Source organism: Caballeronia hypogeia (assembly GCF_001544875.2).
Classification (GTDB): domain Bacteria; phylum Pseudomonadota; class Gammaproteobacteria; order Burkholderiales; family Burkholderiaceae; genus Caballeronia; species Caballeronia hypogeia.
The window spans coordinates 1-57,671 of the sequence record NZ_FCOA02000001.1 but is presented as its reverse complement, the minus strand read 5'-3'; the positions used below and the strand labels follow the sequence as shown (position 1 = coordinate 57,671).

The 57,671-nt window shown below is 64.5% G+C and carries 45 protein-coding genes and 5 pseudogenes; 39 read left to right on the top strand and 11 right to left on the bottom strand.

Annotated features, from left to right (window positions below; all coding sequences use genetic code 11):
• The first annotated feature begins 209 nt into the window (after positions 1–209).
• The 8 genes from recA to AWB79_RS00205 all read left to right on the top strand — a co-directional run bounded on the left by recA (position 210) and on the right by AWB79_RS00205 (position 8,925).
• A complete protein-coding gene (gene recA, locus AWB79_RS00240; RefSeq protein ID WP_061165385.1) occupies positions 210–1,280 on the top strand; it encodes a recombinase RecA in 1,071 nt (356 codons plus the stop codon).
• A 28-nt stretch (positions 1,281–1,308) separates the two neighbouring features.
• Positions 1,309–2,361 carry a recombination regulator RecX gene (gene recX / locus AWB79_RS00235; protein ID WP_061165384.1) on the top strand — a complete coding sequence of 351 codons (1,053 nt, stop codon included), beginning with the start codon at positions 1,309–1,311 and terminating at the stop codon, positions 2,359–2,361.
• A gap of 118 nt (positions 2,362–2,479) precedes the next feature.
• Positions 2,480–3,121: a DUF2889 domain-containing protein gene (locus tag AWB79_RS00230; RefSeq protein ID WP_061165383.1), complete on the top strand. Its 642-nt coding sequence runs from the start codon at positions 2,480–2,482 to the stop codon at positions 3,119–3,121.
• Positions 3,122–3,217: 96 nt separating this feature from the next.
• Complete coding sequence (gene sucC / locus AWB79_RS00225; protein ID WP_374728517.1) at positions 3,218–4,399, top strand: ADP-forming succinate--CoA ligase subunit beta; 1,182 nt, start codon at positions 3,218–3,220, stop codon at positions 4,397–4,399.
• 98 nt (positions 4,400–4,497) lie between these two features.
• Complete coding sequence (sucD, locus tag AWB79_RS00220) at positions 4,498–5,379, top strand: succinate--CoA ligase subunit alpha (RefSeq protein WP_061165381.1); 882 nt, start codon at positions 4,498–4,500, stop codon at positions 5,377–5,379.
• Between the two features lie 107 nt (positions 5,380–5,486).
• Complete coding sequence (locus tag AWB79_RS00215) at positions 5,487–6,197, top strand: TerC family protein (RefSeq protein WP_061165380.1); 711 nt, start codon at positions 5,487–5,489, stop codon at positions 6,195–6,197.
• Positions 6,198–6,333: 136 nt separating this feature from the next.
• The gene (locus tag AWB79_RS00210) at positions 6,334–6,927 is read left to right on the top strand and encodes a pilin (RefSeq protein ID WP_061165379.1); all 594 of its coding nucleotides are present in this window, start codon (positions 6,334–6,336) and stop codon (positions 6,925–6,927) included.
• A 186-nt stretch (positions 6,928–7,113) separates the two neighbouring features.
• On the top strand, positions 7,114–8,925 hold the full coding sequence (locus AWB79_RS00205; protein WP_061165378.1) for a PglL family O-oligosaccharyltransferase: 1,812 nt from the start codon (positions 7,114–7,116) through the stop codon (positions 8,923–8,925).
• Between the two features lie 7 nt (positions 8,926–8,932).
• Here AWB79_RS00205 and moaC read toward each other — a convergent pair whose 3' ends face one another.
• Positions 8,933–9,430: a cyclic pyranopterin monophosphate synthase MoaC gene (gene moaC / locus AWB79_RS00200; RefSeq protein ID WP_061165377.1), complete on the bottom strand. Its 498-nt coding sequence runs from the start codon at positions 9,428–9,430 to the stop codon at positions 8,933–8,935.
• Positions 9,431–9,605: 175 nt separating this feature from the next.
• Here moaC and AWB79_RS00195 point away from each other — a divergent pair, with 175 nt between their 5' ends.
• Entirely contained in the window at positions 9,606–11,645 is a 2,040-nt protein-coding gene (locus AWB79_RS00195; RefSeq protein WP_061165376.1) for a M48 family metalloprotease, read from the top strand.
• A gap of 1 nt (position 11,646) precedes the next feature.
• On the opposite strand, the gene AWB79_RS00190 is transcribed toward AWB79_RS00195, so the two are convergent.
• From AWB79_RS00190 to AWB79_RS00165, 6 genes are all read right to left on the bottom strand, one after another.
• A complete protein-coding gene (locus tag AWB79_RS00190) occupies positions 11,647–12,228 on the bottom strand; it encodes a DUF2946 family protein (protein WP_061165375.1) in 582 nt (193 codons plus the stop codon).
• Positions 12,229–12,234: 6 nt separating this feature from the next.
• On the bottom strand, positions 12,235–13,308 hold the full coding sequence (locus AWB79_RS00185; RefSeq protein WP_061165374.1) for a YheT family hydrolase: 1,074 nt from the start codon (positions 13,306–13,308) through the stop codon (positions 12,235–12,237).
• Positions 13,309–13,349: 41 nt separating this feature from the next.
• The gene (locus AWB79_RS00180) at positions 13,350–13,796 is read right to left on the bottom strand and encodes a nuclear transport factor 2 family protein (RefSeq protein WP_061165373.1); all 447 of its coding nucleotides are present in this window, start codon (positions 13,794–13,796) and stop codon (positions 13,350–13,352) included.
• Positions 13,797–14,008: 212 nt separating this feature from the next.
• Positions 14,009–15,082, bottom strand: coding sequence for a lipopolysaccharide heptosyltransferase II (gene waaF / locus AWB79_RS00175; RefSeq protein ID WP_061165372.1), 1,074 nt, complete (start codon positions 15,080–15,082; stop codon positions 14,009–14,011).
• 146 nt (positions 15,083–15,228) lie between these two features.
• A complete protein-coding gene (locus tag AWB79_RS00170) occupies positions 15,229–15,426 on the bottom strand; it encodes a zinc-finger domain-containing protein (RefSeq protein WP_008351333.1) in 198 nt (65 codons plus the stop codon).
• A gap of 65 nt (positions 15,427–15,491) precedes the next feature.
• Positions 15,492–16,412 carry a branched-chain amino acid transaminase gene (locus AWB79_RS00165; protein ID WP_061165371.1) on the bottom strand — a complete coding sequence of 307 codons (921 nt, stop codon included), beginning with the start codon at positions 16,410–16,412 and terminating at the stop codon, positions 15,492–15,494.
• 336 nt (positions 16,413–16,748) lie between these two features.
• Here AWB79_RS00165 and AWB79_RS00160 point away from each other — a divergent pair, with 336 nt between their 5' ends.
• The 9 genes from AWB79_RS00160 to AWB79_RS00120 all read left to right on the top strand — a co-directional run bounded on the left by AWB79_RS00160 (position 16,749) and on the right by AWB79_RS00120 (position 26,427).
• The gene (locus tag AWB79_RS00160; protein WP_061165370.1) at positions 16,749–17,495 is read left to right on the top strand and encodes an AzlC family ABC transporter permease; all 747 of its coding nucleotides are present in this window, start codon (positions 16,749–16,751) and stop codon (positions 17,493–17,495) included.
• Positions 17,492–17,815, top strand: a complete 324-nt coding sequence (locus AWB79_RS00155; protein ID WP_061165369.1) for a branched-chain amino acid transport AzlD family protein — start codon at positions 17,492–17,494, stop codon at positions 17,813–17,815. Before AWB79_RS00160 ends, AWB79_RS00155 begins: the two co-directional genes overlap by 4 nt.
• Positions 17,816–18,210: 395 nt before the next feature.
• Positions 18,211–19,407, top strand: a complete 1,197-nt coding sequence (locus AWB79_RS00150) for a phosphoglycerate kinase (protein ID WP_061165368.1) — start codon at positions 18,211–18,213, stop codon at positions 19,405–19,407.
• Between the two features lie 355 nt (positions 19,408–19,762).
• Positions 19,763–21,199 (top strand): pyruvate kinase, encoded by a 1,437-nt coding sequence (gene pyk / locus AWB79_RS00145; RefSeq protein WP_061165892.1) that lies wholly within the window; start codon positions 19,763–19,765, stop codon positions 21,197–21,199.
• A 169-nt stretch (positions 21,200–21,368) separates the two neighbouring features.
• On the top strand, positions 21,369–22,433 hold the full coding sequence (gene fba, locus AWB79_RS00140; RefSeq protein WP_061165367.1) for a class II fructose-bisphosphate aldolase: 1,065 nt from the start codon (positions 21,369–21,371) through the stop codon (positions 22,431–22,433).
• A gap of 137 nt (positions 22,434–22,570) precedes the next feature.
• A complete protein-coding gene (locus AWB79_RS00135; protein ID WP_061165891.1) occupies positions 22,571–23,461 on the top strand; it encodes a phosphoribosylaminoimidazolesuccinocarboxamide synthase in 891 nt (296 codons plus the stop codon).
• A gap of 57 nt (positions 23,462–23,518) precedes the next feature.
• Positions 23,519–24,040 carry a 5-(carboxyamino)imidazole ribonucleotide mutase gene (purE, locus tag AWB79_RS00130; RefSeq protein WP_061165890.1) on the top strand — a complete coding sequence of 174 codons (522 nt, stop codon included), beginning with the start codon at positions 23,519–23,521 and terminating at the stop codon, positions 24,038–24,040.
• A gap of 143 nt (positions 24,041–24,183) precedes the next feature.
• Positions 24,184–25,371, top strand: coding sequence for a 5-(carboxyamino)imidazole ribonucleotide synthase (locus AWB79_RS00125; RefSeq protein WP_061165366.1), 1,188 nt, complete (start codon positions 24,184–24,186; stop codon positions 25,369–25,371).
• 24 nt (positions 25,372–25,395) lie between these two features.
• The gene (locus tag AWB79_RS00120; protein WP_061165365.1) at positions 25,396–26,427 is read left to right on the top strand and encodes an L-threonylcarbamoyladenylate synthase; all 1,032 of its coding nucleotides are present in this window, start codon (positions 25,396–25,398) and stop codon (positions 26,425–26,427) included.
• Positions 26,428–26,503: 76 nt separating this feature from the next.
• Here AWB79_RS00120 and AWB79_RS00115 read toward each other — a convergent pair whose 3' ends face one another.
• Both AWB79_RS00115 and dacB read right to left on the bottom strand, forming a co-directional pair.
• A complete protein-coding gene (locus AWB79_RS00115; RefSeq protein ID WP_061165364.1) occupies positions 26,504–27,610 on the bottom strand; it encodes an SGNH/GDSL hydrolase family protein in 1,107 nt (368 codons plus the stop codon).
• Between the two features lie 228 nt (positions 27,611–27,838).
• Complete coding sequence (dacB, locus tag AWB79_RS00110) at positions 27,839–29,449, bottom strand: D-alanyl-D-alanine carboxypeptidase/D-alanyl-D-alanine endopeptidase (RefSeq protein WP_061165363.1); 1,611 nt, start codon at positions 29,447–29,449, stop codon at positions 27,839–27,841.
• A 282-nt stretch (positions 29,450–29,731) separates the two neighbouring features.
• Between dacB and AWB79_RS00105 the strand changes: the two genes are divergently transcribed.
• The 12 genes and pseudogenes from AWB79_RS00105 (at position 29,732) to AWB79_RS00060 (ending at position 39,538) form a co-directional block, all read left to right on the top strand.
• Positions 29,732–30,394 carry a response regulator gene (locus AWB79_RS00105; protein ID WP_061165362.1) on the top strand — a complete coding sequence of 221 codons (663 nt, stop codon included), beginning with the start codon at positions 29,732–29,734 and terminating at the stop codon, positions 30,392–30,394.
• Positions 30,394–31,695: a sensor histidine kinase gene (locus tag AWB79_RS00100; RefSeq protein ID WP_061165361.1), complete on the top strand. Its 1,302-nt coding sequence runs from the start codon at positions 30,394–30,396 to the stop codon at positions 31,693–31,695. The genes AWB79_RS00105 and AWB79_RS00100 overlap by 1 nt, the downstream gene beginning before the upstream one ends.
• A 73-nt stretch (positions 31,696–31,768) precedes the next feature.
• Positions 31,769–31,978: pseudogene (locus AWB79_RS40885) on the top strand (hypothetical protein); the annotation flags it as partial.
• A gap of 586 nt (positions 31,979–32,564) precedes the next feature.
• A pseudogene (locus tag AWB79_RS41170) lies at positions 32,565–32,773 on the top strand (ATP-binding protein); the annotation flags it as partial.
• A pseudogene (locus AWB79_RS41165) lies at positions 32,706–33,521 on the top strand (hypothetical protein); the annotation flags it as partial. The pseudogenes AWB79_RS41170 and AWB79_RS41165, both read left to right, overlap by 68 nt.
• Positions 33,522–33,776: 255 nt before the next feature.
• A pseudogene (locus AWB79_RS41160) lies at positions 33,777–33,861 on the top strand (hypothetical protein); the annotation flags it as partial.
• A gap of 35 nt (positions 33,862–33,896) precedes the next feature.
• Complete coding sequence (locus AWB79_RS41155; protein WP_445343920.1) at positions 33,897–34,400, top strand: YadA family autotransporter adhesin; 504 nt, start codon at positions 33,897–33,899, stop codon at positions 34,398–34,400.
• 905 nt (positions 34,401–35,305) lie between these two features.
• On the top strand, positions 35,306–36,805 hold the full coding sequence (locus AWB79_RS00080) for a DegQ family serine endoprotease (RefSeq protein WP_061165357.1): 1,500 nt from the start codon (positions 35,306–35,308) through the stop codon (positions 36,803–36,805).
• 140 nt (positions 36,806–36,945) lie between these two features.
• Positions 36,946–37,428, top strand: a complete 483-nt coding sequence (locus AWB79_RS00075; protein ID WP_061165356.1) for a hypothetical protein — start codon at positions 36,946–36,948, stop codon at positions 37,426–37,428.
• 154 nt (positions 37,429–37,582) lie between these two features.
• Positions 37,583–37,960 (top strand): DUF427 domain-containing protein, encoded by a 378-nt coding sequence (locus AWB79_RS00070; protein WP_061165355.1) that lies wholly within the window; start codon positions 37,583–37,585, stop codon positions 37,958–37,960.
• A gap of 75 nt (positions 37,961–38,035) precedes the next feature.
• The gene (locus AWB79_RS00065; RefSeq protein ID WP_061165354.1) at positions 38,036–38,830 is read left to right on the top strand and encodes an SRPBCC family protein; all 795 of its coding nucleotides are present in this window, start codon (positions 38,036–38,038) and stop codon (positions 38,828–38,830) included.
• Between the two features lie 75 nt (positions 38,831–38,905).
• Positions 38,906–39,538, top strand: a complete 633-nt coding sequence (locus AWB79_RS00060; protein WP_061165353.1) for a cysteine hydrolase family protein — start codon at positions 38,906–38,908, stop codon at positions 39,536–39,538.
• On the opposite strand, the gene AWB79_RS00055 is transcribed toward AWB79_RS00060, so the two are convergent.
• Positions 39,521–40,165, bottom strand: coding sequence for a TetR family transcriptional regulator (locus AWB79_RS00055; protein ID WP_061165352.1), 645 nt, complete (start codon positions 40,163–40,165; stop codon positions 39,521–39,523). The genes AWB79_RS00060 and AWB79_RS00055 overlap by 18 nt on opposite strands.
• Before the next feature lie 443 nt (positions 40,166–40,608).
• Between AWB79_RS00055 and AWB79_RS00050 the strand changes: the two genes are divergently transcribed.
• The 6 genes from AWB79_RS00050 to AWB79_RS00025 all read left to right on the top strand — a co-directional run bounded on the left by AWB79_RS00050 (position 40,609) and on the right by AWB79_RS00025 (position 52,906).
• Positions 40,609–41,853, top strand: a complete 1,245-nt coding sequence (locus AWB79_RS00050; protein WP_061165351.1) for an efflux RND transporter periplasmic adaptor subunit — start codon at positions 40,609–40,611, stop codon at positions 41,851–41,853.
• Positions 41,854–41,868: 15 nt separating this feature from the next.
• Complete coding sequence (locus AWB79_RS00045) at positions 41,869–45,033, top strand: efflux RND transporter permease subunit (protein WP_061165350.1); 3,165 nt, start codon at positions 41,869–41,871, stop codon at positions 45,031–45,033.
• 1 nt (position 45,034) lies between these two features.
• Positions 45,035–46,555 (top strand): efflux transporter outer membrane subunit, encoded by a 1,521-nt coding sequence (locus tag AWB79_RS00040; protein ID WP_061165349.1) that lies wholly within the window; start codon positions 45,035–45,037, stop codon positions 46,553–46,555.
• Positions 46,556–47,047: 492 nt separating this feature from the next.
• Positions 47,048–48,241 carry an efflux RND transporter periplasmic adaptor subunit gene (locus AWB79_RS00035; protein ID WP_061165348.1) on the top strand — a complete coding sequence of 398 codons (1,194 nt, stop codon included), beginning with the start codon at positions 47,048–47,050 and terminating at the stop codon, positions 48,239–48,241.
• Positions 48,242–48,258: 17 nt separating this feature from the next.
• A complete protein-coding gene (locus tag AWB79_RS00030) occupies positions 48,259–51,438 on the top strand; it encodes an efflux RND transporter permease subunit (protein WP_061165347.1) in 3,180 nt (1,059 codons plus the stop codon).
• Between the two features lies 1 nt (position 51,439).
• A complete protein-coding gene (locus tag AWB79_RS00025; protein ID WP_061165346.1) occupies positions 51,440–52,906 on the top strand; it encodes an efflux transporter outer membrane subunit in 1,467 nt (488 codons plus the stop codon).
• Positions 52,907–53,066: 160 nt separating this feature from the next.
• Here the strand turns inward: AWB79_RS00025 and AWB79_RS00020 are convergent, their stop codons facing one another.
• Positions 53,067–54,458, bottom strand: a complete 1,392-nt coding sequence (locus AWB79_RS00020; protein WP_061165345.1) for a nucleobase:cation symporter-2 family protein — start codon at positions 54,456–54,458, stop codon at positions 53,067–53,069.
• 334 nt (positions 54,459–54,792) lie between these two features.
• On the opposite strand from AWB79_RS00020, the gene AWB79_RS00015 reads away from it, so the two are divergent.
• The 3 genes and pseudogenes from AWB79_RS00015 to AWB79_RS39955 all read left to right on the top strand — a co-directional run.
• Entirely contained in the window at positions 54,793–56,238 is a 1,446-nt protein-coding gene (locus tag AWB79_RS00015; protein WP_061165344.1) for a xylulokinase, read from the top strand.
• 95 nt (positions 56,239–56,333) lie between these two features.
• The gene (locus AWB79_RS00010) at positions 56,334–57,548 is read left to right on the top strand and encodes an AGE family epimerase/isomerase (RefSeq protein WP_061165343.1); all 1,215 of its coding nucleotides are present in this window, start codon (positions 56,334–56,336) and stop codon (positions 57,546–57,548) included.
• 34 nt (positions 57,549–57,582) lie between these two features.
• Positions 57,583–57,671 (top strand): annotated as a pseudogene (locus AWB79_RS39955) (zinc-binding alcohol dehydrogenase); the annotation flags it as partial.

The window sequence follows — 57,671 nt, the reverse complement described above, 5'->3', positions numbered from 1 at the left end:
GCGGCGGTCTCCAGGTGTTCGTGGTTTTTGCGCGGTTCGCGCGACGTGGAAAAAAAAGCTGCGCCACGCGCTGACGTGCTTGCAAAAACTACTGTTTTTTTATACAGTGTCTGCGTGCGTGTGAAGGTCAGCTTCGTGTGCTCCAAAGAGCTGCGGAAATGCCCGTGCACACTGCCTCAGACGCCGTTCATCATAGCAAAGGACGATTCATGGAAGAAAGCAAGAAAGGCCCGGCTGGAATGACTGCCGAGAAAAGCAAGGCTCTGGCCGCCGCGCTCTCGCAGATCGAAAAGCAATTCGGCAAAGGGTCGATCATGCGGCTCGGCGCAGGTGAGGCGGTCGAAGACATTCAGGTGGTGTCCACGGGTTCGCTCGGTCTGGACATCGCGCTCGGCGTCGGCGGTTTGCCGCGCGGCCGTGTCGTGGAAATCTACGGCCCGGAGTCGTCGGGTAAAACCACGCTTACGCTGCAAGTCATCGCTGAAATGCAGAAGCTCGGCGGCACGGCGGCGTTCATCGACGCGGAACACGCGCTCGACGTTCAATACGCGGGCAAGCTCGGCGTGAACGTGCCGGAACTGCTGATCTCGCAGCCGGACACGGGCGAGCAGGCGCTCGAAATCGCGGACGCACTGGTGCGCTCCGGCTCCATCGACATGATCGTGATCGACTCCGTCGCGGCGCTCGTGCCGAAGGCGGAAATCGAAGGCGAAATGGGCGACTCGCTGCCCGGCCTGCAAGCGCGTCTGATGTCGCAGGCGCTGCGCAAGCTCACCGGCACGATCAAGCGCACGAATTGCCTCGTCATCTTCATCAACCAGATCCGCATGAAGATCGGTGTGATGTTCGGCAACCCGGAAACCACCACGGGCGGCAACGCGCTGAAGTTCTACTCGTCGGTGCGTCTGGACATTCGCCGTATCGGTTCGATCAAGAAGAACGACGAAGTCATCGGCAACGAAACGCGCGTGAAGGTCGTGAAGAACAAGGTGTCGCCGCCGTTCCGCGAAGCCATCTTCGACATTCTGTACGGCGAGGGCATTTCGCGTCAGGGCGAAATCATCGACCTGGGCGTGCAGGCGAAGCTGGTCGACAAGGCCGGCGCCTGGTACAGCTACAACGGCGATCGCATCGGTCAGGGCAAGGACAACGCGCGAGAATTTCTGCGCGAAAATCCGGACATCGCGCGCGAGATCGAGAACAAGATCCGCGAATCGCTGGGCGTGGCTGCGCTGGGTGAAGCGGTCGCTGCGCCCGCCGCAACGGCCGACGGCGAGTAAGCATCGCGCTCATCGAGCCTGAAGGACGATGCACAAGCGCCGATTCGAATCGCAGTCCGGCTCGGCGGATGAGGATGCCGGCGACGGTTCCGAATCCGTCGATCGCTACGAGCGCAGCAGCGAGCGACGCGGTGCGCCGTCGAAGCCAGGCGCGAAGTTCGGTTCGAAGACCGGAAGCTTCGGTCGCAGCAACAAGGAACGCGTCGGCGCGAAGTCATTCGCGTCGGCGCGTCGCGTTTCCGGAGCGGCCGTTTCCGAGGCGGTGAGCGACGAGCATGACGGCGCGCCGCATGCACGAGCCGGCGCCGTCGATCGATCGGCGCGTCTCGAACAAGCGCGCGCGTTGCTGAAGCAAGCAACCGAGCAACCAAAACCGCCGCGCGCCGAACCCGCAGCGGCTGCGTCCGCGTCCGCGCCTGCAGGCAAAAGCAGCGAAGCGCATCGCACACCTTTTTCCGATCCGTTCGAAGACGCCGATCCATTCGAGCCTTTCGAGCAATGCGCGCCATCCGAAGCGCCGCGCGCACCATCGGGCGAAGCCAACGAAGCGGTCTTCAGCCGCTCCAGCCAGCGCACGCGCAAACCCTCCGTCAACGAAGCCAGCAATCCCAAACGCGCGCAGCGCTCGCTCAAGGGTCGCGCGCTCGCGTATCTCTCGCGCCGCGAGTACAGCCGCGCGGAGTTGTCGCGAAAATTGCGTCCGTATGTCGAAGAAGCCGATTCGCTCGAATCGCTGCTCGACAGCCTCGAACGCGATGGCTGGCTCTCGAACGAGCGCTTCGTCGAGAGCGTGGTGCATCGGCGCGCGTCGCGCATGGGCGGCGGCCGGATCATCAGCGAGCTTAAGCGCCACGCCGTAGGCGACACGCTCATCGGCGAAGCCGCCGACAAGCTCGCCCAAACCGAGACCGCGCGCGCGCGGGCCGTGTGGGAAAAGAAATACGGCGTGCTGCCCGAGACGCCCGCCGAACGCGCGAAGCAGGCGCGCTTTCTCGCCGCGCGCGGCTTCTCGGGCGGCACGATCGGCAAGATCCTCAAAGGCGGCGACGAAGACTGGAGCGAAGAGATCGTCGACGACTGAACGCCGGGCCAACGCGGCCGATCTGCACGCACGTTCCATTCGTCTGGCGCAATGCCCGGCCCGAAATACCCAATATGCTAAAATTCCACGGTTTTCCCCGTACCGGCTCACTCCCAGCATGCCTCTCTCGACTCCCGTTTCCCGACAATTGCGCCACCGTCGCGCGATTCGGCTGGAAGCCTTCGAGCGTGAAGACGGTCTCTGGGATATCGAAGCCTGTCTAACCGATGACAAGCCGCGCGACTTCCAACTCGCGACGGGCGTCCGGCCAAATGGCCTGCCGATCCATGAACTCTGGCTGCGCATCACCATCGACCGCTCCTGCACCATCGTCGACGCCGAAGCGTCGTCGGAATGGTCGCCCTATGGCGGTTCGTGCGCCGAGTCCAATCCCGCGTATCGCAAGCTCATCGGTCTCAATCTGCTCAAGAATTTTCGCCGCGAAGCCAATCAGTTGCTGCGCGGCACGGCGGGTTGCACCCATCTCACCGAAGTGTGCGGCGTGCTGCCCACCGCGGCCGTCCAGGCATTCGCGGGCGATGTCTGGAAGATCGAAGACGGCAACCCGTTCAATCGAAGCGACGACGCAAGTGTCCCGAAAGACGAGCCGCCATTCCAGCTCGGCCGCTGCCACGCATTGCGTTTCGATGGACCCGCGGTCAAGGAGTACTATCCGCGCTGGTTCGGTCACGCGCCCGGCGAAAAACCTCAATCCGGAACAACGGTGCAAGACAGGCCGGAGACAAAGTCCGCCTCGTAACGCGCAGGCATCGCTTGCGCGTACGCACGGAATTCAACAAACAAGAATCGAAGAAACAGCGGTTCAAGCAAACAGAAGTTCACTCCAACTCTCAGACTGAAGGAATCACGCATGAAGATTCACGAGTACCAGGGTAAGGAAATCCTGCGGAAATTCGGCGTCGCGGTCCCGCGCGGCACACCCGTGTTCTCGGTGGATGATGCGGTCAAGGCCGCGGAGCAGCTGGGCGGCCCGGTTTGGGTCGTCAAGGCGCAGATCCACGCTGGCGGACGCGGCAAGGGCGGCGGCGTGAAGGTCGCGAAGTCGATCGAGCAGGTCCGCGAATACGCGAACCAGATCCTCGGCATGCAGCTCGTCACGCACCAGACCGGCCCGGAAGGCCAGAAGGTGAACCGCCTGCTCATCGAAGAAGGCGCGGACATCAAGAAGGAACTGTACGTCGGCCTCGTGCTCGACCGCGTTTCGCAGAAGATCGTCGTGATGGCGTCGAGCGAAGGCGGCATGGACATCGAGGAAGTCGCGGAAAAGACGCCGGAGCTGCTGCACAAGTTCGCCGTCGAGCCGTCGACCGGTCTGCAGGACAAGGACGCGGATGACCTCGCACGCAAGATCGGCATTCCCGATGCATCGATCCCGCAAGCGCGCGCGATCCTGCAAGGCCTGTACAAGGCGTTCTTCGAAACCGACGCATCGCTCGCGGAAATCAACCCGCTGATCGTGACCGGCGACGGCAAGGTCATCGCGCTCGACGCCAAGTTCAACTTCGACTCGAACGCGCTGTTCCGTCATCCGGAAATCGTCGCGTATCGCGATCTTGACGAAGAAGATCCGGCTGAAGTCGAAGCGTCGAAGTTCGACCTCGCGTACATCTCGCTCGACGGCAACATCGGCTGTCTGGTGAACGGCGCGGGCCTGGCAATGGCGACGATGGACACCATCAAGCTGTTCGGCGGCGAGCCGGCCAACTTCCTCGACGTCGGCGGCGGTGCGACGACCGAGAAGGTGACCGAAGCGTTCAAGCTGATGCTGAAGAACCCGAACCTGAAGGCGATTCTGGTGAACATCTTCGGCGGCATCATGCGCTGCGACGTGATCGCGGAAGGCGTGATCGCGGCGTCGAAGGCTGTCGATCTGAAGGTGCCGCTCGTCGTGCGCATGAAGGGCACGAACGAAGACCTCGGCAAGAAGATGCTGGCCGACTCCGGCTTGCCGATCATCTCGGCGGACAGCATGGAAGAAGCCGCGCGGAAGGTCGTCGCGGCAGCCGAAGGCAAGTAAGCGCACGCGCTTCTTTGCCTTAGAAGAGCGTTCCACCAGATACGAATGGCGGCGCAAAGCCCCGGCTTTAGCGACGCCAAACGAACAGAGGTCACTACATGTCGATTCTGATCAACAAAGACACGAAGGTCATCACGCAGGGCATCACCGGCAAGACCGGTCAGTTCCACACGCGCGCCTGCCGCGAATACGCGAACGGCCGCGAAGCGTACGTGGCGGGTGTGAACCCGAAGCGCGCAGGCGAAGACTTCGAAGGCATTCCCATCTACGCGTCCGTGAAGGAAGCGAAGGCCGAAACCGGCGCGACCGTTTCGGTCATCTACGTGCCGCCCGCGGGCGCAGCCGCCGCGATCTGGGAAGCCGTCGAAGCCGATCTGGATCTCGCGATCTGCATCACGGAAGGCATTCCGGTTCGCGACATGCTGGAAATCAAGGACCGCATGCGCCGCGAAAATCGCAAGACGCTGCTGCTCGGACCGAACTGCCCCGGCACGATCACGCCGGACGAGCTGAAGATCGGCATCATGCCGGGTCATATCCACAAGAAGGGCCGCATCGGCGTGGTGTCGCGTTCGGGCACGCTGACGTATGAAGCAGTGGGCCAGCTGTCGGCGCTGGGCCTCGGCCAGTCGTCGGCGGTCGGTATCGGCGGCGATCCGATCAACGGTCTCAAGCACATCGACGTGATGAAGATGTTCAACGACGATCCGGAAACGGACGCCGTCATCATGATCGGCGAGATCGGCGGTCCGGACGAAGCGAACGCCGCTTACTGGATCAAGGACAACATGAAGAAGCCGGTCGTCGGCTTCATCGCGGGCGTGACGGCGCCTCCGGGCAAGCGCATGGGCCACGCAGGCGCGCTGATCTCGGGCGGTGCGGACACGGCGGACGCGAAGCTGGAAATCATGGACGCGTGCGGCATCAAGGTCACGAAGAACCCGTCGGAAATGGCGCGTCTTCTGAAGTCGGTGCTGTAAGTCAGGCCGGCAAATTACGCGAGGGTTTGGTACTCTTACTGATTCCTTTCGTATAGGCCGATGAAAAGCGAGGGAGCGTTGCTTCCTCGCTTTTTTGTTTTTGTCTCATGCTCGAATTCTTTTCGACGCTCCATTGGGGCGCGGTCTTCCAGATCATCGTGATCGACATCCTGCTCGGCGGCGACAACGCCGTGGTGATCGCGCTCGCGTGCCGCAATCTGCCGGACGCGCAGCGCACGCGCGGCATCGTGTTCGGCACGCTCGGCGCGATCGTCCTGCGCGTCGTGCTGATCGCCTTCGCCGTGCTGTTGCTCGACATTCCGTTCATCAAGTTCCTGGGCGGCCTGTTGCTGCTGTGGATCGGCGTGAAGCTGATGCAGCCGGACCACGACGATCACCACATCGACGCATCCGACCGCTTGCTGGCGGCGATCAAGACCATCATCGTCGCCGACGCCGTGATGAGCCTCGACAACGTGATCGCGATCGCGGGCGCGGCGGAGGCAGCCGATCCGCGCCATCGGCTCACGCTGGTGATCTTCGGGCTGATCGTGAGCATTCCGCTGATCGTGTGGGGCAGCACGCTGGTGCTGAAGCTGCTCGATCGCTTTCCGACGGTCGTGCTGCTGGGCGCGGGGCTGCTCGGATGGATCGCGGGCGGGCTCATCATCGACGATCCGTTCATCGACCGGTGGCCGGCGCTCAATACCGATTTCGTCGAATATGCGGCGCGTGTGGCGGGCGCGCTGTGCGTGGTCGCGGCGGGCTGGCTGATGAAACGCCGCGCGCTTGCGAACGCCGATGGCGCGGCGGGCTGATTTCGCGCGCGTCGGCAAATTCTCCTAGGCCATTCGGCCGACTGCCGCTTTTCCTGCTCCCTCAATACGATCGAAGCGTCCTGTCCGCATCACGCGGCGGGCGCTTTTCGTTCTTTCCGTACTTCAGGGAGCAGCAATGACATCGATGGTTTTCAGGTTGAACGCGTCGCGCGGGCAGCGCGCGCTGGACTGGCTGGGCCGCGCGGGCGAGGCGGCGGCGCGAGGCTTCACGTTGATCGAACTCATGATCGTGCTGGCGATCGTCGGCGTGGTCGCGGCGTACGCGATTCCCGCCTATCAGGACTATCTGGCGAGAAGCCGCGTGGGCGAGGGCATCGCGCTGGCGGCGTCGGCGCGGCTCGCGGTCGCGGAAAACGCGGCGAGCGGGTCGGATCTCGCTGGCGGCTACGCGTCGCCGCCGGGAACGCGCAACGTCGAGTCGATTCAGGTCGACAGCGACACGGGCCAGATCACGATCGCGTACTCGACGCGCGTCGCGCCCGCTGGCTCGAACACGCTCGTGCTCGTGCCATCGACGCCCGATAACGTCGAAACCCCGACCGCGCGCATTGCGCTTGCGCGTGGCGCGGTGCAGGCGGGCTCGGTCACCTGGGAATGTTTCGCGGGCGCGAAGACGGCCTCATCGTTGCCCGCGCCGGGTGCGGGACCGATGCCGGCGCAGGCGCCGACGTTGTCGGGCAATCTCGCGCCGCCGGAGTGCCGTGCGTAAACGGTGCGAAAGCACCGATGCATCGGAAGAGGGGGACGCGACGTCGGCAGCATTTGTGCCGTCGCCGCGCCTCGGGACGTCGTTTTTCCGCGAAAGGCGGCGAATTCGCCGCAATTCCGGCCGTTCGCCGGACAGCGGGGGCAAAGTTTTGTATAGTGCGCCGGTTGCCGACGTTCCCAGTCCCTCATGCCTTCCCAATACGCGCGCTATCTCTGTCTTGCCGTCCTGTGCCTTGCGTTGACGTTTCCGTTTGCCGTCGTCAACCACACGTATCCGATTCCGACCTTCTATGCCGAATACAGCGCGCTCGCGCTTTATCTCGCGCTTGGAGCGACGGTCGCGCTGCTCGTGCGCGTGTCCGAGCCGAGAGTGCCGTTCGCATCGCCGGTCGTCGCACTGATGCCGCTCGCGTTCGGGTTGCTGCTCGTCGCGCAGACGGTGCTCCTGCCGGTCGCGCAGCCGTCGATGAACTGGCTCGGCGGCGCATATCTGCTCGCATCGTTCGTCGCGGTGCATACGGGTTTCGGACTCGTGCGCGCGGGGCTCGCGGAGAAGGCGTTGCGCGTCGGCGCGGCGGCCCTGATGGTCGGCGGCCTGTTTGCGGTCTTCTGTCAGATCGTGCAGTTGCTGCATCTTGAGGTGAAGTTCACGCCGTTCGTGGTTGCTTACAACGTGACGATCGACCGTCGTCCGTTCGGGAACATGGCGCAGGCAAATCACCTGGCAACGGTCATCGCTTTCGCGTTGGCGGGCGCGCTGTATTTCGTGCAGACGCGCCGCTTGCCGGTCGTGCTGTGGGTCGTGTTGTCGGCGGTGTATTCGCTCGGGCTCGCGCTGACGGTGTCACGCGGGCCGTGGTTGCAGACGGCCGTGATCGTCGTCGCCGGATTCTGGATGGCGTTCGTCATGGGACGCCCCGCCGCCTCCGAAGGATTCGATGGCCCCGGCCGGCGTGACATGCGCGCGTGGCTCGTGCCGGTTCTGCTCGCCATCGTGTTTTTCGCGGTGAACGCGGCGGTGCGCTGGGCCAACGTGCACTACGACTTCGGGCTCGCGCAATCGGCGGCGGAGCGCATGCAGGACGCGAATCAGATCGCGCCGCGCCTCGCGCTGTGGAAGTACGGCTGGACCATGTTCAAGACGCATCCGCTGCTGGGCGTTGGCTGGGGCGAATTTCCGCGTTATCAGTTCGATCTCGTGCGCGATCTGGGCGGCGTGGAGATCGCCAACAACGCGCATGACATTTTCATCGACCTGCTGGCGAAGACGGGCGCGCTCGGCGTCGCGATTCTGGTGGTCGGCGTGGTGTTCTGGCTGATTCGCGTGCTGCGCGCGCCGCAGACGCCGGCGCGCATCTTCGCGCTTTCGCTACTCGGCGTACTGATGATGCATGCGCTCGTCGAGTATCCGCAGCAGTACATGTTCTTCCTGATGCCGGCGATGCTCGTCATCGGGCTGCTGGAGCCGCGGGCGTTGCGGCTCGTCGCGCGGCCGCTGTCATACGGCGTGTACGTGGTGCTCGTGCTCGGCGGACTCGCGGCGCTCTATCCGACTTTGCGCGACTACAACCGCGCCGAAGTGCTGTATTACGGTTCGCGACCGGCGGAGCAGTATCGCGACAATCCGTCGTTCCTGTTCACGGCGTGGGGCGAATACGGCGCGGCCACGCTCTTGCCCATCAACGCGCAGAACATCGAGGAAAAGCTCGCGGCGCACCGGAAGGCGATTGCACTGCTGCCGGGCGAGACCGTGCTGCGGCGCTACGCGGTGCTGCAGGCGCTCGCCGGCCAGAAGGCGGAAGCGCTCGACACGATGGCGCGGCTCAAGATCTTCGCCACCGAGTTGCACGACTGGCCGAAGCAGCTTGCCGCTGTCTTCGAGCTCGTCGATGAAGCGGGCAAGCCGCTGGCATCGTTCAAGGCGGATCTGGTGAGGCTTTATGGCGTGCCGGCGACGAATCATCTGCCGTCGACGGAGGAAGACGACGACGAGGAGTGAGGGCGTTTCAGGGTGCCGGCGATGTGCGCTTCTCCGCCACCCAATCCCCCGACTTGCCGCCATGCTTTTCCATGACCTTCACATTGGTGATGGTCATTCCCCGATCCACCGCCTTGCACATGTCGTAGATCGTCAGCAATCCGACCTGCACGGCGGTCAGCGCCTCCATCTCCACGCCCGTGCGCCCGACCGTCTCCACGCGCACTTCGCAATGCACGCCGGGCAGCGCGTCATCGATCTCGAAATCCACCGCGACACGCGTGAGCGCCAGCGGATGGCACAGCGGGATCAGATCGGCGGTGCGTTTCGCGCCCTGGATCGCCGCGATGCGCGCGACGCCCAGCACATCGCCTTTCTTCGCGCGGCCTTCGCGGATCAGCGCGAGCGTGGGTTCGAGCATCGCGATCGAGCCGCGCGCGATGGCGATGCGCCGCGTCTCGCCCTTGGCGCCGACATCGACCATATGCGCCTCGCCGGCGGCATCGAAATGGGTGAGTCCGGACATAGCGTCTCCTTCGAATGGGCGCCCATCATACCAGCGTGATTTCATGCGTTTTTCGCCAAAGGTCGCCGTCAGCGCAGCGCACGGCCAGCGCGCACCGTTCCACGCGCGGCACTTGATACGATAAGCTCGTTTTAATCTTCGAGCCGATCATCGGCGCCTCGACGGTTTCCGCGCAATGCTTCCGACACGTCCGAGCCGCGTGCTCGTTTCCCTGTTGTGCACTGTCCTCGCCATGCCGCCCGCGGCGCTGGCGCAATCGAGCGCGCCCGGCGCCGGCGCGACCGGCACGCTCGCCGCCGCGCAACTGCGCGCATCGCAGGAAAACGCCAGCGGCGGCGACCTGCCCGCCAACGTCGCGGAGGGCGTGTTCGGCGTCTATGGCGGCGCGGAGAGCCGCTTCGCCAACCGCCCGGGCACCATGTCCGGCCTGCGCGCGCCGTTGTCGTCGGTGCAATTGCCCGATCTCGGCGACGGCTCCGGCGGCGCGCTCACGCCACAGGCCGAGCGCCGCGTCGGCGAGAAAATGATGCGTGAAGTGCGAGCCGATCCCGATTATCTCGACGACTGGCTGCTGCGCGATTACCTCGATTCGATCTCGTCGAAGCTCTCCGCCGCGGCGGCGACTCAATATCTCGGCGGCTACCGGCCGGATTTCGATCTCTTCGCTGTGCGCGATTCTCAGATCAACGCGTTCTCCATGCCGGGCGGCTTCATCGGCGTCAATACCGGGCTCATTGCGGCGACGCAAACCGAATCGGAACTGGCGTCGGTCATCGGCCACGAAATGGGGCACGTGCTGCAACGGCATATCGCGCGCATGCTCGGCACGCGCGAAAAGAGCAGCTATGCGGCGCTCGCCGGGATGCTCGCCGGCCTGCTCGCGGGGCTGCTCGCGCATAGCGGCGATCTCGGCATGGGCATCGCAATGGGCGGACAGGCGTTCGCCGTCGACAATCAACTGCGCTTCTCGCGCGCGGCCGAGCACGAAGCCGACCGTGTCGGCTTCCAGATGCTCGCCGCAGCCGGCTACGATCCGTACGCGATGCCCGCGTTTTTCGAGCGCCTCGACCGTTCGACCATGGCCGATAACGGCGTGCCGCCTTACGTGCGCACGCACCCGCTCACGACCGACCGCATCGCCGACATGGAAGGCCGAGCGCGCCGGGTGCCTTACCGGCAGCCGCATCAGTCGACGGAATACGCGTTCGTGCGCGCCCGCGCGCGCGTGTTGCAGGTGAACTACGCGAGCGACTATCGCGAGGTCGCGAGCCGGCTGAAATCCGAGATCGAGGACCAGACGGCGCTCAATCCCGCCTCGAATTGGTATGGGATCGCGCTCGCGCAATCGCTGATGGGCAACTATGACGCCGCCAGCGACGCGCTCGCCCGCGCGCGCAAGCTCTTCGAGGGCGGGGAGGCCAACGCGGCGGCGGCGTCGGCGCAGGTTCAGCAGGAGGAACGCGCGCGGGTGGCGAAGGAGAAGGAGACGGAAAAGGCGAGCGCGCCGCCGACCGCACCGTCCGCGCCGGCGCGCAAGAACACGGAGCCGTCTCTGCGCAATCTCGATGCATCGATGACCGTCACGCCGCTCAACCATGCGCGCGCCACGCTCGATCTCGGCCAAACCGCGCAACCGGCGTCCGAGGCGGCGGCGCGCCCGAGCAGCGATATCGCGCTGCCGCCGGTCCATGTCTACGGCAGCCGCATGCCGCAGCCGAAGAAAGCACCCGCGACGCCCGCGCAGCCGGTTCAAGCGCCGCCGCGCAGCACGCCGAGCCTCGACGTGCTCGCCGCCGATATCGCGCGCCGCGCCGGCCGCAACGACGACGCGATTCGCCTGGCCGACATTGCGCAGAAGCGCTGGCCGGAGTCGCACGCGGCCATCGACGTGCATCTGCAGGCGCTGCTGTCGGCGCATCGCTTTGCGCAGGCGCAAGCGCTCGCGCGCCAGGAAACGCGCGCCGAGCCGACCCGCCCTGACTGGTGGCTCTACCTCGCCCAGGCGAGCGTGGGGCTCAACGATCCGCTACAGCAGCATCAGGCGATGGCCGAGAAATTCGCGCTCGACGGCGCGTGGCCGTCCGCGATCCGCCAGCTGAAGGAAGCACGCGACGTGAAAAACGTCGGCTTCTATGATCTGTCGGCGATTTCCGCGCGTCTGCGCGATTTCGAGACGCGCTACAAGGAAGAGCGCGATCTGGAGAAGAACGGCTGAGTCAGCCTTTCGATGCAGCGCGCGCCGCCGGGCTCGCGACGAAGCCGAAGCGTTTCCCGACCTCCGCGCGCGCGATCGGCTGAACGGCGAGGTCGACGCCATCACGCCAGTGGAAGACGCCGCCATGGCCGGCATCGTCGAGCGAGGCGTGATCGGCGAATACTTCGAGATCGTGGTCGTGCAACGCAGCCACGCGCGCGGGCGACGCATCAGCGGAGAAGAGGATGCCGCCTTCGTCGTCGATCCACGCCTGCGCGGGCTCGAACGCCGCGCCCGCCTGATCGTTCAGGCGCAAGCCGCCGTCCACCGCCTGCAGGCGCACGATCGACGGCGTGTAGACCAGCTCGACATAGACGCGCTGCGGGCCGTTCTGGAAGAACCACTGGCCGTCGGCATCGCTTTCGTAATTGCGGTTGATGAAGCCCAGCAGCGCTTCATGCCGGATCGGCGTGCCGAGCTCGCCCGCGGCCTGCGCGGCGTCGTCGCGCATGCGCCACTGGCCGCGCCGGTCGAGCAGCAGCCAGCCGGTGCAATGCGGAACGTTGGGCCACTTGGCGAGCGCCTGCTTGACGATTTCATCCATGATCGTTCAGGAAACAAAGTTCTCCAGATAGCCAAACACGCGCAGCGACAGCCAGTCGATGCGCCCCGGAAACGGCCCCGTCATGAAGCCGACGTGTCCGCCGTGGTTCGGCTGGTCGAGCGTGACGCGCTCCGACACTTCCGCCGCAGACGGCAGCGCGAACTCCGGCAAAAACGGATCGTTGCGCGCGTTCAGCAGCAGCGCGGGCACTTCGATGTGTTTCAGATGCGCGCGGGTTGTCGCCGTCGACCAGTAGTGGTTGGTGTCGCGGAAACCGTGCAAGGGCGCGGTGACGACGTTATCGAATTCGTACAGCGTGCGGGCCGCGAGCACGGCGTCGCGGTCGTAGAGGCCAGGATACTGGCCGAGCTTCGCGAGCGCCTTCTTCTTGAGCGATTTCAGAAAGCTGCGCGTGTACACCATGCCGAAGCCCTGCGAGATCGCCATGCCGCCCGCGTGCACGTCGAGCGGCGCGGAAACGGCCGCGGCCGCGCTGATGATCAAAGCATCCGTGCCGCGCTCGCACAGCCAGTGCAGCAGCACATTGCCGCCGAGCGACACGCCCGCCGCGACGACCGGCCCGGGATGCGTCTGCGCGAGCCGCCGCAGGATCCAGTCGACTTCGGCGCTGTCGGCCAGGTGATAGAAGCGCGGCAGCAGATTGAGCGGCCCGCTGCAACTGCGGAAATGCGGCACGACGCCGTGCCAGCCGCGCGCGCGGGCGGCGGCCATCATCGTGCGGGCGTAGTGCGAATCGGAGTTGCCTTCGAGGCCGTGGAACAGCACGAAGAGCGGGGCGTTCGCGGCGGGTTCCTCGCCGGCGTCGTGCGTGATGAAATCGAGATCGATGAAATCGTCGTCCGGCGTGTTCCAGCGCTCGCGGCGATACTGCACGGCGGGTTTGCGGCCGAACAAGGCGGGGACGATGGTCTGCGCATGGCTCGTCGGCAGCCAGCGCGGCGCGTTGTAGAGCCATTCGGAGGCGGCCGGCGCGAGCACGCGCGCGGCTTCGCTCAGTGCCACGGCGGGCGCTTTATCCACGAATGACGAATCGTGCTTCAACAACGGATCGCGCTTCATGGCACCTCCCCGACGAACGTCTTCTTCAGCGCTTCGAATCTTCAGTGCAACGGTCCCTGACCATGACGCAGCTTCGCCGCGAACTGGCCCGCCGTTTCCAGCGGCATTTCGCTCGCGTGGATATGCGCGATGCGCCACTCGCCGCGCTCGTGGACCATCACGTAGGTCGTGAAGATCATGCGCGGCGTGCTCGCAGGCTCAGCCGGCTGATGCGCCTCCGCGATCGCATACACGACGGTGCCGAGACTGTCGTACACGCGGATATCGAGCGGTTCGATGGTCACCGGCTGCGTTTCGAACTGCTTGACGAGACCGGCGCGGATGCTCTCCAGTCCGTGCAGATGCGTGCCGTCCGCACGGATGCAGGTGGCGAACTCCTCGTCGATCCACAGCGACATCACACTGTCGATGCTGTTGTCCGCCACGGCCTGATAGTAAGCGTTGAGAGTGTCGGCGGCGGCTTCGAAGAGGCGGGCGAAACGTGGCATGGCTCGTGGGTCTCTGGCATTCGGTGCGGGCGCCGCGCCGGCCCTGCTCGGCGGCGGGGCAACGGATCGGCGCGCTGCATCGGTCATTGGTCAAAGCATGCCTCCGTTCGGAGACATTCGCGTGTCCGCGCCCGCACACACGGCTTGTAACCGCCCGAACCGGCGGTGCGAAACGCGTGAAAGGCGCGCGCTTTCGATGCGCGCCCGCCACATCAGCGATGCGCGAGCAGCATGCCGCGCAAGTCGCCGAAGACCTGTTCGGCCGAGAGTTCGCGCAGGCAGTTCAGATGGCCGAGCGGACACTCGCGGGCAAAGCACGGACTGCATTCAAGATGCAGCCATTGTACCTTTGCGAGATCGGACAAGGGCGGCGTGTGGCGCGGATCGGTCGAGCCGTAGACCGCCACCAGCGGCCGGCGCGATGCCGCCGCGACGTGCATCAGGCCGGAATCGTTGGTGACGACCGCGCTCGCCCGGGAAATCAGCGCGCACGCCTCGCCGAGCGAGGTCTGGCCGCACAGGTTGCGCACCATCGGCGCGCGGTCCGCGATAGCCTGCGCGATCGGCGCATCTTTCTTCGAGCCGAGCGCGATGATCCGCGCATACGGAAACGACTGCGCGATGAACTGCGCCAGCGACGCGAAATGCTCCGGCGGCCAGCGCTTGGCCGGACCGTACTCCGCGCCGGGACAGAACACGACGAGCGGCGCGCGGGTGTCGAGATTGAAGCGCGTCGATACGCGCGCGGCTTCGTTCGGATCGGCTTCGAGGCGCGGCACGGGCAGCGTCTGCACGTCGGGCTGCGCGGCGGCTTCCGGCTGGGCGAATTTATCGACGAACGGCAGCTTCGCGCCCGGCGCGTAGGCCAGCGCCGCGTAGTGCGCGGTCATCGGCGGACGCTCGGTCTTGGGCGGATTCGCGTGGCGCACGTTGAGCAGGCCGTAGCGGCTCTCGCCCTTGTAGCCGATGCGCAGGTTGATGCCCGCCATCCACGGAATCAGCGCGGATTTGACGGAGTTGGGCAGCACGTAGGCGGCGTCGTAGCCCACATCGCGCAGATCGCTCGCGAGTTGCCAGCGGCGCAGCAATTGCAGCTTGCCGTGGGCGAGGTCGGTTGCGTAGACGTCGCGGATCTCGGGCATGCGCTCGAGCACGGGCGCGACCCAGGTGGGCGCGACGGCATCGATTGCGATGCGCGGATGCAGCTTGCGCAAGAGCGTGAAGAGCGGCTGCGCCATCAATGCGTCACCGATCCAGTTCGGTGCTATTACCAGCGCGCGGCGCATCTGTCGTTATCCGATTTCAAAAATGAACGCGGCCCGCCGTCTTGGGACGAGTCGTCGATTGTTGTGGTTTCGTATTGCGAGCAGGGGGCCTCGCCCACTCGATGACGGGCGCCCGCCGATTACCGGCAGGGCGCCCGGCGCGGCTCTCAGTGACCGCCCTTGAGCACTTCGCCGTCTTTCAGCTTGTAGCGCGTGCCGCAGTACGGGCAGCGCGCTTCGCCGTGGGTCACGTCGATGAACACGCGCGGATGCGTGCTCCAGCGCTGCATTTTCGGGTTCGGGCAGAAAGCGGGCAGATCCTTCGCCGAGAGTTCCACCAGCGGCATTTCCTTCAAGTCGCTCATTGCTATCTCTTATCAGATGTCCAGCGGGCGGCGAGCGTTTGGCTCGCCGCGTTGCATGCGGTAGATCAGACCTTCGCGAGCCAGCTCGCGTACTTTTCGTTCTTGCCGCCGACCACGTCGAAGAACGCGCTCTGCAGCTTTTCCGTGATCGGGCCGCGCTTGCCTTCGCCGATCGTGCGGTTGTCGAGTTCGCGAATCGGCGTGACTTCGGCGGCGGTGCCGGTGAAGAACGCTTCGTCGCAGGTGTAGACCTCGTCGCGGGTAATGCGTTTTTCGATCACCGGAATGCCGAAGTCGCGCGCCAGCGTGATGACCGTGTCGCGCGTGATGCCGTCGAGGCACGACGCCAGGTCCGGCGTGTAGATCTTGCCGTTGTTGACGAGGAAGAAGTTTTCGCCCGAGCCTTCGGAGACGTAGCCGTCGACGTCGAGCAGCAGGGCTTCGTCGTAGCCGTCCGCGACCGCTTCCTGATTCGCCAGAATGGAGTTCACGTACCAGCCCGACGCCTTCGCGCGGACCATCGACACGTTCACGTGATGGCGCGTAAACGACGACGTCTTCACGCGGATGCCCTTCGCGAGCCCGTCTTCACCGAGATAAGCGCCCCATGGCCACGCCGCGATGGCCACGTGAATGGTGTTGCCCTTGGCCGACACGCCGAGCTTTTCCGAGCCAACCCAGATGATCGGGCGGATGTAGCAGGATTCGAGCTCGTTCGCCTTGACGACTTCCAGTTGTGCGGCTTCGAGCGTGGCGGCGTCGAAGGGGACTTCCATCTGGAAGATCTTCGCCGAGTTCAGGAGGCGCTTCGTGTGCTCTTTCAGGCGGAAGATGGCCGTGCCCTGCGCGGTCTTGTACGCGCGCACGCCTTCGAATACGCCCATGCCGTAGTGCAACGTGTGGGTCAGCACGTGGATCTTGGCGTCACGCCAATCGATCAGCTTGCCATCCATCCAGATCTTGCCGTCGCGGTCGGCCATTGACATACGCTTCTCCTAGCTGTCTCGTTCAAATGGGTTTCGGCAGGCCGCCCGCGTTCTGAAGGGGCGGCGGCGCCCGGTGGGCTTTCCTGCGCGAAATTCCGTGAGGAAGGCGCGCGGGGAGGGCGCAAAGGCGGCGAAAGTCCGTCATTTTAGCGTCTTTTCGCGACGAAACCGATCTTACAGCCCCTTTCACGACGCTATAATTTGCCCTTCGCCCCGCACCGAAACGGTGAAGCCCGCCGTTCACGTTCATTCACGTTCTCACCGTTCGCCGCATGATCGGCTCAGGCCGCGCCCCTGCGCTTCGCCCGAATCGTCATCCCGGCCTCGCACCCGCCCATGCTCCACCGGCTGTCCGACACGAATCGCCGCGCTTTTTTCGAGGGTGTGCGCACTTTTTCACCCGCCGTCCTGGCCACCTTCTCGTGGGGCCTCGTGACCGGCGTCGCGATGACCAAGTCCGTGCTCACGGTGCCGCAGGCGCTCGGCATGTCGCTGCTGGCGTACGCGGGCTCGTCGCAGCTTGCGGTCCTGCCGCTGTTCGCCGCGAAACTGCCGCTCTGGACCATCCTGCTTACCGCCGCGATGGTCAACCTGCGCTTCGTCATCTTCAGCGCGGGGCTCACGCCGCATTTCGCCTATCTGTCGCTCAGGCGCCGCCTGCTGCTCGGCTACTTCAACGGCGACATCATCTATCTGATGTTCTCGAAACAGAATTTGCCGGTTGGCTGGCAGCCCGGCAAGGAAGCATTCTTCTGGGGGCTCGCCGTGACGAGCTGGCTCTCGTGGCAGTCGTCGTCGATCATCGGCATTCTGCTCGCCAGCCTGATTCCTGATAACTGGGGGCTCGAACTCGCCGGCACGCTCGCGCTGATCCCGCTCATCGTCTCTGCGATCGCGACCCGCTCGACGCTCGCGGCGGTCGCCGTCGCCAGCGTCGTGGCGCTGCTGGCGTTCGACCTGCCGTATCGCTTCGGCCTGCCGCTCGCGGTGTTCGCGGCGCTCGTTGCGGGGACCCTCGCGGATCTGGTCGCCGAGCGCGCCGGCGGCAAACCCGAATCGAACGCCACGAGGATTCGCCGATGAGCGCACTGCAAGTCTGGCTCGCGATCATCGGCATGGGTCTCGTCACGGCGCTGACACGCGCGCTGTTTCTGATTGGCGGCGAGCGCATGGTTCTGCCGCCGCGCGTGCAGCGCGTGTTGCGCTACGCGCCGGCGGCGGCGCTCGCGGGCGTCGTCGTTCCCGATCTGCTGGAGACGCCCGCGGGCCTTTCGCTGGCGCTGTCGAATCATGCCCTGTGGGCCTCCGTGGCCGGGCTCGCCTATTACCTGCGCCGGCGCGGCATGATGGGCACGATCGCCGTCGGCATGCTGGTGTTCACGGTGCTGCGGCTCGCGGCGTGAATGCCACACGTGACGTGCCAAATACGCGTCATCAACGATTCCACGCTAAAAGCGGCCCCGCTGATCGGTTAAAATGAGGGTCTTTCCCGAGTGAGCGAGGTCGAAAGTGTGTCCGGCAGTCACCGCGCTGGGGTTGTCCAAGTTCTCCAACTCGCCGCTCCCGGCTGCTTCGCCGCGCCTGCGCGCAACGCCTCGCGGCACGCGCCGGATTCATCTGTCCGATCCCTTTCTCCCGCTTTCGGCACGCGCGTTCGGTTTTCACGCGCGGCCTTCGCCTCCAGCCTGATCCGCGTGCGCCTCGCCCTGCCCGGCGAACCGCGCGCGGCCTCTCCCCGAACGGCCGGTCCCCACTGGTCATTCCCGCCCGAACCGCTTCTTTATCTACGTTGACTCCCATGACGAAAGTACTGCGTTTCACCGATCTGATCGCCGAAGGCAAAGTCTCCGGCAAGCGTGTGTTCATCCGCGCGGATCTCAACGTGCCACAAGACGATAACGGCAACATCACGGAAGACACGCGTGTGCGTGCTTCGGTCCCGGCGATCAAGGCCGCGCTCGACGCGGGCGCCGCCGTGATGGTCACCTCGCACCTCGGCCGTCCGACCGAAGGCCAGTTCAAGCCGGAAGACTCGCTCGCGCCGGTCGCCAAGCGCCTGTCCGAGCTGCTCGGCCGCGACGTGCCGCTGGTCGCCGACTGGGTCGACGGCGTGCAGGTTCAGCCGGGCAATGTCGTGCTGCTGGAAAACTGCCGCTGCAACAAGGGCGAGAAGAAGAACGACGACGGCCTCGCGCAGAAAATGGCGAAGCTCTGCGACGTCTACGTGAACGACGCGTTCGGCACCGCGCATCGCGCCGAAGCCACCACGCACGGCATCGCGAAATACGCGCCGGTGGCGTGCGCCGGCCCGCTGCTCGCCGCCGAACTCGACGCGCTCGGCAAGGCGCTCGGCAACCCGAAGCGTCCGCTGGTCGCGATCGTCGCGGGCTCGAAGGTGTCGACCAAGCTGACCATTCTGAAGTCGCTGGCCGAGAAGGTCGATCAGCTGATCGTCGGGGGCGGCATTGCGAACACGTTCATGCTCGCGTCGGGCCTCAAGATCGGCAAGTCGCTGGCCGAAGCCGATCTCGTCGGCGAGGCGAAGGAAATCATCGACCAGGCGCGCACGCGCGGCGCGTCGGTGCCGATTCCGAGCGATGTCGTCACCGCGAAGGAATTCGCGCCGACCGCGAAGGCCGAAACCAAGCCCGTCGCCGATGTCGCCGACGACGACATGATTCTCGACATCGGCCCGGACACGGCCAAGGCGCTCGCCGCGCAACTGGAGACGGCCGGCACGATCGTCTGGAACGGACCGGTCGGCGTGTTCGAGTTCGACCAGTTCGGCAACGGCACGAAGACGCTGGCGCATGCCATCGCGAACTCGTCGGCGTTCTCGATCGCGGGCGGCGGCGACACGCTCGCGGCCATCGCGAAGTACGACATCGCGGACAAGGTGAGCTACATCTCGACGGGCGGCGGCGCGTTCCTGGAATTCCTGGAAGGCAAGAAGCTGCCGGCGGTCGAAGTGCTCGAATCCCGCGCCGGGATCTGAGGCCTTGGCGGCCCGCGGAAATCCGGCGAAAGCAGGAAAGAAAGGCGCGCAAGATGCCGGCGGCGCGCAAACGGATGTGATCGAAAACGGTGACCAGTCGGACGCGGCAGCGGAAGCGGCCCGGGTCATCGCGGAAGCGGCACAAGCGGAACCAGCATCATCCGAAGGCGAAGCGGCGGTGCCGTCCACGCCTCCGGTCATCATCGGCGGCGTGCCCGCCCATGCCCTGAAAGAAATCGACAAAGCGACGCCGGCACGAACCGGCGCGCGCGCGCAACCGGTGAGCAATACCTCACCGCAAGCGCAACGTGCTCGCAGCGTAGTTACGGGCGATCCTACTGAGACGAGGAATTCCATGCATCGCGCTACAAAGATTGTTGCCACCATCGGCCCGGCTTCCACGAGCCCGGACATCCTGCTGCAAATGCTCCAGGCGGGACTCGACGTCGTTCGCTTCAACTTCTCGCACGGCACGGCCGACGACCACCGTCAGCGCGCCGAAATCGTGCGCGAAGCGGCGCGTCAGGTGGGCCGCGAAGTCGCGATCATGGCTGACCTGCAAGGTCCGAAGATCCGCGTCGGCAAGTTCGAGAACAACAAGACGATGCTCGTCGCGGGCAACACCTTCATCCTCGACGCCAACTGCACGCTCGGCAACAACGATCGCGTCGGCCTCGACTACAGGGACCTGCCGCGCGACCTGCGCGCCGGCGACGTGCTGCTGCTCAACGACGGCCTGATCGTGCTCGACGTCACGCGCGTGATTGGCGAGGAAATTCATACGGTCGTGAAGGTCGGCGGCGAGCTGTCCAATAACAAGGGCATCAATCGCCAGGGCGGCGGCCTCACCGCGCCCGCGCTGACCGAGAAGGACATGGAGGACATCAAGACGGCAATGTCGCTCGGCGCGGACTTCGTCGCGGTGTCGTTCCCGAAGAACGCGACCGACATGGAAATGGCGCGCCAGCTCGCGAATATCGCGGGCGCGCCGTACGGCATCAAGCCGAAGATGATCGCGAAGATCGAGCGCGCCGAAGCCATTCCGGCGCTGCAAGGCATTCTCGACGCATCCGACGGCATCATGGTCGCGCGCGGCGATCTCGCGGTGGAAGTCGGCAACGCGGCGGTGCCCGCGCTGCAGAAGCGCATGATCCGCATGGCGCGCGAGTCGAACAAGCTCGTGATCACCGCCACGCAGATGATGGAATCGATGATCCACGCGCCGGTTCCGACGCGCGCCGAAGTCTCCGACGTGGCGAACGCCGTGCTCGACGGCACCGACGCCGTGATGCTGTCCGCCGAAACCGCGGCGGGCAAGTATCCGGTCACGACCATCGAGACGATGGCCGCGGTCTGTATCGAGGCGGAGAAGTCGGAAGAGTCGCAACTCGATCGCGATTTCCTCGACCGCACGTTCACGCGCATCGACCAGTCCATCGCGATGGGCGCGCTGTTCACCGCGTATCACCTCGGCGCGAAGGCTGTGGTCGCATTGACGGAATCCGGCTCGACCGCGCTGTGGATGTCGCGTCACTGGTCCCACGTGCCGATCTTCGCGCTGACGCCGCGTGTGTCCAGCGAGCGCACGATGTCGCTGTACCGCAACGTCACGCCGCTGCACGTCGACACCAACATGGACCGCGACGCCGCGCTGAATCAGGCGCTCGAAGTGGTCGTGTCGAAGGGCTATGCGGCGCGCGGCGACATGGTCGTGCTCACCGTCGGCGAGCCGATGGGTCAGGCGGGCGGCACCAACACGCTGAAGATCGTGCGCGTGGGCGATCACTTCTAGGCATTGAACAGAAGGACGCGCTCATCACGGTGAGCGCGAAAGCGCGCTGGACATGCGGGCAGGCGAGCGCCTGCCCGCGTCAGTCATGGCGACGAAACAGCCGAAAACCGCCCGAGAGCGGAATCGAGCGCGCTGAAGAATTCGTTTCACATCATGGAGTCTCACCACAATGCCTCTCGTATCAATGCGTCAATTGCTGGATCACGCGGCTGAACACGGCTACGGCCTCCCGGCATTCAACGTCAACAATCTGGAACAAGTGCAGGCGATCATGCAGGCGGCGCACGAAGTGAACGCGCCCGTCATCATGCAGGCGTCGGCGGGCGCCCGTAAGTACGCGGGCGAAGCGTTCCTGCGTCATCTGATCGAAGCGGCGGTCGAGTCGTATCCGCATATTCCCGTCGTGATGCATCAGGATCATGGCCAGTCGCCGGCGGTGTGCATGGCCGCGATCCGCTCGGGCTTCACCAGCGTGATGATGGACGGCTCGCTCGAAGCCGACGGCAAGACGGTCGCGTCCTACGAGTACAACGTCGAAGTGTCGAAGAAAGTGGTCGAGTTCTCGCACGCGATCGGCGTCACGGTTGAAGCGGAGCTGGGCGTGCTCGGCTCGCTCGAAACCATGAAGGGCGACAAGGAAGACGGCCACGGCGCCGAAGGCACGATGACGCGCGAGCAACTGCTCACCGACGTCGAGCAGGCGGCCGACTTCGTCAAGCAGACGCAATGCGATGCGCTGGCGATCGCCATCGGCACGTCGCATGGCGCGTACAAGTTCTCCAAGAAGCCGACGGGCGACATTCTCGCCATCGACCGCATCAAGGAAATCCACCAGCGCATTCCGAACACGCACCTCGTGATGCACGGTTCGTCGTCGGTGCCGCAGGAGCTGCTGGCTGAAATCCGCGAGTTCGGCGGCGACATGAAGGAAACCTACGGCGTGCCGGTCGAGGAGATTCAGGAAGGCATCAAGCACGGCGTGCGCAAGGTGAACATCGATACCGATCTGCGCCTCGCGATCACCGGCGCGATCCGCCGCTATCTGTTCGAAAATCCGTCGAAATTCGATCCGCGCGACTACCTGAAGCCCGCGCGGGAAGCCGCGAAGGAGATTTGCCGTCAGCGTTACATGCAGTTCGGCTGCGAGGGCATGGCAGGCAAGATCAAGCCGGTTTCGCTCGACAAGATCGCGGGAAAGTACAAGTCCGGGGAGCTGTCGCAGATCGTGAAATAAGCGTGATCTGAAACTGGCCGGTTTTGTAAAGTAAAATCAACGGGTTCCGGGTTCGGAGCCCGTTTCGCGTTTCTTTCCCCGCGCCCGAGTTTCGAGGCGCGGGGCTCATCATTTCAGTCCTTCTTCGGTACATGACGATGTCCACGCTATACGAATCCACGATCAAATCGCTGCCGCTGCTCGGCCGCGGCAAGGTCCGCGACAACTACGCAGTCGGTCAGGACAAGCTCCTGATCGTCACGACCGACCGCCTATCCGCATTCGATGTCGTCATGGGCGAGCCGATTCCGAACAAGGGCCGCGTGCTGAACACGATGGCCGACTTCTGGTTCGAGAAGCTCGGCCATATCGTGCCGAATCACAACACGGGCATCGATCCGGCGACGGTCGTCGCTCCCGACGAAGTCGAGCAGGTCAGGGACCGCGCGGTCGTGGTGAAGCGCCTGGAGCCGATTCTGGTGGAAGCCGTGGTGCGTGGTTATCTGGCCGGCAGCGGCTGGAAGGACTATCAGGCGACCGGTTCCGTGTGCGGCGTCGAACTGCCGCCGGGCCTGCAGAACGCGCAGAAGCTGCCCGAGCCGATCTTCACGCCTGCCGCGAAGGCCGAAATGGGCCATCACGACGAAAACATCACCTACGATGAGATGGAACGCCGCATCGGCACGGAGCTGTCCGCGACGATCAAGCGCATTTCCATCGAGCTGTACAAGGCGGCGGCCGAATTCGCGGCGACGCGCGGCATCATCATCGCGGATACGAAGTTCGAGTTCGGTCTGGACAACAAGGGCGACCTGTACCTGATGGACGAAGTGCTGACCGCCGATTCGTCGCGCTTCTGGCCCGCCGACGGCTATCAGGTCGGCACCAATCCGCCGTCCTTCGACAAGCAGTTCGTGCGCGACTGGCTCGAAACGCAGCCGTGGAAGAAGGAGCCGCCCGCGCCGAAGCTGCCGGACGACGTGATCGCGAAGACTTCGGAGAAATATCAGGAAGCGCTGCAACGTCTCACGGGCAAGACGCTTTCTTAAGGTTCGACAGACGCGCCGCTCATGACGAAGCGGCGCGCGCAATTCAAGGGAACAGGAATGAGCGAAGTACAGACCGCGGCGCATACGCATGAAGCGCCGCTCGTCGGCGTGTTGATGGGTTCCAGCTCCGACTGGGAAGTGATGAAGAACGCAGTCGCGATGCTGCAGGAATTCGGCGTGCCGTACGAGGCGAAGGTCGTCTCGGCGCATCGCATGCCGGACGAGATGTTCGCCTACGCCGAAAGCGCGCGCGAGCGCGGCTTGCGGGCGATTATCGCGGGCGCGGGCGGCGCGGCGCATCTGCCGGGCATGCTGGCCGCGAAGACCACGGTGCCGGTGCTCGGCGTGCCGGTGGCGAGCAAGTATCTGAAGGGCGTGGATTCGCTGCATTCGATCGTGCAGATGCCCAAGGGCGTGCCGGTCGCGACGTTCGCCATCGGCGAAGCGGGCGCGGCGAACGCGGCGCTGTTCGCGGTGTCGATCCTGAGCGTGACGGACGCGAAATACGCCGATGCGCTCGCGGCTTTCCGCGTGAAGCAGAACCAGGCGGCGCACGACATGGCCCTGCCGCCGCTTTGAAGCTTTGAAGCCTTGGATACGAAGCACGCGATCCCACTCGCGCGCTTCGTATTCCCACTTCGTCTCACAGCGATTGTCAGGAATTGCCCCGGTCCGCGTCGGTTGCCCACGCGTTTGCCCATAGTCCGCTACCTGGACCCACGATGAACCCACAAAAATCCCCGATCTCTCCCATTCTGCCGGGCGCCTGGCTCGGCATGGTCGGCGGCGGCCAGCTCGGCCGCATGTTCTGCTTCGCCGCGCAGTCGATGGGCTATCGCGTCGCCGTGCTCGATCCGGATGAGACGAGCCCCGCCGGCGCCGTCGCCGACAAGCACATCCGCGCCGCCTACGACGATAAAACTGCATTGACCGAGCTCGGCCGCCTGTGCGCGGCGGTATCGACGGAATTCGAGAACGTGCCGTCCGCGAGCCTCGAGTTTCTCGCGTCGTGCACGTTCGTGAGTCCCGCCGCCGGATGCGTGGCGATCGCGCAGGATCGCGTCGCGGAGAAGCGCTTCATCGCGGAATCGGGCGTGCCGGTCGCGCCGCATGTCGTGATCGAATCGACGGAGGCGCTCGCGGCGCTGCCCGACGAGAAGATCGCCGCCGTGCTGCCGGGCATTCTCAAGACCGCGCGCATGGGCTACGACGGCAAGGGGCAGGTCAGCGTGCGCAACGTGCAGGAGGTGCGCACGGCGTACGCGTCGCTGTCGGGCGTGGCGTGCGTGCTGGAAAAGCGCATGCCGCTCAAGTACGAAGTTTCCGTGCTGATCGCGCGCGGCTGCGACGGCAAGTCGGCCGTGTTCCCGCTCGCGCAGAACGTGCACGTGAACGGCATTCTGGCGAAGACGGTCGTGCCGGCGCCGGATGCGTCGGCGGTGCTCGTCGCTCAGGCGCAGGACGCGGCGCTGACCATCGCGGCGAAGCTGGGTTATGTCGGCGTGCTGTGCGTCGAGTTCTTCGTGCTGGAAGACGGCTCGCTGATCGCCAACGAGATGGCGCCGCGCCCGCACAATTCCGGCCACTACACGGTCGATGCCTGCGCCACCAGTCAATTCGAGCAGCAAGTACGCGCGATGACCGGCATGCCGCTCGGCGATCCGCGCCAGCATTCGCCGGCCGCGATGCTGAATCTGCTCGGCGATATCTGGTTCGATGGCAGCAAGGCGCGTCCGCCCGCGTGGCCCGAAGTCGCGGCGATGCCGTCGGCCCGGCTGCATCTGTATGGCAAGGAAGAGGCGCGTCGCGGGCGCAAGATGGGCCACATCAACTTCACGGCGGCGACGCTCGAGGAAGCGCGCACGGCGGCGCGCGACTGTGCGCGCATGTTGCATATTTCGCTCGATTGATCGAGTTTCAAAGAAGCAGTAGCAATGACCATCATCTATCCGAGTGCCGCGCAGATCGACGAAGCCGCGGCTTTGCTCGACGCGGGCCAGCTCGTCGCGTTTCCGACCGAAACGGTCTACGGGCTGGGCGGCGACGCCGAGAATCCCGATGCCATCGCGCGCATCTACGCGGCGAAGGGGCGGCCGGCAAATCATCCGGTGATCGTGCATCTCGCGCCCGAAGCCGATCCGGGTTACTGGGTCCGTGAGCTGCCCGCCGATGCGCGAAAGCTTATCGACGCGTTCTGGCCTGGGCCGCTGACGCTGATCCTCAAGCGCGCGGATCACATTCCGGCGGCGGTGAGCGGCGGGCAGGATTCGGTTGGCGTGCGGATGCCGTCGCATCCGGTGGCGCAGCAGTTGTTGTCGGCGTTTCATGCGCGTCGACTCGGGACGGGCAAGCAGGGCGGTGTGGCGGGGCCTTCCGCGAACCGCTTCGGGCACGTGAGTCCGACGACCGCCCAGCATGTCCGCGACGAGTTCGGCAGCGCCGTGCATGTGCTCGATGGCGGGGCGGCGGATGTCGGGATCGAATCCACGATTCTGGATTTGTCGCGCGGCTTTCCGGCGTTGTTGCGGCCGGGGCACGTGAGTCCGCAGCAGATCGCCGACGTGATCGGCGCAGCGCCGCGCTTGCCGGATGGCTCGGATGCGACGGCGCCGCGCGCGTCGGGCACGTTGAAGGCGCACTACGCGCCGAGAACGCCGCTGGCGTTGCTGCCTTTTGCGCTGATCGAGCCGTTGATCGCGGCGTTCGACCAGTCGGGCGGCGGGAAGATCGCGCTGGTCGCGCGGGCTTCGTCGGCGGGCGAGTGGGCGCATGCGGCGCACGTTCACTTCGTCGCCGCGCCCGAGAATCCGCAGAGCTATGCGCGCGATCTCTATGGGCTGCTGCGCGCGCTGGATCGGGCGAACGTCGAGCGGATTCTTATCGAGAAGCTGCCGGAGACGCTGGAGTGGATCGCAGTGAACGATCGGCTGGGAAGGGCGGCGGCGGCGTTCGAGCAGGAAGAGTGAGCGCGCTTGAGCTCCTGAATAAAAAACCGCCTGGCAGTTTCCTGCCAGGCGGTTTTTCTTTCACCCAACGAATCTTTTACTTACCCAAGCCCGACTTGGCGATCGTCTGCTCCGCCGCCTGTGCCCACAGCGCATGCAAATGCGTCGTCGGATGCAGCGTATCCGCGAACATGTACGTCTGATCCGCACCCGCGACCGTGAGCGTCTCCGGCGAGCAGAACAGCGACGTCGCGAAAGCCTGCGGATTCGGCTCGCCGAACTTCTGCGCCGCCGCCGCCATCGCCTGCAGATTGCACGCCGTGCCCGTGTTCGACACCGTGAAGCCGAACTGCGCGTAGTTCGCCGTGATGTTGGCGAACGGCGTGGCGATATCCAGCACGATCACCTTCGAGATGAGCCCGCTCTGAGTCAGCGCGCCGGTGAGCGTGTCGTTGAACAGCTTCGAAACCTGCTGCATCTGCGCGCGCACGGCTGGCGTGCTCATCATGCCCTGCGGCGTCATGCTGATGTCCGGCACGTTCGACACCAGCACATGCGTCGCGCCGTTCTGCAGGATCGTGCCGATGATGCCGGCGAGCTGGCCCGCCGCCGTCGCGATCGCGACGCCCGCATTGGTCGGCGAGAGCGCTCCGGCCTGCACCGCCTGCAGGTTGTAGAGAATGTCGTTCGCGCCGCCGCCGACGAGCACGAGCTGGCCCGAATTGAAGCTGCCGTGCGCGGCGAGATAGTTCTTCACCTGCTGGACGATCGGCACCGTCAGCGGGCCTGCGTAATTCGCCGGATCGTTCGAGACGTGATTGATGCCGATCGGATTCGTCACGAGCGCGCCGCCCTGCGCGTAACCGAGACCCGATTGCGTCTGCGGCGGCGTGCCGAAGCCGCCGGTCATCGCGGGCGTCAGCGTGTCGCCGTAATACTGCGCGACGTCCTGCACCCAGACCTGGCCCGGATTCGTCGTGAAGCGACCGCCGCCGAAGTTCGCCGCCGCGACAGGGGAATACGTGCCGACATCGGAAAGACTGTCGCCGAAGGAGACCACCTGGAGCTTGACTCCGCCCGGCGGCGTCGAGTTGTTGTCATCGCTACCGCCGCCGCAGGCAGCCAGCAGGGCGAAGGCCGCGCTGGCCGTCGCGACTTGGGCAAAGCGCACCAGTGCGGCGCGCGTCGAGCGTTGCTTCTTCATGGACCTCGTCTCCGTTCTTACGTGTTTTCTAGTTCGATTGCGGCGTAACACCGAGCGCGCTCTTCACGCCGCATGGCTTCCATCTTAGCGAGGCGGCACGCCATGCCGGCGTGGCACACATCCGGCCGAACGCCGTGCCCGACAGCGTACACGGCGTGCGCGACTTCCCGAATGCGATTCGTAGAAGAAATATTCGGTCAGCTCGAACGATCGTGCTGAAAATGCCGTTCAGTCCGCCATGCCGGGCTTGCGCGCGCCTTCGTAGACCCATTCGAGCAGCGCATCGTGGGCGGCGCGCGCGGCTTCGGCGCGCGGATCGTTGATGAAGCTCACCACGACATAGCTCTCGCCGTTCGCCGCGCCGACATAGCCCGCGATCGCGCGCACGTCGCGCAGCGTGCCGGTCTTGATGTGCGCGTTGCCGAGCGCGCCCGCTCTGGTCAGGCGGTTGCGCATGGTGCCGTCGACACCCGCGATCGGCAGCGACTCGACGAACACCTGAGCCACCGGGCTCGCGTTCGCCGCGATCAGGAGATCGGCGAGCGAGGTCGCGCTGATGTGCTCGTCGCGGGAAAGGCCCGAGCCGTTGTCGAGCACGAGGCCGTTCATGGGCAGGGCGCTGCGCTTGAGGAAGGCCTGAATGGCCTGCGCGGATTTCGCCGTGGTCGCGGGCGGCTTGGATTGCGCCGCGCCGATCGTGAGGAACAGGTTGCGCGCCATCACGTTGTTGCTGAACTTGTTGATGTCGCGAACGATATCCGACAGCACCGGGCTGCGATGCGTGCCGACGAGCCGCGCGCTCGCGGGCGTCGCGCCCTCGCGCGTGCCGCCCTGGAAGGTGCCGCCCGCCTGCTTCCACAGCGCGAGAAAGCCGCCCGCGAAGAAGGTCGAATGATCGAGCGCGGCGACGTTGATGGTGCGCGAGCCGCAGCGCAGCGGATAGTCGCCGACGAACGACGCCTGCACGAAGCCGCCCTGCGTCTGCGCCACCGACGGCGACGCCGCCTGCAACGAGCCGACGCACGCGCCGCGCGTGACGCGCAGTTCATTGTCGATCTGCAGTTGCGCGAGCTGCGGCAGGACGTCGATCGCCACTTGCCCGTCCGCGCTCGGCGTGAGCGTGAACGACAGCGACTTGAACGCGTACAGCAGCGGATCGGGGCCGACGTTGTAGGGCGCGGAGTCTTCGCTGTCGAAGGCGGGCAGGTCGCGCGTGGAGGCGTCGAAGTAGCGTTTGTCGAGCACCAGCGCGCCGTCGATGCCCGTGATGCCGTTCTTGCGGATCTGCTCGACGAGATCGATCAGTTCTTCCGGCACGAGTTTTGGATCGCCGGTGCCCTGAATGTACAGATTGCCGTGCAGGACGCCTTGCGCGTCGACGTCGCCGTCGGCATAGGCGGTCGTCTTCCAGCGATAGTCGGCGCCGAGCATCGAGAGCCCGGACCAGGTGGTGACGAGCTTCATCGTCGAGGCGGGGAGCATCGGCTCGTTCGCGTTGACGGCCACGAGCGGCAGCGGCGCGCCGACGCGTTGCACGACGACGCTCATCGACGAAAGCGGCACGTGCGCGTGCGCGAGCGCGGTCATCACCGACGCGGGCAGCGGGCCTGCCGGCACGCTGACTTTCGCGCGCTTCGACTCGGCTTTCGCGGCGCGCTTCGCTTTCCATTTCGCCCCGCCGATGGCCGCGCGTTCGGGCGATTGCGCCTGCGATTCGGATTTGCTGCCGCCGCCGCGCGCTTGCGCATCGGGCGCGTGGCCAAGCGTTGCGCAGGCGAAGACCGCGGCGAGCGCGAATGACGAGAGGCGGCAGGACACGGAGCGAAAGGCGAGCGGCATGGAAGAGCGTTTTTCTTGGACTGGATTCCGGACGGCGGCACGCGGCCAGGCAGGATCGCGCGCGCGGGAAGCGGCTATTGTAGACAAGCTGGCTTGCGAAAATCGTACGAAACGGAAATTCGCGGTCATGGGATGCACCATTGCTCGCCGAAAGCCGCAGATGCCAGCGGTTAAGACCCGGTTAAGACCCGTTTAAGCCTGTGGCGGACACGCGCGGATACAATGGGTCGCGGCCAGACGGCCGTTCCAGTCAACCGCGGTAATCACGAACACACATGTGCCATGCGAATCCTGCTTGTCGAAGATGACCGGATGATCGCCGAAGGCGTGCGCAAGGCGCTGCGCGCGGACGGCTTCGCTGTCGACTGGGTGCAGGACGGCGAGGCCGCGCTCACCGCCGTCGCGGGCGAGCCCTACGACCTGATGCTGCTCGATCTCGGCCTGCCCAAGCGCGACGGTCTCGACGTGCTGCGCACGCTGCGCGCGCGCGCCAATGCGCTGCCGGTGCTGATCGTCACGGCGCGCGACGCGATCGCGGATCGCGTGAAAGGGCTCGACGCCGGCGCCGACGATTACCTCGTCAAGCCCTTCGATCTCGACGAACTCGGCGCGCGCATGCGTGCGTTGATCCGCCGTCACGCGGGCCGTGGGGAATCGCTCGTGCGGCACGGCGAACTGACGCTCGATCCGGTGGGCCATCAGGTGACGCTCGCGGGCAATCCCGTGTCGCTCTCGGCGCGCGAGTTCGCGCTGCTCGAAGCGCTGATGGCGCGGCCCGGCGCGGTGCTCTCGAAAAGCCAGCTCGAAGAGAAGATCTACGGCTGGGGCGAGGAGATCGGCAGCAACACCGTCGAGGTGTATATCCATTCGCTTAGAAAGAAGCTCGGCGCCGATCTCATCCGCAACGTGCGCGGACTCGGCTACATGGTCGCGAAGGACGCCTGATGCGGTCGATTCGCCGGCAATTGCTGATCTGGCTGCTCGCGCTCGTGATCGTCGGCGTGGGTTTTGCCGGATGGCTCATTTATCGGCAGGCGCTCGCCGAAGCCAACGAACTCTTCGATTACCAGCTTCAGCAGATTGCGGCCGCGTTGCCGTCGGAACCGTTTTCATCGGTGCTTTCATCGCGCAGTGAAAGCGACGAGGGCGTCGTGATCCAGATCTGGAATCGCAATGGCGTGCTGATGTACTACTCGCATCCGCGCGTGCCGCTGGCTCCTCATGCCGAACTCGGCTTCTCCACAGAAATGACGCCGCGCGGCGAATGGCGCGTGTATAGCGCGATCGTCGGCGATAACGTCGTGCAACTCGCGCAGCCGCTGTCGATTCGTAATCGCGTGGCGGCGGGCGTCGCGTGGCGCACGCTGTGGCCGCTCGTTTTGTTGCTGCCGCTGCTCGGGGTTGCGATCTGGGTGATCGTCGGGCGCGGGCTCGCGCCCTTGCAACGTGTGACGCGCGCGCTCGACACGCGTCATCCCGAAGCGCTCGATCCGCTTTCCGATCAACGCCTGCCGCAGGAAGTGCGGCCCGTCGTGCGCGCGTTGAATGCGCTGCTGGCGCGTCTTGCCGCCGCGCTCGATACGCAGAAGGCGTTCGTTGCGGATGCCGCGCACGAGTTGCGCACGCCGCTCGCGGCGGTGCAGATTCAGGCGCAACTCGTCGCGCGCGCGCACGATGACGAGTCGCGAAGCGAGGCGCTGGCCGATCTTCACGAAGGCATCGCGCGCGCGACGCGGCTTGCCGAACAATTGCTTGCGCTCGCGCGATCGGAGCCGGATGGCAAGCGCGTGGAGACGCAAGTCGATCTCAGCGCGCTGCTCGATTCGTGCGTACGCGGCTATGTGCTGGTGGCGCAGGAGCGCGGCGTCGATCTCGGCATCGAAGCGAGCGAGCCTGCAAGCGTCGAAGGCGATCCCGATTCGTTGCGCGTGATGTTCAACAATCTCATCGACAACGCGACGAAGTACACGCCGAAAGGCGGTCGCGTGGATGTGTGTCTGAAAGCGAACGACGGGCATCCAGTCGTCGAAATCTCCGATACCGGACCGGGCATTCCTCAAGAAGAACGAGAAAGGGTGTTCGACCGGTTTTATCGCGTGGGCGAGGGGGTGAATCGCGCAAGGACGGATATCGCCGGCAGCGGGCTGGGTCTGGCAATCGTGAAGCGGATTGCGGATCAGCATGGGGCGAAGGTGGAGCTCGAAAGCGCACGTTCGGGTGGGTTGAGCGTGATAGTCGGCTTCTGACAGCGGTCCGGCACTGGGCGTGCCCGCAATCCAAAACAGCGACCCGCCGGCGGTCGCGTCTTGAAAAAACTCGACGGCGGTGGGTAACGTTTCGAAGGCCATCGGCGCGAATTCGGTCGCGCTGGGCAGTGGCTCGGTCGCCGACGAAGACAACACGGTTTCGGTCGGCGCCGTCGCCGGTCGTGAAGTGCACCGACGCCTTCATGAACCGGTTGAACGCGGTTCAGAGCAGCGCATTCGCGGGCGTCGCGTCGCCGATGGTCATGCCGAGCCAGCCAGGTAAGCCGATGGTCCCAGCGGGTGTCGCCAACTATAAGGGCTACACCGCAGCGAGCGTCGGCGGGATGTATCGTTCGCAGAACAACGAACAACGAACAACGAACAACGAACAACGAACAACGAACAACGAACAACGAACAGCGAGACGGGCGTGCGTGGTCGGGTCGGCTAGGAGTTTTAAGCAGCATCGCGCGAGCGCGATCCGTCGCCAGACACAATCGAGCGAGTGGCAGGGCGCTGTCCGGAAGGGCAGGCGCCCTTTCTTTTGTTTGTTATCGCAACGGCGTGAGGTACTACTCCCATCCGCGCGTGCCGCTCGCGCTGCATGCGGAACTGGGCTTTCCCACCGAAATGACGCCACGCGGCGAATGGCGCGTGTATAGCGTGATCGTCAGCGCGACAACATCGCGCAGCCGCTGCCGATCCGCAATCGCGTGTCAACGGGCGACGCGCGCTCGACACGCGTCATCCCGAAGCGCTCGATCCCGCAGGAAATGTAGCCGGCGGTGTGCGCGTTGAATGTGCTGCTGGTGCGATCGAAGCCGGATGGCAAGCGCGTCGAAACGCAAGTCGATCTCAGCGCGCTGCTTACCGGACCGGGCATTCCTCAAAAAGAACGAGAAAGGGTGTTCGATCGGTTTTTCGCGCGTGCGAAGGGGCGAATCGCGCGAGGACGGATGTGTTGGGGAGTGGACTCGGGTTGGTAATCGTGAAGCGGATCGCGGATCAGCATGGGGCGGGGGTGTTGCTCGATCAATCGCAGTCAGGCGGTTTGCGCGTCTTCGTTGCTTTCCGATAAGAACGCGCGTTCGAACACATTTCCATGCGCACGCGTTGAGTCCCGACCGGATTGTCTACCCTTGGACGGGAAGTTACCGAATTCGAAACGAATCGCTGTTCATTTCAAGCAATATCGCCAGATCGCTGCGAAAAAGCAATATGTTGAGAGTTGTCTCATTTGCGACAGAATTTGCTACTTCCATAATCGTCGTTGGGTACTAACCCGTCGTCGAGGATTTGGCCAAAGGGCTAAATTCGCAAATTCGGTCCTTAGGTCATTTATTTCAATGCGCAATTCTCAAGTTTCAACTCAGATTTCCAAAGTTAGCTCCGCATCGGCTTCCACGATGAAGAAAGTAGTGCTAGGTGGTGCAGCACTGGTCTCGATGGTTTCCGCCGCTTCTGCATTCGCGGGCAATGGTGCAGTTCAGACTTGCTCAGCAGACTCCGGCACGTACTACAAAGCATTGGGCACGTACGAATCGGCCTGCGGTGATATGGCGGGGGTCAATCAAGCGGGCGGTGGCGTGTTTGTCACCGGCGATACGAGCACGTGGCAAGACGTCATTGCCGTGGGTGGTGGTCAGGTCGCAATCTACGCAGCCGACAAGATTTCGATGAATCAGTATCTCGATATGACCGGCCACAAGATCTCCGGCGTGACCAACGGCGAGATTTCTGCAACGAGCACCGAAGCCATCAACGGTTCTCAACTCTATGAGACGAATCAGAAAGTCGAGAAAAACACTGCGGACATCGGCAAGAACACCGCGGACATCGCGACCTTGAACACCAATGTCGCGCAGAATACCGCGGACATCGCAAAGAACACGTCGGACATCGCAACGCTGAACACAAACGTGGCGCAGAACACGTCCGATATCACGAACATTAATAATCAGCTCGCCAGCGGAAACATCGGTCTCGTCAAGCAGGACGGATCGACGCGCAATATCACCGTAGCGAAGGACAACGACGGCAAGGTCGTCGACATGACTGGCACGGAAGGCACGCGCACGGTGACGGGCGTGTCGGCAGGCGCACTGACGGCAGATAGCACGGATGCGGTCAACGGTTCGCAGCTTTATCAGACGAACCTGAACGTCGAGAGCCTTTCGCAGCAAGTGGCGAACTTCTCGTCGATGGGTTCTTCCTCGCTCGCCTCGCAGAACAACGACACGCCGGCTGTCGCTTCGGGCGCCAATTCCTCCGCGATCGGCAACGGTTCGAAGGCGACGGGCAAGAACTCCGTCGCCATCGGCAGTGGTTCGGTTGCTGACGAAGACAACACGGTTTCGATCGGCTCGGTCGGCAACGAGCGCCGCGTGACGAACGTCGCGCCGGGTGTGAAGGGCACGGACGCCGTCAACATGAACCAGCTGAACGCGGTTCAGAGCAGCGTCAACGCGGTTGCCCGCAGTGCATTCGCGGGCGTCGCTTCGGCGATGGCCATGCCGAACCTCACGCCGAGCCAACCAGGCAAGACGGTGGTCGCAGCGGGTGTTGCGAATTACAAAGGCTACACCGCAGTGGGCGTCGGCGGCACGTATCGTTCGCGGAACAACCATTGGCTCGTCAACGCGGCAGCTTCGGTTACGCCGAGTGGCGACACGGGCGTGCGTGGTCAGGTGGGCTACGAGTTCTAAGCGGTATCGCGCGAGTGAGACCCATCGCGCAACGTAGTTGAGCAGCAGGCAGGGCGGCTATTCGCAAGGGTGGCCGCCCTTTTTGTTAATACGACGAGGGGCACGAAGAAATCTCGCTGATTAGGAATCGTCTGCTTCGAATGAGAATTCCTAATGGTTAATATCTGTCTCGTAGGTTGAGTCGTTGGAAGCAGCAAGCATTAGTTTGAAGTTGTGAAGTGGTGGCGCGTAGCAAAGAAGTGGAAGGCCGCAGTAAGCACAGTAAGGCAGTGAAGGCAGTCGTCGTAGTAAAGCAATGGCAGTTCAGTAACTCGAAGTTGCAGATCTTGTGAAGCAGTTAATCGTAGTAAGTAAGTTGAAGCCAGCAGCAAGCGCAGCAAATGTAGTGAAGCTAGTCGTAGGGCAGTAGTGGCGTTTCAGTAATTCGAAGTTTTAAGTGTTGTGATGTGGTTGTTCGAAGTAATTGAGTTGAAAGTGTCAGTAGTCGCAGAAACGCTGTAAAGGCAGTCGCAGTGCAGTAGTTCAGTGATTCGAAGTTGTATATGGTGTGAAGTTGTAGTCCGCAGTAAATAAATTGAAGGGAAGTAGTTGCAAGTAATGCAGCAATGGTTTGAGTAAGTAAGAAAGTACCGCGTAGTAGCAGTTCAGCAGTTCAGCAGTTCAGCAGTTCAGCAGTTCAGCAGTTCAGCAGTTCAGCAGTTCAGCAGTTCAGCAGTTCAGCAGTTCAGCAGTTCAGCAGTTCAGCAGTACCGCCGAGGGCGTCCGTTCACAGGAACGGACGCCCTTTTTCTTTGAAGTTCCCCCAGAATCGTCAACTTTTAAGAAAGCTTTAAGCGACGCCCCGTAACCTTCTTTCATCGATATAGCGCGCTCCCGAAGAGCGCATCCCTCGTCAGGAGCACACGATGAAAGCAAAGATTCTCACCCGCAGCGCCGTCGCGGCCGCTGTTGCCGTTGCCTTGTCGGCGGGCTACGTGGCGGGGCACAACAACGTTCCTGCGCCGCAGGTCATTACGCCCGTGCAAGCCGCGATGATGCCTGCCGAAGCCGCAGCCAAGACCGGCATTCCCGACTTCTCCGGCCTCGTGGAAACCTACGGCCCGGCCGTGGTGAACATCAGCGCCAAGCACGTCGTCAAGCAGACGGCGAATCGACGGGGCCCGAATCAGGTGCCGATGGACCCCGACGATCCCTTCTATCAGTTCTTCAAACGCTTCGGTGGCATGCCCGGCTTCGGCGGCGGCGATGGAGGCCCGGGTGCGGATCGCCCGAGCGAAGGTCTGGGTTCCGGCTTCATCGTCAGCAGCGACGGCTATATCCTGACCAACGCGCACGTCGTAGACAACGCGAACGTTGTTACGGTCAAGCTCACCGATAAGCGCGAATATCGCGCGAAGGTGATCGGCGCCGACAAGCAGTCGGATGTCGCCGTGCTGAAGATCGACGCGAAGAACCTGCCGACCGTGAAGATCGGCGATCCGAACGGCAGCAAGGTCGGCCAGTGGGTCGTCGCGATCGGTTCGCCCTACGGCTTCGACAACACCGTGACCTCGGGCATCATCAGCGCGAAGTCGCGCGCGCTGCCCAACGAGAACTACACGCCGTTCATCCAGACCGACGTGCCGGTGAACCCCGGCAACTCGGGCGGCCCGCTCTTCAACCTGCAGGGCGAAGTAATCGGCATCAACTCGATGATCTATTCGCAGACCGGCGGCTTCCAGGGTCTTTCGTTCGCCATCCCGATCAATGAGGCCATCAAGGTCAAGGACGCGCTCATCAAGACGGGCCACGTCGACCGCGGCCGGATCGGCGTGACGGTCCAGGGCATGAACCAGACGCTCGCCAACTCGTTCGGCATGAAGTCGCCGGAAGGCGCGCTCGTCAGCTCGGTCGAGCCGGGCGGACCGGCCGCGAAGGCCGGCCTGCAACCGGGCGACGTGATCACCGCGTTGAACGGCGTGCCCGTGACGGATTCGACTTCGCTGCCGTCGCAGGTGGCGGGTCTTTCGCCGGGCACCTCGGCGAAGGTGACCGTGTGGCGCGACAAGAGCTCGAAGGATCTGTCCGTGACGATCGGCGCGCTGAAGGACGCGAAAACCGCCAGCGCGAAAACCGGCGGCGACGAATCGTCGGCGCAGGACGCGCGGCTCGGCGTCGCGGTGCGTCCGCTCACGCCGGAAGAGAAGCAGAACGATTCGCTTTCGCGCGGGCTGCTCGTGCAGCAGTCGGACGGGGCGGCGGCGAACGCGGGCATTCAGGCGGGCGACGTCATTCTCGCGGTCAACGGCCAGCCGGTCACGTCGGTGCAGCAGTTGAAGTCGATGGTCCAGCACGCGGGCGATAGCATCGCGCTCCTGATCCAGCGCGACGATGCGCAGATCTTCGTGCCGGTCGATCTCGGCTGATACGTCCAGCCGAGCCACGCGACGCGGGCACGAACCCTGCTCCAGCGTTTTTCTGGTGCCCCATCGCGTGAAGTCGACGCATCGGGCGTGACGCCGCCGGCGCCTGACAGCGCGGCGGCATCGAAAAAGGGAGCAAAAACATGACGAGCAGAACCACGGGCAAGCTGGCGACCGCACTTCTCGTTGCGGCGCTCGGCGCGGGCATGGCGGGCGGCGCATGGGCGCAGACCGCCGGCGGCACGACCACGGATTCTTCGAGCGCAGGCAACACGAACGGCGGCGGCCTGCCGCAGATTCAGCAACAAGGCGACGTCTCCTGGACTTCGGGCGGCGTGGGCCTCGACGAATCTCGCGCATTGTTGCGCGAACAGGCGCATTGGCCGCTATCGCTGCGTTTCACGGGCCCGACCGCCGACTACCTCGCGGACGTGCACGTGCGCATCGTCGGCGGGAAGGGTGGCGAGGTCCTGAGCACCGACGCGATGGGCCCGTACATGCTCGTCAAGCTGCCTCCGGGCAGCTATACCGTCTACGCGAAGTACAAGGATCAGGAGAAAAAGCAGGCCGTGAACGTCTCCGGCCCCGGCAAGGCCAAGGCCGCGTTCCACTGGAGCATTCAATAATCGCTTGTCGCCGGATGTGCGGCGTAAGCTCGACGCAAGCTCGGAAAAGCGCTCACCCGGCAGCGAAAGTTTGTCTCATAATTAAGCCACGAGTAGCTCGACGACTCGTGGCTTTTTTCTGGGATCTCGGTTCGGACGCGGGAGGCGCTTGACGATGGGCACGGATCTGAATGAAGGGCACGAAGCGGCGCAGCGTATCGACATCACGCCGAACGGCCGGCGCTGCCGCGTGATTCATCAGGGCGTCACCTACGCCGATACCCACGCGGCCCTCACGCTCGTCGAGCCGGGCGCGGAAAAGGTCCATTACTTCCCGCGCGGCGACGTGAACATGGCGCGGCTGGAGCGTTCGATTCACACCACGCACTGCCCGGTCAAGGGGCAGGCCACGCACTTCCATCTGCTGACCGAGGAAGGCCCGGTCGAAAACGCCGCATGGAGCTACGAAGCGCCGCTCGACGCCGCGCAAAAGATCAAGGGCTATCTCGCGTTCTACCGGTCACGCGTCGATCGCATCGATGAAACTTCCTAGGCGGGCGGTCGAACAGACGTCCTCACGTTTCAAGGCGATAACGAACGAATGCGGTCCCGGCCCCCGGAGGCTCGAATGGAAGTCACCGATGCGTTGCGCGTTCCGCTTGATCCGGAGCACGTCCGGGAGGCGCTGGGCGATCTCGCGCTGCTGCGCGCGAGCCTCGACAATTGCGAGTCCTTCAGCCGCACGCCAGGCGGCGAATATGTCCTCACTCTGATCGTGCCGCTCGGCGCGCTGCGGGCGCGCTACGAAATCCGCGCGCACGCGGCCGGGCGCACGCGGCAGGCCGCGCACGTGGAGGGCGAAAGCGCCGATGAGCCCGCCGACGCGGCGTACGCGCGCACGCTGAGCTTCAAGGCCCGCGGCGAGGGCGTCGGTTCGTTGCGCGGGCAGATCGCGGTGGCGCTGAATCCGCACGACGGCGGCAACGCGACCTGGATCGAATACACCGTCTGGGCGACCGTTTCGGGCCCGCTTGCCAGCCTGCCGTCGCGGCAGATCGAAAATGCGCTGCGCGAGGGCGCGGACGAATTTTTCGCCGAATTCTGCGAAGTGGTGCGGGCGAAACACGGCTTGCCGTCGATGCGCGCAGCGGGCGAAAGCGCCGCCCGGCGCCATGTGTTCCTGCGGCCGGGCTCGATGTCCGCGGCGTTGTCGAGACGCGCGAGCGGCCCTCGCGGGCTCGACGCCGACGCTCACGCGAGCGGGGTGTTGCGCCATCGTCTGCACGGGCATGGTTTCGCGCACCACGACCGCGATCATTCCCACGATCCGCATCCGCTCGGACTGCCGGGCTGGGCGTGGGCGGCGATGCTCATCTGCATCGCGCTGTTCGCGTATTTCGCGCAGCACATTGGTCTGCAATGACGCAAAAGCGCGGCGCAGGGCGAATTCGGTGACAATCCGATTCATCTCAACGCGTCAAATAAGAAGAGGTGATCCATGCCGCGCCGCGCCCTGATCGTCATCGACGTGCAGAACGAGTACGTCACTGGCAATCTGCTGATCGAATATCCCGATGTGAACGTGTCGCTCGCCAACATCGGCCGGGCGATGGATGCCGCGGAAAAGCACGGCGTGCCGGTCGTCGTCGTGCAGAATTTCGCGCCGGCCACCGCGCCGGTCTTCGCGCGCGGCTCGGCGCTGGCCGAACTGCATGGAACGGTGAGTTCGCGTCCGCGCGCGCATTACGTCGAGAAATCCCTGCCGAGCGCGTTCGCCGGCACCGACCTGGGCGACTGGCTCAACGCGCACGACATCGACACGATCGTGATCGCCGGTTACATGACCCACAATTGCGACGATTCCACCGTCAAGCACGCGGTCCACGCCGGTCTCGCAGTCGAATTTCTCGTCGATGCGACGGGCGCCGTGCCGTACGAAAACAAGGCGGGCAAAGCCAGCGCGGAGGAAATCCACCGCGTGTTCACGGTGGTGATGCAGTCGCGTTTCGCGGCCGTGCTCAGCACCGACGAATGGATCGGCGCACTGGAGAGCGGCGAGCCCCCGGCGCGCGACAACATTTACGCGTCGAACCAGCGGGCGCGGAAGTCGGCTTCAGACAGAAGCAGGTGACAGCAGCGCGGGGCTGCAGCGCAGGGCGTCGAAAGATGCGTCGATGAGCGCTTCAGCGTCGCGTTCCGGATCGACGAGGTCGGGGAGCATCAGCGAGTCGTGCAGGATGCCGGTGAAGAGGCAGTGGAGCATGGTCGTGGCGCGGCGCGTGTCGAGCGTCGCGGGAAGCTGCTTCTTTTCGACGGCGTTGCGTAACGCGCGCTCGATGCGCTCCATGCCATCGCGCATGTTGTTCTGGTGCCGTTCGCGCACCGGCCCCATTTCCTCGACGAACTCGCATTTCATGAACAGAATGTCGAAGACACGCCGGCGCTGCGCGTCGCTGGTGATGTTTCGCATGCACCAGACGAACAGTTCGCGCAGGCGCGCGAGCGGGTCTTCCTCGCGACCGTCGAGCGTGGCTTCGACGAGTTCGTCGAGCGGCAGCAGGCTGCGGTCGAACATGGCGTTGAAGAGGTCGCCCTTGTTGGCGAAGTGCCAGTAGATCGCGCCACGCGTCACGCCCGCCGCCTGCGCGATGTCCGCCAGCGTCGTGCGCGACACACCTTTCTCGTAAAAGACGCGCTCGGCCGCATCGAGTACGCGGTTGCGCGTTGCCTGCGCTTCTTCCTTGGTTCGTCTGACCATATCGTGCGGCCAATGGCCGATTGCTCCTGCTGCTGCCGTTGATGGCCGCTCTAAAAAACGGCCTTGTCGAAGATTCGTCGAACGTAATCGATTCCCCCGAGCGGTTTTTTCCCGCCTTCAATCGGGAACAACACGTACGGTTTTTTACATTCATTCGTGAATGTATATACAATACCACCCGTCAACAAATTTCGACAAATCGAAGCGGCGAGCAGATTTCACGTAAGCTTTCAATCCGTTGCCCGTTCTGACCGTCCTTTGGTCAAGCGCCGGCGCTTCAGGCGCCTGGCGCACGGGCATGAAACGCCAGCCTGCGGCCGGCGGTAGCTCACTCGTCGAACAGTCGATTTGTCGGACAGCGTCTCATGACGCTCGTGCGCGGCAATGCCCGGGGAAGGCCGTCGCGCACTCACTTCACTTCAGTCTTAGACAGAGGTCGCTCCATGCGCGTCGAACGGGTTCCATTCCGCTTAATCACCGCCGCGACGGCTGCCGTGTTCCTGGCAGCGTGCGGGCAAAAACAATCAGCACCTCCGCCACAAACGCCCGAAGTGGGCATCGTCACCGTGCAGCCGACGAGCGTGCCGGTCGTCGACGAATTGCCGGGCCGCACCAGCGCCTATCTCGTCGCGCAAGTGCGCGCACGGGTCGATGGCATCGTGCAGCGCCGTGAATTCACCGAGGGTTCCGAGGTCAAGGCCGGCCAGCGGCTCTACAAGATCGATCCGGCGCCGTATATCGCCGCGTTGAACAACGCGAAGGCGTCGCTCGCGAAGGCGCAGGCGAACGTCGCGTCGCAGAACGCGCTGGTGCAGCGTTACAAGATCCTCGTCGCGGCCAACGCGGTCTCGAAGCAGGACTACGACAACGCCGTCGCCTCGCAAGGCCAGGCCGTCGCGGACGTGGCGGCGGGCAAGGCCGCGGTCGATACCGCGCAGATCAACCTCGGCTACACCGACGTGGTTTCGCCGATCACCGGCCGCACGGGTCTCTCGCAGGTGACGCCGGGCGCGTACGTGCAGGCGAGCGCCGCGACGCTGCTCACGACCGTTCAGCAGCTCGATCCGATTTACGTCGACCTGACGCAATCGAGCGTCGACGGCCTCAAGCTGCGACGCCAGATCCAGGAAGGGCGTCTGCAGACCGAAGGCATCCACGCCGCCAAGGTCACGCTCCAGCTCGAGGACGGCCGTACCTACACCGAGCAGGGCAAGCTGCAGTTTTCCGACGTGAGCGTCGATCAGAGCACGGGTTCGGTCACGGTGCGCGCGATCTTCCAGAACAAGGACCGCGTGCTCTTGCCGGGCATGTTCGTGCGCGCGCGCATCCAGGAAGGCACGAACGACCACGCGCTGGTCGTGCCGCAGATTGGCATCACGCACGACCAGAAGGGTCAGCCGACCGCGCTCGTGGTGGGCAAGGACGACAAGGTCGAACTGCGTCAGCTCGTCACCGGCGGCACTTTCGGCAACAACTGGGTGGTCGACAGCGGCCTGAATCCGGGCGACCGCGTGATCGTGAACGGCGTGGAAAAGGCCAAGCCCGGCATGCAGGTGAAGCCGGTCGACGCGAAATTCCCGTACCCGGCATCCGGTGCGCAGGCGGGAGGCGCACCCGCCGCCGCTCCGGCGAACGCGAGCGGCGCGCAAGCCGCATCGGCCGCCTCCGCTGCTTCAGGCGCGCAATAAAAGGGAGCCTGTTACATGGCAAAGTTTTTTATCGATCGACCTATTTTCGCGTGGGTGATCGCGATCATCCTGATGCTGGCGGGGATGGCGTCGATCTTCACGCTGCCGGTCGCGCAGTATCCGACCATCGCGCCGCCCGCGATCCAGATCAGTGCGACGTACCCTGGCGCATCGGCGAACACGGTGGAAAACACGGTGACGCAGGTGATCGAGCAGCAGATGACCGGTCTCGACCACCTGCTGTATCTGTCGTCGACGTCCGATGACTCGGGCACGGCCACCGTCACGCTGACGTTCGCTGCGGGCACGAATCCGGACATCGCGCAGGTGCAGGTGCAGAACAAGCTGCAGCTCGCCACGCCGCTTCTGCCGCAGGTCGTGCAGCAGCTCGGCACGAAGGTCACGAAGTCGAGTTCGAGCTTCCTGCTGGTGCTCGCGTTCGTGTCCGAAGACGGCAGCATGAGCAAGTACGACCTCGCGAACTACGTGGCGTCGAACGTGGCGGACCCGCTCTCGCGTATCGACGGCGTGGGCACGACGACGCTGTTCGGCTCGCAGTACGCGATGCGCGTCTGGCTCGATGCGACCAAGCTGACGAACTACTCGCTCACGCCCGTTGACGTGAAGACCGCAATCACGAATCAGAACGTGCAGGTGGCGGCGGGTGGGCTCGGCGGCACGCCAGCGGTGCCGGGGCAGATGCTCCAGGCGACCATCACGGAAGCGACGCTGCTGCGCACGCCCGAGCAGTTTGGCAACATTCTGCTGAAGACGAATCAGGATGGCTCGCGCGTGCGTCTGAAGGACGTCGCGAAGATCGAGCTCGGCGGCGAAAACTACAACTTCGACACGAAGTACAACGGTCAGCCGACCGCCGGCTTCGGTATCCAGCTCGCGACGGGCGCCAACGCGCTGCAGACCGCGAAACTGGTGCGCCAGAAGATCGACGACCTCTCGAAGTACTTCCCGCACGGGCTCGTGGTGAAGTATCCGTATGACACGACGCCGTTCGTGCGCCTGTCGATCGAGGAAGTGGTCAAGACGCTGATCGAAGGCATCGTGCTCGTGTTCCTCGTGATGTATCTGTTCCTGCAGAACCTGCGGGCGACGATCATCCCGACGATCGCTGTGCCGGTGGTGCTGCTGGGCACGTTCGCGATCATGTCGGCGGTGGGCTTCTCGATCAACGTGTTGTCGATGTTCGGCCTCGTGCTCGCCATCGGTCTGCTGGTGGACGATGCAATCGTGGTCGTGGAGAACGTCGAGCGGGTGATGTCGGAAGAGCATTTATCGCCACGTGAGGCAACCCGCAAGGCGATGGGCCAGATCACCGGCGCGCTGGTCGGCGTGGCGCTGGTGCTCTCGGCGGTGTTCGTGCCGGTGGCGTTCTCGGGCGGCTCGGTCGGCGCGATCTACCGGCAGTTCTCGCTCACGATCGTCGCGGCGATGGTGCTGTCCGTGCTGGTCGCGTTGATTCTCACGCCGGCGCTGTGCGCGACCATTCTCAAGCCGCATCCGGAAGGCCACGAGCCCGAGAAGAAGGGCTTCTTCGGCTGGTTCAACCGGAACTTCAACAAGAGCCAGGAGAAGTATCACAGCGGCGTGAAGCACGTGATTCGCCGCTCGGGCCGCTGGCTGATCATCTATATCGTCGTGATCGTCGCGGTGGGCATGCTGTTCCTGCGTCTGCCGAAGTCGTTCCTGCCCGATGAAGATCAGGGCACGATGTTCGTGCTGGTGAACGCGCCGTCCGGCTCCACGCAGGAATACACGGCGCACGTGCTGAAGGACGTGCAGGACTATCTGCTGCACGACGAAAAGTCGATTGTCGAATCGGTGTTCACGGTGAACGGCTTCTCGTTCGCGGGCCGCGGCCAGAACTCCGGTCTCGTGTTCGTGCGAATGAAGGACTACGGGGAGCGCCAGCACAGCGACCAGAAGGTGCAGGCGCTGGTCGGGCGGATGTTCATGCACTTCGCGCCGTACAAGGACGCGATGATCTTCCCGGTCAATCCGCCTTCGATTCCTGAACTCGGTACGGCGGCGGGCTTCGACTTCGAGCTGCAGGATCGCGGCGGCCTCGGCCACGCGAAGCTGATGGAAGCGCGCAACATGCTGCTCGGCATGGCCGCGAAGGACCCGACGCTCGCGCAGGTGCGCCCGAACGGCCTGAACGATACGCCGCAGTTCAAGGTGAACGTCGACCGCGAGAAGGCGAGTGCGCTCGGTGTCGCGATTTCGGACATCGACCAGACGTTCTCGATCGCGTGGGCGTCGCAGTACGTGAACAACTTCCTCGACGTCGACAACCGGATCAAGAAGGTCTATGTGCAGGGCGACGGTCCGTTCCGCATGAATCCGGACGATCTGAACAAGTGGTACGTGCGCAATGGCGCGGGAACGATGGTGCCGTTCGGCGCGTTCGCGGCCGGCAACTGGACCTACGGTTCGCCGAAGCTCGAGCGTTACAACGGTATTTCCGCGATGGAAATCCAGGGCGCGGCAGCTCCGGGCAAATCGACCGGTCAGGCCATGACGGCCATGGAAGCGATCGCGGCGAAGCTGCCGGCGGGTATCGGCTACGAATGGACGGGCCTGTCGTATCAGGAACGCCAGTCGGGTTCGCAGGCGCCGATTCTCTACGGCATCTCGATCCTGGTCGTGTTCCTGTGTCTGGCCGCGCTGTACGAAAGCTGGTCGATTCCGTTCTCGGTCATCATGGTGGTGCCGCTGGGCGTGCTCGGCGCGCTGCTCGCGGCGACCTTGCGCGGTCTGGAAAACGACGTGTTCTTCCAGGTCGGCCTGCTGACGACGGTGGGTCTGTCGGCGAAGAACGCGATTCTGATCGTGGAATTCGCGCGTGAACTGCGCATCCAGGGCATGTCGACGGTGGAAGCGGCGATGGAAGCGGCGCGCCTGCGGTTGCGCCCGATCCTGATGACCTCGCTCGCGTTCATTCTCGGCGTGATGCCGCTCGCGATCAGTAACGGCGCGGGTTCGGCGAGCCAGCACGCGATCGGCACGGGCGTGATCGGCGGCATGCTGACCGCGACCTTCCTTGCCATCTTCATGATCCCGATGTTCTTCGTCGTGATTTCGAAGTTCAGCAAGAGCAAGGACGTGCCGGCTCCGGGTTCATCCGGCGACATCGAAGGCACGAACGGTAAGGAAGGACACTGAGATGCTTAAACATTCGTTGATCGCAGCCGCCGTGGCCGTGTTCGCCGCAGGCTGCACGCTGCAGCCGAAGTACGAGCAGCCGGCGGCGCCCGTCACGCAGACCTTCCCGGAAGGCGGCGTGTACGCGCACCAGCCGGATGCGAGCTCGAGCGCGAGCAATGGCCGCAGCGCGAACGGGCAAAGCGCGCCCGAGATCGGCTGGCGCGACTTTTTCGCCGATGCGCGCCTGCTGAAGATCGTCGAGCTCGCGCTGAAGAACAACCGCGATCTGCGCGTTTCGGTGCTCAACGTCGAGGCGGCGCAGGCGCAGTACCGGATCGTGCGCGCGGGTCTGTTCCCGACGCTCAATGGCGTCGCGTCGCAGAGCAAGTCGCGCACGCCGCAGAATCTGTCGGTCTTCGGCAACACGATCTCCAACGAGTATTCGGTCGGCCTGAATGCGTCGTGGGAAATCGACTTCTTCGGGCGCATCCGCAGCCTGAAGGATCAGGCGCTCGCGCAATATCTGTCGACGGCGGAATCGCGCAAGGCGGCGGAAATCGCGCTGGTGTCGTCTGTCGCGGACCAGTATCTGACGATGCTCGCCTACGACGACGCGCTCGTCGTCACGGAGAACACGCTGAAGACGGCGCAGGAGTCGTATCGCATCACCAAGCTGCAATACGACAACGGCACCGGCACCGAACTCGATCTGCGCCAGTCGGAAGGCGTGGTCGAGGAGGCGCAGGCGAATCTGCAGACGCAGTCGCGTCTGCGGGCGCAGGCGGAGAACGCGCTAGTGCAGCTGGTCGGCGAGCCCTTGCCCGCCGATCTGCCGACGGGAATGCCGCTCGACACGCAAAACCTGCTGTCCGACATTCCCGCGGGATTGCCGTCGGATCTGCTCACGCGTCGCCCGGACATCGCCGCGGCCGAGCAGTCGCTGCTCGCGGCCAACGCGAACATCGGCGCGGCGCGCGCGGCGTTCTTCCCGAAAGTGTCGCTGACGGGCAGCTTCGGCACGCTGTCGCCGACCCTCGGCGGGCTGTTCAAGCCGGGCTCGGCGGCGTGGTCGTTCGCGCCGCAGATCTCCATCCCGATTTTCGAGGGCGGGGAGAACAAGGCCAATCTCGATCTGGCGAACGTGCAGAAGCGTATCGAGATCGCCAACTACGAGAAGGCGATCCAGACGGCGTTCCGCGAAGTCGCGGATGGCCTCGCCGCGCGCGGCACCTTCGACGAGCAGATCAAGGCGCTCGAACGTTTCGTGAATTCGCAGAGCCGGCGTCTGGAGCTGTCGGACCTGCGCTACCGGAACGGCGTGGACAGCTATCTCGCGGTGCTGACCGCGCAGACCGCGCTGTACGAAGCGCAGCAGTTGCTGATCACGGCGCGGTTGAATCGCCTGACCAACCTCGTCGATCTGTATCAGTTCATGGGCGGCGGATGGATCGAGCGGTCGGGCGATGTGCCGCGTCCCGCCGACGCGCCGGCCGACTACGGTTCGCAGAGCGCGCCGAAACCGGCCCCTGCGGCGGGCTGATCGGCCTCGACGTGACAAACGAAGCCCGGCCGCGCGCCGGGCTTTTTCATTGCCCTCGCGCTTCTGTCGCGGGGCTGCGAGCGTGGCTCCGACTTCATCAAATTTGGTCGAATAACGGTCAAATTTTTACATAAGTGCCCGTTGATTAGCGTTCCTCAGTGGGAGCGATATCTATAATCGGCTGCTTCTTTACGCAGTCTCGATCGCGCGGTTAAGTTCTGGCGCGCTTCGCGCCAACGAATTTGTCAAAAGGCCGGAATAGCCGGTTCGCGCCGGGCAGTGAGCTTCAGGTTGCTAACTCCGTTTCGCGGGAATTGCACCCGGACGAATCCTAAAGTTAGCTATCCGAAAAATATTTTTCCTTCGCCGGACGTAAGCCGCCGCACGAGCCGGTGGCATCGATCCGCCACGCGAAAACACGTCGCGTGCGCGCCCGCCATTGCGCGAGAGCGCGCGTCTTTCATCTTCAGTAACCACAGGGGTTTGCATTCCATGTGTTTCAAACGGATTCCATATCGCCTCATCGGTGTCGCCGCGGTTGCCATGCTGACCGCCGCGTGTGGGGAGAAGCGTCCCCCGATGGCGCAGAAAACGCCGGAAGTCGGCGTCGTCACGCTCAAGCAGGCAGCGGTTCCCGTCACCGCGGAACTTACCGGTCGTACGAGCGCATTCCTCGATGCACAGGTGCGTGCGCGCGTCGACGGCATCGTGCTGCGCCGGGAATTCACCGAGGGCGGAATGGTGAAGGCAGGTCAGCGGCTCTACAAGATCGATCCGGCGCCATACATCGCGCAACTGAACAATGCGAAGGCCGCCCATGCGAAGGCGCAGGCGAACCTCGTCTCGACGACCGCGCAGGCTGAGCGCTACAAGATCCTGGTCGCCGCGAACGCGGTCAGCAGGCAGGACTACGACAACGCGGTCGCGGCGCAAGGCCAGGCGGCAGCAGACGTCGCGCAGGCGAAGGCCGCAATCGACACCGCGCAGATCAACCTCGGCTATACCGACGTCACTTCGCCGGTCACGGGCCAGGCGGGCATTTCGCAGGTCACGCCGGGCGCCTACGTGCAGGCTGCGCAGGCGACGCTGATGGTGAGCGTCCAGCAACTCGACCCGATGTACGTCGATCTCACGCAATCGAGCCTCGACGGGCTGAAGCTGCGGCGCCAGATTCAGGAAGGGCGCCTGTCGACGAGCGGCCCGGACGCCGCGAAGGTCACGCTGATTCTCGAAGACGGCCGGGTCTACCCCGAGCAGGGCAAGCTGCAATTCAGCGATGTGACCGTCGACCCGTCCACGGGTTCGGTGACGGTGCGCGCAATGTTCGATAACAAGGACCGCGTGCTCCTGCCCGGCATGTTCGTGCGCGCGAGCATCCGGCAGGGCGTCAACCCGAACGCGCTGGTCGTGCCGGTTCAGGGCGTGTCGCACGACCAGAAGGGCACGGCGACGGCATTGGTCGTCGACAAGGACAACAAGGTCGCGCTGCGTCCGCTCGTTACCTCGGGCACTTATGGGCAGAGCTGGGTGATCGACAGCGGCCTGAATCCGGGCGATCGCGTGGTCGTCGAAGGCATCGACAAGATCCGCCCTGGCATGGAAGTGAAGGCCGTGCCCGCGCATCTGCCGGCAGCCGCTTCGGGTGTCGCCGCGGCTGGCGCCGCATCCGGCGCCGCCGGCGCCTAAGGACGGAGGCACGTTTCATGGCAAGGTTTTTCATCGATCGCCCGATTTTCGCCTGGGTGATCGCAATCATTCTGATGCTGGCGGGTCTCGCGTCGGTCTCGACGTTGCCGGTCGCGCAATATCCGACCATCGCACCGCCCGCCATCCAGATATCCGCCACGTATCCGGGCGCGTCCGCCCAGACCGTCGAAAATACCGTCACGCAGGTGATCGAGCAGCAGATGAGCGGCCTCGACCAACTGCTGTACATGTCCTCGACTTCCGACGACAGCGGCACCGCCACCGTCACGCTGACCTTCGCCGCTGGCGCCAACGCCGACATCGCGCAGGTGCAGGTGCAGAACAAGCTGCAGCTCGCCACGCCGAACCTGCCGCAAGTCGTGCAGCAACTGGGCACGCGCGTGACGAAATCGAGCAGCAGCTTCCTGCTCGTGCTCGCGTTCGTGTCCGAGGACGGCCGCATGAGCCGCGACGACCTCGCGAACTACGTGGCGTCGAACGTGCAGGATTCGATCAGCCGCCTGAATGGCGTCGGCACTGTGACGCTGTTCGGCACGCAGTACGCCATGCGCATCTGGCTCGATCCGGGCAAGCTCGCCAAGTACAGCCTCACGCCCATCGACGTGCAGAACGCACTGCAATCGCAGAACGTGCAGGTGGCGGGCGGCCAGCTCGGCGGCACGCCTGCCGTGCCGGGACAGTCGATGCAGGCGACCGTGACCGAGGCGACGCTGCTGCGCACGCCCGAGCAGTTCGGCAACGTGCTCCTGAAGGTGAATCAGGACGGCTCGCGGGTGCGCATCAAGGATGTCGCGCGCGTCGGTCTGGGCGCGGAGAGCTACGGCTTCGAGACGCAGTACAACGGCCGGCCGGCCGCGGGTCTCGGCATCCAGCTCGCGACGGGCGCGAACGCGCTCGCCACGGCCACTGCGGTGCGGGCGAAGATCGACGAGTTGTCGAAGTACTTCCCGCAGGGGCTCGTCGTCAAGTATCCGTACGACACGACGCCGTTCGTCAAGCAGTCGATCGCCGACGTGGTGAAGACGCTGATCGAGGCCATCGTGCTGGTGTTCCTCGTGATGTACCTGTTCCTGCAGAACCTGCGCGCCACGCTCATTCCCACGCTCGCCGTGCCGGTCGTGCTGCTCGGCACGTTCGCGATCATGGGCGCCGCGGGCTTCTCGATCAACACGCTGTCGATGTTCGGCATGGTGCTCGCAATCGGTCTCCTGGTGGACGATGCGATCGTGGTGGTGGAGAACGTCGAGCGCGTGATGACGGAGGAGGGCCTGCCGCCGAAGGAGGCCACGAAGAAGGCGATGAGCCAGATCACCGGCGCGCTGATCGGCGTGGCGCTCGTGCTGGGCGCGGTGTTCGTGCCTGTGGCGTTCTCGGGCGGCTCGGTCGGCGCGATCTATCGCCAGTTCTCGCTGACGATCGTCTCCGCGATGGGGCTGTCGGTGCTGACCGCCATGATCCTCACGCCGGCGCTGTGCGCGACCATTCTGAAGCCGCTGCCCAAGGGGCACGAGGAGCGCAAGACCGGCTTCTTCGGCTGGTTCAACCGCGTATTCGCGAAAAGCCAGGCGAAGTATCACAGCGGCGTCACGCACGTGATCCGGCGCTCGGGGCGCTTCCTGATCGTGTATCTGGTGATCGTCGCTGCGGTCGCGCTGATGTTCACGCGCCTGCCCAAGGCATTTCTGCCCGACGAAGACCAGGGCACGATGTTCGTGCTCGTCGCAACGCCGGCCGGCTCGACGCAGGAAATGACGCAGCGCGCGCTCGACGACGTCGCCGGCTATCTGCTGAAGGACGAAGGCGCGAGCGTCGAATCGGTGTTCGCGGTGAACGGCTTCAGCTTCGCGGGCCGTGGGCAGAATTCCGGCCTCGTCTTCGTGCGCCTGAAGGACTTCGCCGATCGAACCGGCGCGAAGGAAAAGGTGCAGGCGCTCGTCGGCCGCACCTTCGGGCGCTTCGCGGGCTACAAGAACGCGCTGGTGTATCCAGTGAACCCGCCGTCGATTCCCGAACTCGGCACCGCCGCGGGCTTCGACTTCGAGTTGCAGGACCGCGCCGGCCTCGGTCACGCGAAGCTGATGGAAGCGCGCGGCATGCTGCTCGGCATGGCGGCCAAGGATCCGTCGCTTGCGCAGGTTCGTCCCAACGGCCTGAACGACACGGCGCAGTTCAAGGTGAACATCGACCGCGAAAAGGCGCTCGCGCAGGGCGTCGATCCGGCGGTGATCGACCAGACCTTCTCGATTGCGTGGGCGTCGAAGTACGTGAACAACTTCCTCGATACGGACAGCCGCATCAAGAAGGTGTACATGCAGGGCGACGCGCCGTTTCGCATGTCGCCCGAGAATATCGGCGACTGGTACGTGCGTAACGCGTCGGGCTCGATGGTGCCGTTCTCCTCGTTCGCCAACGGCGAATGGAGCTATGGCTCGCCCAAGCTCGAACGCTACAACGGACAGTCATCGATCGAGATCCAGGGCGTCGCCGCGCCCGGCAAGTCGACCGGACAGGCGATGACCGCGATGGAAGCGCTCGCCGCGAAACTGCCGGCGGGCATCGGCTATGAATGGACGGGGCTGTCGTATCAGCAGATCCAGTCCGGCTCGCAGGCGCCGATTCTCTACGGCATCTCCATTCTGGTCGTGTTCCTGTGCCTCGCGGCGCTGTACGAAAGCTGGTCGATCCCGTTCTCCGTGATCATGGTCGTGCCGCTCGGCGTGATTGGCGCGCTGCTCGCCGTGTCGGCGCGCGGTCTGGAAAACGACGTGTTCTTCCAGGTCGGTCTGCTCACCACGGTCGGCTTGTCGGCCAAGAACGCGATCCTGATCGTGGAGTTCGCGCGCGATCTTCAACTCTCGCAAAAGATGGGGCCGGTCGAGGCGGCGCTGGAGGCGGCGCGCCTGCGCTTGCGACCGATCCTGATGACCTCGCTCGCGTTCATTCTCGGCACCTTGCCGCTCGCGATCAGCAACGGCGCGGGTTCGGCGAGCCAGCACGCGATCGGCACGGGCGTGATCGGCGGGATGCTGACCGCGACCTTCCTCGCGATTTTCATGGTGCCGATGTTCTTCGTCGTCGTGCGTGCGCGTTTCGGCGGCGACAAGGAGGACATGGAGGCGGCGCTCGCGCGCGACGCAGCGCGACGCCACGCGCAACCGGGCAACGAAGGACATTGAGATGCGTAGACTTTCCCTGATTGCAATGGCCGTCGTGGCGCTCACGACCGGCTGCACGATGGCGCCGAAATACGAGCGCCCCGCGCCGCCGGTGTCCGCGAGCTTCCCGGGCGAGGGCGTCTATGCGACGCAGCCCGGCGCGGCGAACGCCGGCGCGCGCAGCGCGAACGGCGTGGCCGCGGCCGACATCGGCTGGCGTGACTTTTTCGTCGATGCGCGGCTGCAGCGGCTCATCGACATCGCGCTCGCGAACAACCGCGATCTGCGCGTGGCGATGCTCAACGTGCAGGCCGCGCAGGCGCAGTACCGGGTCGCGCGCGCGGCGCTGTTGCCGTCGCTTTCGGCGCAAGGCAGGCAGTCGAAGCAGCGCACGCCGCGAGATCTGTCAGTCCTGAACCAGACCATCCAGAACAGCTACACGGTCGGGCTGAACGCGTCATGGGAGATCGACCTGTTCGGCCGCGTGCAGAGCCTGAAGGATCAGGCGCTCGCGAAGTACCTGGCGACGGCATATGCGCGCAAGGCGGCTGAGATCGCGCTGGTGTCGCAGGTCGCGACGCAATATCTGCAGGTCCTGCAAGCCGATGATCTGCTGGCCGTGACGCGTCAGACTCTCGCGAGCGCGAGCGATTCGCACCGCATCGTGAAGCTGCAGTTCGACACCGGTACGGCATCGGAACTCGATGTGAGTCAGGCGCAGACGGTCATGGAAGGTGCGGCGGCGAATCTTCAGGCGCAGGAGCGCTCGCGCGCGCAGGCCGTCAACGCGCTCGTGCTGTTGCTCGGCGAGCCGATGCCCGGCGACCTACCCGGCGGCATGCCGCTCGACGGACAGAACCTGCTCACGGACATTCCGGCGGGCCTGCCCTCCGAGTTGCTGCTGCGCCGTCCGGACATCATGGAAGCGGAGCAGAACCTGCTCGCGGCGAATGCGAACATCGGCGCGGCGCGCGCGGCGTTCTTCCCGAGCATTTCGCTCACGGGCAGCTTCGGCACGCTGAGCCCGACGCTCGGCGGGCTGTTCAATCCGGGCTCGGCGGCATGGAGCTTCGCGCCGACGATCACACTGCCAATCTTTACCGGCGGCCAGAATCTGGCGAATCTGGACCTCGCGAACATTCAGAAGAAGATCGAGGTCGCGCAGTACGAGAAGACGATCCAGTCGGCATTCCGCGACGTCGTCGACGGGCTCGCGGCGCGCGGCACTTTCGATCAGCAGATCGCGGCGCTCGAGCGCGACACGACGGCGCAGCAGCGGCGGCTGGAACTGTCGTCGCTTCGTTATCGGCAGGGCGTGGACAGCTATCTCGGCGTACTGACCGCACAGCAGGATCTATACGCCGTGCAGCAGACGCTGATCGCCGCGAGGACGCAGCGGCTCGCCAGCCTGGTGACGCTTTATCAGGCGCTGGGTGGCGGGTGGATCGAGAAGACGGGGGATGAAGCGCGGGCAGTCGATGCGAGCTAGCCCATCCTCTTACTGGTAATAGCGCATTGCATCCAGGGCGTTCGATCATCAACGTCCTGGATGCATTCATTGGACTTCGCCGGAAACAAAAAAAACGCCGCGGCTCTCACCGCGGCGCATAACGCAAGACAGCCAGCAAACACTTCAGGGTACGACTTCCTCAGTGCGCGTCTCCGGCGTGAGCCGCGCCTTCGAACTCATGCGCGGCTTCACGCGCGTCGCGGCGCGCATCCTTTTCCTTGCGCACGCCGTTGAACACGATGTTCAGCACCACCGCCGATACCGACGCCAGCAGAATGCCGCTGTGAAGAATCGGTTCGAGCGCGTGCGGCAGTTGCGAGAAGAACTTCGGCGCGACGACCGGCACCATGCCCATGCCCACGCTTACCGCGACGATGAACAGGTTGTGGTGATTCTTCGTGAAATCCACGCGCGACAGCGTCTTGATGCCGTTCGCCGCGACCATGCCGAACATCACGATGCCCGCGCCGCCGAGCACGAACGGCGGCACCGAAGCCACCACCTGCGCCATCTTCGGGAACAGGCCGAGCACGACGAGAATCACGCCGCCGGTCGCGCAGACGAAACGGCTCTTCACGCCCGTCACGCCGATCAGGCCGACGTTCTGCGAAAACGACGTATGCGGGAACGAGTTGAAGACGCCGCCGATCAGCGTGCCGAGACCATCCACGCGCAGGCCTCGCACCAGCGCCTTCTGATCGACCGGACGCTCGACCAGATCGCCGACCGCGAGGAACATGCCGGTCGATTCGATGAACGTGACGAACATGACGATGACCATCGTCGCGACGGAGAGCGGGTCGAAATGCGGCATGCCGAAGTGGAACGGCAGCACGATGCCGACCCACGGTGCGTGCGCGACGCCGTCCATGTTCACGCGGCCGAGCATCGCGGCGATCACGAAGCCCGCGACGATCCCGAGCAGCACCGAGATATTCGCGACGAAGCCGCGCATGAACTTGTTGATGAGCAGGATCAGCGAAAGCACGAGCAGCGACAGCATCAGATAAATCGGATTGCCGTAGTCAGGGTTGCCGATGCCGCCCGCCGCCCAGTTGATGCCCACGCCCATCAGCGACAGCCCGATCACCGCGATCACGGTGCCGACCACGACTGGCGGGAAGAAGCGCAGCAGCTTGCCGATCATCGGCGCGAGGAAGATGCCGATCACGCCCGCCGCGATCGTCGAGCCGAACACATCGAGAATGCCGAGCGACGGATTGGTGCCGATCGCGACCATCGGGCCGACTGCCGCGAACGTGCAGCCCATGATGACGGGGAGGCGAATGCCGAAGATCCACAATCCGAGCGTCTGGATCAGCGTGGCGACGCCGCACGAGAACAAATCCGCGCTGATGAGGAACGCGACCTGATCCTTCGGCAGGCCCATCGCCGCGCCGAGAATCAGCGGCACTGCGACCGCGCCCGCGTACATCACCAGAACGTGCTGGATGCCGAGTGTCAGCAATTGACCGGCGGGCAGCCGTTCATCGCAGGGATGCACGGACGGGTTCACCGAACTTGATGCCATGTCTCTCTCCTATATGCCTTCCATTTGAATGGACTCCACGTTAAGTGGATCAAAACGCGCGAACAAGACCACGCGCCTCTATACGCCGCGTTCGCCGGACGATATGGGTTTTGCGCGCCATTGGGGGCGCAAACGTGCGCAAGCCCTTGCCACAAGGGGTTTGACGGATGTCACAGGAAAATCGTCGCGTGAGGAAAGGCCGCCGTCGTCGGGCGCTCGTTATGATGTGAATCACGTCGCGCGTATAGTCCATTTTTCGTGTTCATCGCGCGATGGCGGGGTATACCCCCGTTTTGCGCGTTTTCCCTAACGTCTTTTTCAGACTCGAAATCCCATGCGTTTTCTCGGCATCGATCTCGGTACGGGCTCCCTGAAACTCGCCATCGTCGACGAAGACGGGCGCGAAACCGCGTTCGCGAACGCGCCCTATGCGGTCACGAGCGCACGTCCCGGCTGGGCCGAAACCACGGTGGATGTGTGGTACTCGGCGCTCGTCAGCGCGGCCTCGCGCCTGCCCGCGAACGAACGCGATGCGGTCGTCGGGATCGGCTTCTCGGGGCAGATGCACGGCGTCGTGCCGGCCGCCGCCGATGGTCGCGCGTTGCGCGCCGCGATGCTCTGGCCCGATACGCGCGCCCGCGATTTGCTCGACGCGTGGCCCGAACCGCAGCCGAATCCGGTCGCGCCGGGCATGGCGGGTCCGCTGCTGCGCTGGCTCGCGGCGAACGAGCGTGAGATCGCCGCCGCGACGCGCTGGGCCTTGCAGCCGAAGGACTGGCTGCGCGCGCGGCTCGCCGGAGCGGCTCCCGGCAGCTTCGTCACCGATGCATCGGATGCATGCGCGACGGCGCTCGCCCATCCATCCGGCGAATGGGACGACGCGCTCATCGAGCGGCTCGGCTTGCCGCGCGCATGGTTTGCGCCGCTCGCGGCATCGCATGAAACAGGCGGCGTGTTGTCGGCGGAAGCGGCGTCCGCTCTCGGACTGAAGGCGGGCATTCCGATGGCAGTCGGCGCGGGCGATACGCCGTGCGCCGCGCTCGGCAGCGGTTTGTCGTCCGCGGGCGACGCGCTGCTCACCACCGGCACCGGCGGCCAGATCGTCGTGATGTGCGACGCCGCGCCCGCGCCGGCGCATGGCTTGCATACGTATCGCTCGGCCACCGGCGCGTGGTATCGCATGGCGGCGATGCAGAACGTCGGTGTCGCGCTGGAGGCGGTGCGCGGCTGGCTCGGCCATGCGTCGTGGCCCGAAGCCTACGACGACGCGTTCGCCGCGAACGCCAGCGCATCCGTGAGCTTTTTGCCGTATCTGAGCGGCGAACGTTCTCCGTGGATGAACCCGAACGCGCGCGGCGGATGGCTCGGGCTCGGCCTCGACGACACGCGCGGCACGATGATGCGCGCCGCGTTCGAAGGCGTGGCATTCGCATTGCGCGCGGGACTGGATGCGATCCGGGCCAGCGGCACGAACCTCGATGCCATGCGTCTCGCGGGCGGCGGCTCGGTCGATCCGCGCTGGCGGCAGTTGCTCGCCGATGCGCTGCGCGTCGAGCTGCATGCCGTCGATTGCCCGAACGCCGCGACGCGCGGTGCGGCGATTCTCGGTGGCATTGCGGCAGGGCACTGGCGCGTGGACGATCTGACGGCGCTCGCGCCCCACGCGACGCTCGCCGCGACGCCGCAGCCGAACGCATCGCTCGATGAACGGCTCACGCGTTTTCTCGATCTGTACCGGCGCGCGGAAGACTGGTTCACGCTGGCGCGCGGGAGCGCTTAAACTTTCGTACCCTTGATTCCGCTGCAATTTGCATCGGAGACGATGAAGCGAGGCTTCGCATCGGCTTCACGTGTCACGACAACATCGAATCCGCCATGACCGAATCACAACCGTCGCATCCCGATTTCCGTTCGCGCGCGTTCCTGCTCGATCACGCGTTGCGCACGATGAGCTTCTATCATCCGCATTGTCTGGATCCGGCGGGCGGCTTCTACCACTTCTACAAGGACGACGGCACGATCTACGACCGCGCCTCGCGGCATCTCGTGTCGAGCACGCGCTTCGTCTTCAACTACGCGACGGCGTACAAGCATTTCGGCCTCGATGAATATCGCGGCGGCGTGGCGCATGGCATCGACTATCTGCGGCAGGTGCATCGCAATCCGCAGACGGGCGGCTATGCGTGGACGCTGAACGGCCGCGAGGTCACCGATGCGACCAATCATTGCTACGGCCTGGCGTTCGTCGTGCTCGCGTATGCGAAAGCAGTCGAAGCCGGTTTCGACGAAGCGCGCGCCTGGCTCGACGAAACCTGGAACCTGATGGAAACGCGTTTCTGGGACGCGCAGCATGGCCTCTACAAAGACGAAGCGAGCGCGGACTGGCGAGTCTCGGACTATCGCGGCCAGAACGCGAACATGCATGCGTGCGAGGCGCTGCTCGCGGCCTTCGAGGCGACGGGCGAAGCGCGCTATCTCGAACGCGCGTCCTTGCTTGCGGACAACATGGTGAATCGTCAGGCGGCGCTCGCAGGCGGGCTCGTGTGGGAGCACTACAAGCCCGACTGGTCGATCGACTGGGAATACAACAAGGGCGATCGCAGCAATATCTTCAGGCCGTGGGGCTTTCAGCCTGGACATCAGACGGAATGGGCGAAGCTGTTGCTGATCCTCGACCGCCACAAGCCCGAGCCGTGGCATCTTGCGCGTGCGCAACAGTTGTTCGATCGCGCGCTCGAATTGTCGTGGGATCACGAGCATGGCGGCATGGTCTACGGCTTCGATACGGAAGGCCAGTTCTACGACGAGGACAAATACTTCTGGGTTCAGGCCGAGTCGCTCGCGGCGGCGGCGCTGCTGGCGGAACGCGCGCATCGCGATGGCGACGCCGCGCTCGCCGCACGTTACTGGAACGATTACGACCGCTTGTGGACTTATAGCTGGACGCATTTCGTCGACCACAAGTGGGGCGCGTGGTATCGCATCCTCACGCGCGACAACCGCCAGTACAGCGACGAGAAAAGCCCGGCTGGCAAGACCGACTATCACACGATGGGCGCATGCTACGAAGTGCTGAACGTCGTGCGCTAAACCGAAATAGCATTGAAACCGAAGGAGCCGAACGATGAAGACGAAGGCAGCAATCGCATGGGAAGCAGGCAAGCCGTTGACGATCGAGGAGGTCGATCTCGAAGGTCCGCGCGCGGGTGAAGT

Excerpts from the sequence above, each read along its gene's own strand:
- AWB79_RS00075 (WP_061165356.1), top strand. The coding sequence starts at position 36,946 with ATGACGAGCAGAACCACGGGCAAGCTGGCGACCGCACTTCTCGTTGCG.
- recA (WP_061165385.1), top strand. The coding sequence starts at position 210 with ATGGAAGAAAGCAAGAAAGGCCCGGCTGGAATGACTGCCGAGAAAAGC.
- AWB79_RS41155 (WP_445343920.1), top strand. The coding sequence starts at position 33,897 with ATGGGTTCTTCCTCGCTCGCCTCGCAGAACAACGACACGCCGGCTGTC.
- purE (WP_061165890.1), top strand. The coding sequence starts at position 23,519 with ATGAGCGAAGTACAGACCGCGGCGCATACGCATGAAGCGCCGCTCGTC.
- dacB (WP_061165363.1), bottom strand. The coding sequence starts at position 29,449 with ATGCCGCTCGCCTTTCGCTCCGTGTCCTGCCGCCTCTCGTCATTCGCG.
- AWB79_RS00160 (WP_061165370.1), top strand. The coding sequence starts at position 16,749 with ATGCTCCACCGGCTGTCCGACACGAATCGCCGCGCTTTTTTCGAGGGT.
- AWB79_RS00125 (WP_061165366.1), top strand. The coding sequence starts at position 24,184 with ATGAACCCACAAAAATCCCCGATCTCTCCCATTCTGCCGGGCGCCTGG.
- AWB79_RS00170 (WP_008351333.1), bottom strand. The coding sequence starts at position 15,426 with ATGAGCGACTTGAAGGAAATGCCGCTGGTGGAACTCTCGGCGAAGGAT.
- AWB79_RS00045 (WP_061165350.1), top strand. The coding sequence starts at position 41,869 with ATGGCAAAGTTTTTTATCGATCGACCTATTTTCGCGTGGGTGATCGCG.
- AWB79_RS00015 (WP_061165344.1), top strand. The coding sequence starts at position 54,793 with ATGCGTTTTCTCGGCATCGATCTCGGTACGGGCTCCCTGAAACTCGCC.
- fba (WP_061165367.1), top strand. The coding sequence starts at position 21,369 with ATGCCTCTCGTATCAATGCGTCAATTGCTGGATCACGCGGCTGAACAC.
- recX (WP_061165384.1), top strand. The coding sequence starts at position 1,309 with ATGCACAAGCGCCGATTCGAATCGCAGTCCGGCTCGGCGGATGAGGAT.
- AWB79_RS00070 (WP_061165355.1), top strand. The coding sequence starts at position 37,583 with ATGGGCACGGATCTGAATGAAGGGCACGAAGCGGCGCAGCGTATCGAC.
- AWB79_RS00025 (WP_061165346.1), top strand. The coding sequence starts at position 51,440 with ATGCGTAGACTTTCCCTGATTGCAATGGCCGTCGTGGCGCTCACGACC.
- AWB79_RS00030 (WP_061165347.1), top strand. The coding sequence starts at position 48,259 with ATGGCAAGGTTTTTCATCGATCGCCCGATTTTCGCCTGGGTGATCGCA.
- AWB79_RS00210 (WP_061165379.1), top strand. The coding sequence starts at position 6,334 with ATGACATCGATGGTTTTCAGGTTGAACGCGTCGCGCGGGCAGCGCGCG.
- AWB79_RS00055 (WP_061165352.1), bottom strand. The coding sequence starts at position 40,165 with ATGGTCAGACGAACCAAGGAAGAAGCGCAGGCAACGCGCAACCGCGTA.
- AWB79_RS00050 (WP_061165351.1), top strand. The coding sequence starts at position 40,609 with ATGCGCGTCGAACGGGTTCCATTCCGCTTAATCACCGCCGCGACGGCT.
- sucD (WP_061165381.1), top strand. The coding sequence starts at position 4,498 with ATGTCGATTCTGATCAACAAAGACACGAAGGTCATCACGCAGGGCATC.
- AWB79_RS00040 (WP_061165349.1), top strand. The coding sequence starts at position 45,035 with ATGCTTAAACATTCGTTGATCGCAGCCGCCGTGGCCGTGTTCGCCGCA.
- AWB79_RS00230 (WP_061165383.1), top strand. The coding sequence starts at position 2,480 with ATGCCTCTCTCGACTCCCGTTTCCCGACAATTGCGCCACCGTCGCGCG.
- waaF (WP_061165372.1), bottom strand. The coding sequence starts at position 15,082 with ATGCGCCGCGCGCTGGTAATAGCACCGAACTGGATCGGTGACGCATTG.
- AWB79_RS00205 (WP_061165378.1), top strand. The coding sequence starts at position 7,114 with ATGCCTTCCCAATACGCGCGCTATCTCTGTCTTGCCGTCCTGTGCCTT.
- AWB79_RS00115 (WP_061165364.1), bottom strand. The coding sequence starts at position 27,610 with ATGAAGAAGCAACGCTCGACGCGCGCCGCACTGGTGCGCTTTGCCCAA.
- moaC (WP_061165377.1), bottom strand. The coding sequence starts at position 9,430 with ATGTCCGGACTCACCCATTTCGATGCCGCCGGCGAGGCGCATATGGTC.
- AWB79_RS00100 (WP_061165361.1), top strand. The coding sequence starts at position 30,394 with ATGCGGTCGATTCGCCGGCAATTGCTGATCTGGCTGCTCGCGCTCGTG.
- AWB79_RS00010 (WP_061165343.1), top strand. The coding sequence starts at position 56,334 with ATGACCGAATCACAACCGTCGCATCCCGATTTCCGTTCGCGCGCGTTC.
- AWB79_RS00135 (WP_061165891.1), top strand. The coding sequence starts at position 22,571 with ATGTCCACGCTATACGAATCCACGATCAAATCGCTGCCGCTGCTCGGC.
- AWB79_RS00150 (WP_061165368.1), top strand. The coding sequence starts at position 18,211 with ATGACGAAAGTACTGCGTTTCACCGATCTGATCGCCGAAGGCAAAGTC.
- AWB79_RS00120 (WP_061165365.1), top strand. The coding sequence starts at position 25,396 with ATGACCATCATCTATCCGAGTGCCGCGCAGATCGACGAAGCCGCGGCT.
- AWB79_RS00190 (WP_061165375.1), bottom strand. The coding sequence starts at position 12,228 with ATGGATGAAATCGTCAAGCAGGCGCTCGCCAAGTGGCCCAACGTTCCG.
- AWB79_RS00020 (WP_061165345.1), bottom strand. The coding sequence starts at position 54,458 with ATGGCATCAAGTTCGGTGAACCCGTCCGTGCATCCCTGCGATGAACGG.
- AWB79_RS00155 (WP_061165369.1), top strand. The coding sequence starts at position 17,492 with ATGAGCGCACTGCAAGTCTGGCTCGCGATCATCGGCATGGGTCTCGTC.
- AWB79_RS00060 (WP_061165353.1), top strand. The coding sequence starts at position 38,906 with ATGCCGCGCCGCGCCCTGATCGTCATCGACGTGCAGAACGAGTACGTC.
- AWB79_RS00185 (WP_061165374.1), bottom strand. The coding sequence starts at position 13,308 with ATGAAGCGCGATCCGTTGTTGAAGCACGATTCGTCATTCGTGGATAAA.
- AWB79_RS00165 (WP_061165371.1), bottom strand. The coding sequence starts at position 16,412 with ATGTCAATGGCCGACCGCGACGGCAAGATCTGGATGGATGGCAAGCTG.
- AWB79_RS00195 (WP_061165376.1), top strand. The coding sequence starts at position 9,606 with ATGCTTCCGACACGTCCGAGCCGCGTGCTCGTTTCCCTGTTGTGCACT.
- AWB79_RS00035 (WP_061165348.1), top strand. The coding sequence starts at position 47,048 with ATGTGTTTCAAACGGATTCCATATCGCCTCATCGGTGTCGCCGCGGTT.
- AWB79_RS00180 (WP_061165373.1), bottom strand. The coding sequence starts at position 13,796 with ATGCCACGTTTCGCCCGCCTCTTCGAAGCCGCCGCCGACACTCTCAAC.
- AWB79_RS00105 (WP_061165362.1), top strand. The coding sequence starts at position 29,732 with ATGCGAATCCTGCTTGTCGAAGATGACCGGATGATCGCCGAAGGCGTG.
- AWB79_RS00065 (WP_061165354.1), top strand. The coding sequence starts at position 38,036 with ATGGAAGTCACCGATGCGTTGCGCGTTCCGCTTGATCCGGAGCACGTC.
- AWB79_RS00080 (WP_061165357.1), top strand. The coding sequence starts at position 35,306 with ATGAAAGCAAAGATTCTCACCCGCAGCGCCGTCGCGGCCGCTGTTGCC.
- AWB79_RS00215 (WP_061165380.1), top strand. The coding sequence starts at position 5,487 with ATGCTCGAATTCTTTTCGACGCTCCATTGGGGCGCGGTCTTCCAGATC.
- pyk (WP_061165892.1), top strand. The coding sequence starts at position 19,763 with ATGCATCGCGCTACAAAGATTGTTGCCACCATCGGCCCGGCTTCCACG.